Origin of the sequence: Roseovarius aestuarii (genome assembly GCF_019966515.1) — a bacterium.
Taxonomy (GTDB): Bacteria; Pseudomonadota; Alphaproteobacteria; order Rhodobacterales; family Rhodobacteraceae; genus Roseovarius; species Roseovarius aestuarii.
The window spans coordinates 285,450-342,072 of record NZ_JAIMIB010000001.1 but is presented as its reverse complement, the minus strand read 5'-3'; the positions used below and the strand labels follow the sequence as shown (position 1 = coordinate 342,072).

56 protein-coding genes (2 of these 56 only partly in view) are annotated in these 56,623 nt (G+C 59.0%); 37 read left to right on the top strand and 19 right to left on the bottom strand.

Annotation, left to right across the window (positions count from 1 at the left end; genetic code table 11):
* From rpsM to rplQ, 4 genes are all read left to right on the top strand, one after another.
* On the top strand, positions 1–193 hold the 3' portion of the coding sequence (gene rpsM / locus LC334_RS01645) for a 30S ribosomal protein S13 (protein ID WP_085798478.1). Its footprint begins 176 nt before the window's first position; the window shows 193 of its 369 coding nt (coding positions 177–369); its start codon lies beyond the left edge, outside the window; it ends in the stop codon at positions 191–193.
* 14 nt (positions 194–207) lie between these two features.
* Entirely contained in the window at positions 208–597 is a 390-nt protein-coding gene (rpsK, locus tag LC334_RS01640; protein ID WP_085798477.1) for a 30S ribosomal protein S11, read from the top strand.
* 109 nt (positions 598–706) lie between these two features.
* Positions 707–1,723: a DNA-directed RNA polymerase subunit alpha gene (locus tag LC334_RS01635; RefSeq protein ID WP_085798476.1), complete on the top strand. Its 1,017-nt coding sequence runs from the start codon at positions 707–709 to the stop codon at positions 1,721–1,723.
* A gap of 115 nt (positions 1,724–1,838) precedes the next feature.
* The gene (gene rplQ, locus LC334_RS01630; RefSeq protein ID WP_085798475.1) at positions 1,839–2,258 is read left to right on the top strand and encodes a 50S ribosomal protein L17; all 420 of its coding nucleotides are present in this window, start codon (positions 1,839–1,841) and stop codon (positions 2,256–2,258) included.
* Positions 2,259–2,483: 225 nt separating this feature from the next.
* Here the strand turns inward: rplQ and LC334_RS01625 are convergent, their stop codons facing one another.
* A complete protein-coding gene (locus LC334_RS01625; RefSeq protein ID WP_176237592.1) occupies positions 2,484–3,308 on the bottom strand; it encodes a helix-turn-helix domain-containing protein in 825 nt (274 codons plus the stop codon).
* A 248-nt stretch (positions 3,309–3,556) separates the two neighbouring features.
* Here LC334_RS01625 and LC334_RS01620 point away from each other — a divergent pair, with 248 nt between their 5' ends.
* The 8 genes from LC334_RS01620 to LC334_RS01585 all read left to right on the top strand — a co-directional run bounded on the left by LC334_RS01620 (position 3,557) and on the right by LC334_RS01585 (position 14,252).
* A complete protein-coding gene (locus LC334_RS01620; protein ID WP_085798473.1) occupies positions 3,557–3,760 on the top strand; it encodes a hypothetical protein in 204 nt (67 codons plus the stop codon).
* A gap of 99 nt (positions 3,761–3,859) precedes the next feature.
* Positions 3,860–5,239 carry a trypsin-like peptidase domain-containing protein gene (locus LC334_RS01615; RefSeq protein WP_085798779.1) on the top strand — a complete coding sequence of 460 codons (1,380 nt, stop codon included), beginning with the start codon at positions 3,860–3,862 and terminating at the stop codon, positions 5,237–5,239.
* A gap of 3 nt (positions 5,240–5,242) precedes the next feature.
* Complete coding sequence (locus LC334_RS01610) at positions 5,243–6,550, top strand: replication-associated recombination protein A (RefSeq protein WP_085798472.1); 1,308 nt, start codon at positions 5,243–5,245, stop codon at positions 6,548–6,550.
* A 362-nt stretch (positions 6,551–6,912) separates the two neighbouring features.
* The gene (locus LC334_RS01605) at positions 6,913–8,523 is read left to right on the top strand and encodes an ABC transporter substrate-binding protein (RefSeq protein WP_085798471.1); all 1,611 of its coding nucleotides are present in this window, start codon (positions 6,913–6,915) and stop codon (positions 8,521–8,523) included.
* Between the two features lie 25 nt (positions 8,524–8,548).
* Positions 8,549–10,159, top strand: coding sequence for an ABC transporter substrate-binding protein (locus tag LC334_RS01600; RefSeq protein ID WP_085798470.1), 1,611 nt, complete (start codon positions 8,549–8,551; stop codon positions 10,157–10,159).
* A gap of 203 nt (positions 10,160–10,362) precedes the next feature.
* Positions 10,363–11,319, top strand: coding sequence for an ABC transporter permease (locus LC334_RS01595; protein ID WP_085798469.1), 957 nt, complete (start codon positions 10,363–10,365; stop codon positions 11,317–11,319).
* A gap of 12 nt (positions 11,320–11,331) precedes the next feature.
* Positions 11,332–12,555 (top strand): ABC transporter permease, encoded by a 1,224-nt coding sequence (locus LC334_RS01590; RefSeq protein ID WP_139836260.1) that lies wholly within the window; start codon positions 11,332–11,334, stop codon positions 12,553–12,555.
* Between the two features lie 2 nt (positions 12,556–12,557).
* Positions 12,558–14,252, top strand: a complete 1,695-nt coding sequence (locus tag LC334_RS01585) for an ABC transporter ATP-binding protein (RefSeq protein WP_085798468.1) — start codon at positions 12,558–12,560, stop codon at positions 14,250–14,252.
* An 892-nt stretch (positions 14,253–15,144) separates the two neighbouring features.
* On the opposite strand, the gene carB is transcribed toward LC334_RS01585, so the two are convergent.
* Positions 15,145–18,444, bottom strand: a complete 3,300-nt coding sequence (carB, locus tag LC334_RS01580; protein WP_085798467.1) for a carbamoyl-phosphate synthase large subunit — start codon at positions 18,442–18,444, stop codon at positions 15,145–15,147.
* Between the two features lie 190 nt (positions 18,445–18,634).
* On the opposite strand from carB, the gene LC334_RS01575 reads away from it, so the two are divergent.
* Together LC334_RS01575 and LC334_RS01570 are read left to right on the top strand one after the other, a co-directional pair.
* On the top strand, positions 18,635–19,759 hold the full coding sequence (locus LC334_RS01575; protein ID WP_139836259.1) for an aminodeoxychorismate synthase component I: 1,125 nt from the start codon (positions 18,635–18,637) through the stop codon (positions 19,757–19,759).
* A complete protein-coding gene (locus LC334_RS01570; protein WP_139836258.1) occupies positions 19,714–20,352 on the top strand; it encodes an aminotransferase class IV family protein in 639 nt (212 codons plus the stop codon). Before LC334_RS01575 ends, LC334_RS01570 begins: the two co-directional genes overlap by 46 nt.
* A 156-nt stretch (positions 20,353–20,508) precedes the next feature.
* On the opposite strand, the gene LC334_RS01565 is transcribed toward LC334_RS01570, so the two are convergent.
* Complete coding sequence (locus LC334_RS01565; protein WP_085798777.1) at positions 20,509–21,738, bottom strand: SAM-dependent methyltransferase; 1,230 nt, start codon at positions 21,736–21,738, stop codon at positions 20,509–20,511.
* 248 nt (positions 21,739–21,986) lie between these two features.
* Here LC334_RS01565 and aspS point away from each other — a divergent pair, with 248 nt between their 5' ends.
* Positions 21,987–23,765 (top strand): aspartate--tRNA ligase, encoded by a 1,779-nt coding sequence (aspS, locus tag LC334_RS01560; protein WP_085798465.1) that lies wholly within the window; start codon positions 21,987–21,989, stop codon positions 23,763–23,765.
* 352 nt (positions 23,766–24,117) lie between these two features.
* A complete protein-coding gene (locus tag LC334_RS01555) occupies positions 24,118–24,834 on the top strand; it encodes a GNAT family N-acetyltransferase (protein ID WP_085798464.1) in 717 nt (238 codons plus the stop codon).
* Positions 24,835–24,840: 6 nt separating this feature from the next.
* On the opposite strand, the gene LC334_RS01550 is transcribed toward LC334_RS01555, so the two are convergent.
* Complete coding sequence (locus tag LC334_RS01550) at positions 24,841–25,557, bottom strand: response regulator (protein ID WP_085798463.1); 717 nt, start codon at positions 25,555–25,557, stop codon at positions 24,841–24,843.
* Between the two features lie 150 nt (positions 25,558–25,707).
* On the opposite strand from LC334_RS01550, the gene mce reads away from it, so the two are divergent.
* Both mce and LC334_RS01540 read left to right on the top strand, forming a co-directional pair.
* Positions 25,708–26,112, top strand: a complete 405-nt coding sequence (gene mce, locus LC334_RS01545; RefSeq protein ID WP_085798462.1) for a methylmalonyl-CoA epimerase — start codon at positions 25,708–25,710, stop codon at positions 26,110–26,112.
* Positions 26,112–26,384: a DUF1467 family protein gene (locus LC334_RS01540; protein WP_085798461.1), complete on the top strand. Its 273-nt coding sequence runs from the start codon at positions 26,112–26,114 to the stop codon at positions 26,382–26,384. Before mce ends, LC334_RS01540 begins: the two co-directional genes overlap by 1 nt.
* Before the next feature lie 162 nt (positions 26,385–26,546).
* Here the strand turns inward: LC334_RS01540 and LC334_RS01535 are convergent, their stop codons facing one another.
* A complete protein-coding gene (locus LC334_RS01535; RefSeq protein ID WP_223412841.1) occupies positions 26,547–26,999 on the bottom strand; it encodes a winged helix-turn-helix transcriptional regulator in 453 nt (150 codons plus the stop codon).
* 48 nt (positions 27,000–27,047) lie between these two features.
* Here LC334_RS01535 and gstA point away from each other — a divergent pair, with 48 nt between their 5' ends.
* From gstA to LC334_RS01515, 4 genes are read left to right on the top strand one after another with little or no spacing between them, the layout of a single operon-like run.
* Positions 27,048–27,659, top strand: a complete 612-nt coding sequence (gene gstA / locus LC334_RS01530; RefSeq protein WP_085798460.1) for a glutathione transferase GstA — start codon at positions 27,048–27,050, stop codon at positions 27,657–27,659.
* The gene (locus LC334_RS01525) at positions 27,656–28,036 is read left to right on the top strand and encodes a nuclear transport factor 2 family protein (RefSeq protein ID WP_085798459.1); all 381 of its coding nucleotides are present in this window, start codon (positions 27,656–27,658) and stop codon (positions 28,034–28,036) included. The genes gstA and LC334_RS01525 overlap by 4 nt, the downstream gene beginning before the upstream one ends.
* Before the next feature lie 3 nt (positions 28,037–28,039).
* On the top strand, positions 28,040–28,261 hold the full coding sequence (locus LC334_RS01520) for a tautomerase family protein (protein WP_085798458.1): 222 nt from the start codon (positions 28,040–28,042) through the stop codon (positions 28,259–28,261).
* Positions 28,258–29,232: an NAD(P)H-dependent flavin oxidoreductase gene (locus tag LC334_RS01515; protein WP_085798457.1), complete on the top strand. Its 975-nt coding sequence runs from the start codon at positions 28,258–28,260 to the stop codon at positions 29,230–29,232. Before LC334_RS01520 ends, LC334_RS01515 begins: the two co-directional genes overlap by 4 nt.
* A gap of 315 nt (positions 29,233–29,547) precedes the next feature.
* Here LC334_RS01515 and gcvA read toward each other — a convergent pair whose 3' ends face one another.
* The gene (gcvA, locus tag LC334_RS01510; protein WP_085798456.1) at positions 29,548–30,426 is read right to left on the bottom strand and encodes a transcriptional regulator GcvA; all 879 of its coding nucleotides are present in this window, start codon (positions 30,424–30,426) and stop codon (positions 29,548–29,550) included.
* A 123-nt stretch (positions 30,427–30,549) separates the two neighbouring features.
* On the opposite strand from gcvA, the gene LC334_RS01505 reads away from it, so the two are divergent.
* Entirely contained in the window at positions 30,550–31,257 is a 708-nt protein-coding gene (locus LC334_RS01505) for an SDR family oxidoreductase (protein ID WP_139836257.1), read from the top strand.
* A 492-nt stretch (positions 31,258–31,749) separates the two neighbouring features.
* Here the strand turns inward: LC334_RS01505 and LC334_RS01500 are convergent, their stop codons facing one another.
* From LC334_RS01500 to LC334_RS01485, 4 genes are all read right to left on the bottom strand, one after another.
* Positions 31,750–32,451, bottom strand: coding sequence for an EI24 domain-containing protein (locus LC334_RS01500; protein ID WP_085798454.1), 702 nt, complete (start codon positions 32,449–32,451; stop codon positions 31,750–31,752).
* Positions 32,448–33,026, bottom strand: a complete 579-nt coding sequence (locus LC334_RS01495) for a nitroreductase family protein (protein ID WP_085798453.1) — start codon at positions 33,024–33,026, stop codon at positions 32,448–32,450. Before LC334_RS01495 ends, LC334_RS01500 begins: the two co-directional genes overlap by 4 nt.
* 144 nt (positions 33,027–33,170) lie before the next feature.
* On the bottom strand, positions 33,171–34,646 hold the full coding sequence (locus tag LC334_RS01490; protein WP_085798452.1) for a pyridoxal-phosphate dependent enzyme: 1,476 nt from the start codon (positions 34,644–34,646) through the stop codon (positions 33,171–33,173).
* A gap of 187 nt (positions 34,647–34,833) precedes the next feature.
* Positions 34,834–35,073: a hypothetical protein gene (locus tag LC334_RS01485; RefSeq protein WP_085798451.1), complete on the bottom strand. Its 240-nt coding sequence runs from the start codon at positions 35,071–35,073 to the stop codon at positions 34,834–34,836.
* 120 nt (positions 35,074–35,193) lie between these two features.
* Here LC334_RS01485 and LC334_RS01480 point away from each other — a divergent pair, with 120 nt between their 5' ends.
* The 3 genes from LC334_RS01480 to LC334_RS01470 all read left to right on the top strand — a co-directional run bounded on the left by LC334_RS01480 (position 35,194) and on the right by LC334_RS01470 (position 36,629).
* Positions 35,194–35,904, top strand: a complete 711-nt coding sequence (locus LC334_RS01480) for a M48 family metallopeptidase (RefSeq protein WP_085798450.1) — start codon at positions 35,194–35,196, stop codon at positions 35,902–35,904.
* Positions 35,904–36,260, top strand: coding sequence for a YigZ family protein (locus tag LC334_RS01475; RefSeq protein WP_085798449.1), 357 nt, complete (start codon positions 35,904–35,906; stop codon positions 36,258–36,260). Before LC334_RS01480 ends, LC334_RS01475 begins: the two co-directional genes overlap by 1 nt.
* 102 nt (positions 36,261–36,362) lie before the next feature.
* Complete coding sequence (locus LC334_RS01470; RefSeq protein ID WP_085798448.1) at positions 36,363–36,629, top strand: DUF6455 family protein; 267 nt, start codon at positions 36,363–36,365, stop codon at positions 36,627–36,629.
* Between the two features lie 33 nt (positions 36,630–36,662).
* On the opposite strand, the gene trhA is transcribed toward LC334_RS01470, so the two are convergent.
* Both trhA and rimO read right to left on the bottom strand, forming a co-directional pair.
* Positions 36,663–37,304 (bottom strand): PAQR family membrane homeostasis protein TrhA, encoded by a 642-nt coding sequence (gene trhA, locus LC334_RS01465; protein WP_085798447.1) that lies wholly within the window; start codon positions 37,302–37,304, stop codon positions 36,663–36,665.
* A gap of 234 nt (positions 37,305–37,538) precedes the next feature.
* A complete protein-coding gene (gene rimO, locus LC334_RS01460; protein WP_085798446.1) occupies positions 37,539–38,921 on the bottom strand; it encodes a 30S ribosomal protein S12 methylthiotransferase RimO in 1,383 nt (460 codons plus the stop codon).
* 104 nt (positions 38,922–39,025) lie between these two features.
* On the opposite strand from rimO, the gene LC334_RS01455 reads away from it, so the two are divergent.
* Positions 39,026–40,984 (top strand): AsmA family protein, encoded by a 1,959-nt coding sequence (locus LC334_RS01455; RefSeq protein ID WP_085798445.1) that lies wholly within the window; start codon positions 39,026–39,028, stop codon positions 40,982–40,984.
* Between the two features lie 104 nt (positions 40,985–41,088).
* Entirely contained in the window at positions 41,089–41,865 is a 777-nt protein-coding gene (locus LC334_RS01450; protein WP_085798444.1) for an isocitrate lyase/PEP mutase family protein, read from the top strand.
* Between the two features lie 60 nt (positions 41,866–41,925).
* On the opposite strand, the gene LC334_RS01445 is transcribed toward LC334_RS01450, so the two are convergent.
* Complete coding sequence (locus LC334_RS01445) at positions 41,926–42,495, bottom strand: GcrA family cell cycle regulator (protein WP_085798443.1); 570 nt, start codon at positions 42,493–42,495, stop codon at positions 41,926–41,928.
* 129 nt (positions 42,496–42,624) lie between these two features.
* Between LC334_RS01445 and LC334_RS01440 the strand changes: the two genes are divergently transcribed.
* Complete coding sequence (locus tag LC334_RS01440) at positions 42,625–43,428, top strand: ABC transporter permease (protein ID WP_085798442.1); 804 nt, start codon at positions 42,625–42,627, stop codon at positions 43,426–43,428.
* Here the strand turns inward: LC334_RS01440 and LC334_RS01435 are convergent.
* Together LC334_RS01435 and LC334_RS01430 are read right to left on the bottom strand one after the other, a co-directional pair.
* A complete protein-coding gene (locus tag LC334_RS01435; RefSeq protein ID WP_085798775.1) occupies positions 43,410–44,312 on the bottom strand; it encodes a DMT family transporter in 903 nt (300 codons plus the stop codon). The two genes, LC334_RS01440 and LC334_RS01435, sit on opposite strands and share 19 nt — an antisense overlap.
* A 174-nt stretch (positions 44,313–44,486) precedes the next feature.
* Complete coding sequence (locus tag LC334_RS01430; RefSeq protein ID WP_085798774.1) at positions 44,487–45,242, bottom strand: SDR family oxidoreductase; 756 nt, start codon at positions 45,240–45,242, stop codon at positions 44,487–44,489.
* 473 nt (positions 45,243–45,715) lie between these two features.
* On the opposite strand from LC334_RS01430, the gene LC334_RS01425 reads away from it, so the two are divergent.
* Together LC334_RS01425 and argF are read left to right on the top strand one after the other, a co-directional pair.
* On the top strand, positions 45,716–46,909 hold the full coding sequence (locus LC334_RS01425; protein ID WP_085798441.1) for an aspartate aminotransferase family protein: 1,194 nt from the start codon (positions 45,716–45,718) through the stop codon (positions 46,907–46,909).
* A 96-nt stretch (positions 46,910–47,005) separates the two neighbouring features.
* Positions 47,006–47,932 carry an ornithine carbamoyltransferase gene (gene argF, locus LC334_RS01420; protein WP_085798773.1) on the top strand — a complete coding sequence of 309 codons (927 nt, stop codon included), beginning with the start codon at positions 47,006–47,008 and terminating at the stop codon, positions 47,930–47,932.
* 131 nt (positions 47,933–48,063) lie between these two features.
* Here argF and LC334_RS01415 read toward each other — a convergent pair whose 3' ends face one another.
* On the bottom strand, positions 48,064–48,684 hold the full coding sequence (locus LC334_RS01415; protein ID WP_085798440.1) for a DJ-1/PfpI family protein: 621 nt from the start codon (positions 48,682–48,684) through the stop codon (positions 48,064–48,066).
* Positions 48,685–48,764: 80 nt separating this feature from the next.
* On the opposite strand from LC334_RS01415, the gene LC334_RS01410 reads away from it, so the two are divergent.
* From LC334_RS01410 to rpmB, 3 genes are all read left to right on the top strand, one after another.
* Positions 48,765–49,730, top strand: coding sequence for a GlxA family transcriptional regulator (locus LC334_RS01410; RefSeq protein ID WP_176237591.1), 966 nt, complete (start codon positions 48,765–48,767; stop codon positions 49,728–49,730).
* Between the two features lie 233 nt (positions 49,731–49,963).
* Positions 49,964–51,364, top strand: coding sequence for an NADP-dependent phosphogluconate dehydrogenase (gene gndA, locus LC334_RS01405; protein ID WP_085798438.1), 1,401 nt, complete (start codon positions 49,964–49,966; stop codon positions 51,362–51,364).
* 286 nt (positions 51,365–51,650) lie between these two features.
* Positions 51,651–51,941, top strand: coding sequence for a 50S ribosomal protein L28 (gene rpmB / locus LC334_RS01400; protein WP_085798437.1), 291 nt, complete (start codon positions 51,651–51,653; stop codon positions 51,939–51,941).
* Between the two features lie 64 nt (positions 51,942–52,005).
* Here the strand turns inward: rpmB and LC334_RS01395 are convergent, their stop codons facing one another.
* On the bottom strand, positions 52,006–52,704 hold the full coding sequence (locus LC334_RS01395) for an NAD-dependent deacylase (protein ID WP_085798436.1): 699 nt from the start codon (positions 52,702–52,704) through the stop codon (positions 52,006–52,008).
* A 72-nt stretch (positions 52,705–52,776) separates the two neighbouring features.
* Between LC334_RS01395 and LC334_RS01390 the strand changes: the two genes are divergently transcribed.
* The 3 genes from LC334_RS01390 to hisD all read left to right on the top strand — a co-directional run bounded on the left by LC334_RS01390 (position 52,777) and on the right by hisD (position 55,348).
* Positions 52,777–53,490 (top strand): site-2 protease family protein, encoded by a 714-nt coding sequence (locus tag LC334_RS01390; protein WP_085798435.1) that lies wholly within the window; start codon positions 52,777–52,779, stop codon positions 53,488–53,490.
* Positions 53,490–53,921 carry a low molecular weight protein-tyrosine-phosphatase gene (locus LC334_RS01385; protein WP_085798434.1) on the top strand — a complete coding sequence of 144 codons (432 nt, stop codon included), beginning with the start codon at positions 53,490–53,492 and terminating at the stop codon, positions 53,919–53,921. Before LC334_RS01390 ends, LC334_RS01385 begins: the two co-directional genes overlap by 1 nt.
* A gap of 122 nt (positions 53,922–54,043) precedes the next feature.
* A complete protein-coding gene (gene hisD / locus LC334_RS01380) occupies positions 54,044–55,348 on the top strand; it encodes a histidinol dehydrogenase (protein WP_085798433.1) in 1,305 nt (434 codons plus the stop codon).
* Between the two features lie 20 nt (positions 55,349–55,368).
* Here the strand turns inward: hisD and LC334_RS01375 are convergent, their stop codons facing one another.
* Positions 55,369–55,941 carry a TRAP transporter small permease gene (locus LC334_RS01375; RefSeq protein ID WP_085798432.1) on the bottom strand — a complete coding sequence of 191 codons (573 nt, stop codon included), beginning with the start codon at positions 55,939–55,941 and terminating at the stop codon, positions 55,369–55,371.
* A gap of 64 nt (positions 55,942–56,005) precedes the next feature.
* On the bottom strand, positions 56,006–56,623 hold the 3' end of the coding sequence (locus LC334_RS01370) for a TRAP transporter large permease (RefSeq protein WP_085798431.1). The gene runs 672 nt beyond the window's last position; the window shows 618 of its 1,290 coding nt (coding positions 673–1,290); its start codon lies beyond the right edge, outside the window — the gene reads right to left on this strand; it ends in the stop codon at positions 56,006–56,008.

Here is a 56,623-nt window from a genome sequence, read left to right as displayed (position 1 = left end):
TATTGATGCCAACCTGAACGTTGAAGGCGATCTGCGCCGCGAGACCCAGATGAACATCAAGCGCCTGATGGACCTGGGCTGCTACCGTGGTCTGCGCCACCGTCGCAACCTGCCGGTTCGCGGCCAGCGCACCCATACCAACGCACGCACCCGCAAAGGCCCCGCAAAGGCCATTGCCGGCAAGAAGAAATAAGGGAGGGCTGATCAATGGCACGCGATACCAAACGCACCAAAAAGAAGGTCTCCAAGAACATCGCCACCGGCGTTGCTCACGTGAATTCTTCGTTCAACAACACCAAGATCCTGATCTCGGACGTGCAGGGCAACGCCATTGCATGGTCGTCGGCAGGCACCATGGGCTTCAAAGGGTCGCGTAAATCGACACCTTATGCCGCGCAGATGGCCGCCGAAGATGCGGGCCGCAAGGCGCAGGAACACGGCATGCGCACACTCGAAGTCGAAGTGCAGGGCCCCGGTTCCGGTCGTGAAAGTGCGCTGCGTGCTCTGGCGGCTGTCGGGTTCAACATCACATCGATCCGTGACGTGACACCGATTGCACATAATGGCTGCCGCCCGCCGAAACGTCGCCGGGTCTGAGCTTTTTACAACTTTGGGGCCGCGTGTTTTTCCACGGCCCCATTCTGTCATTTTAACCTCGGGCGTTCCGCCTTTTGGACATGAGGGCTGAACAGGAATGGAGGGACACATGATCCACAAAAATTGGGCCGAGCTGATCAAGCCGACACAGCTGGAAGTGAAGCCGGGCAATGACCCGATCCGCCAGGCAACCGTCGTGGCCGAACCGCTGGAGCGCGGTTTTGGCCTGACGATGGGCAACGCGTTGCGCCGCGTTCTTCTGTCGTCGCTGCAGGGCGCGGCGATCACCAGCGTTCAGATCGACAACGTGCTGCATGAATTCTCAAGCGTGGCCGGTGTGCGTGAAGACGTCACCGACATCGTTCTGAACCTCAAAGGCGTCAGCCTGCGCATGGAAGTCGAAGGCCCCAAGCGTCTTTCGGTCACGGCCAAGGGTCCGGGCGTTGTCACCGCCGGTGATATCTCGGACAGTGCGGGTATCGAGGTTCTGAACAAAGATCACGTGATCTGCCACCTCGACGAAGGTGCGGACCTGTTCATGGAACTGACCGTGAACCAGGGCAAAGGCTATGTCGCGGCTGACAAGAACAAGCCCGAGGATGCACCGATTGGTCTGATTCCGGTTGATGCGATCTATTCGCCGATCAAGAAGGTCAGCTACGACGTGCAGCCGACCCGCGAAGGTCAGGTTCTCGACTATGACAAGCTGACCATGAAGGTCGAAACCGATGGTTCGATCACGCCGGACGATGCCGTGGCCTATGCTGCGCGGATCATTCAGGATCAGCTTTCCATCTTCGTGAACTTCGAAGAGCCCGAAAGCGCCAGCCGTCAGGACGAAGACGATGGCCTGGAGTTCAACCCGCTGCTGCTCAAGAAGGTGGACGAGCTGGAACTCAGCGTGCGTTCGGCAAACTGCCTGAAGAACGACAATATCGTCTATATCGGCGACCTGATCCAGAAGACCGAAGCAGAGATGCTGCGTACCCCGAACTTCGGCCGCAAGTCGCTGAACGAGATCAAGGAAGTTCTGAGCGGCATGGCGCTGCACTTGGGCATGGATGTCGAAGACTGGCCGCCGGATAACATCGAAGATCTGGCGAAGAAATTCGAAGACGCGTTCTAAGCGCGTCTTCACTACTGCCCGGAATGCCGGGGAAAATACGGGCAACCCCGCCCCAAGGAGAGCGGCTGACACGCATCAGACCGCCGGACAAAGCAAAACACGAAGGAATGAAATCATGCGTCACGCACGAGGCTACCGCCGCCTGAACCGTACCCACGAGCACCGTAAGGCGCTCTGGGCGAACATGGCCGGGTCGCTCATCGAACATGAGCAAATCAAAACCACGCTGCCCAAGGCGAAAGAACTGCGTCGGATTGTCGAAAAGCTGATCACGCTGGGCAAACGCGGCGATCTGCACGCCCGCCGTCAGGCCGCCAGCCAGCTCAAGCAGGATCAGTATGTCACCAAACTGTTCGACATTCTGGGCCCGCGTTATAAAGAGCGTCAGGGTGGCTATGTCCGCGTCCTGAAGGCCGGTTTCCGCTATGGTGACATGGCCCCGATGGCAATCATCGAGTTTGTTGATCGCGATCTGGACGCCAAAGGCGCCTCCGACAAGGCCCGCGTCGCCGCCGAAGAGGCAGCAGAAGAATAAGAATTACAGGAGCTTATTGCTCTGAACGAAACGCCGCCGGAGGATTTCTGGCGGCGTTTTTTTGTCGTGAGGCTTAGTGTTGGATTAGAGCGTTTAAGACTGTTCGAAATCGTTTTGAGTGCTTTTGACTTTAAGCTGCGGCCTTGAGGCCACGCTGGCGATAAACCGGAAAGGCAGCTTCAGGCCAAAACCGGGCGAAACTCCCCTACCTCGTTCTGAATAGTACTAACCCCCGTAAGCTTCGGCATAACGCCGCCGCAAAAGTGGTGAACGTCGCGCAAAGATCGAGTTTGCGATGGCGTTGCCGGGAAGTTCCCAGATACCGAAGGCTGAATCCATGAAATAGACGCCATGCCGTGTCATCCCAAGGTCACGGCACACCTGAGCGCCTCCGGGTGAGCATGAGATCGTGCCGATGCCGTGCAGGAGAATATCCCGTTCTGCCAATGCTTCGAGAAACCGGACAAAAGATGACAGCAATAGGGATGCCGCAGCCTCGTGTCGTTTAAGGATGATCAATGCCGGGCAGTAGCCGAAATAGGTGCCGGGCAACAGCAATCGGTTCAGACGGTCGACCGTAAGCTCTGATTCAATCAGGTTGCCCTTGCGAAAAGCCTCTTCATGTTCAGGACGCAAAAACAAAAGGCTCCATTTCGCTACGATCTGGTCTTTGTGCAGAACCGCACGCCAATTGTCGGGATAGGTATCGTATATTGGCAGATAGAGGTCCCTGTCGGGTGCAAGTTCATCAGGCAGAAAGTCAAACTCCGATTGGGCCATCGTGATCATGTCATTGATCGCATAGCGCCATGATCCGCCAAAATACCGGTCTACAAGCGTATCATCCAGTAGCTGGTAGGCGCTTTGAGCCTGCCGCTGGTTTCGCGCTTGCCAATCCTCGCGGCAGGCAAGGATATCGTCGCGTGTCCAGCCCAGACGTTCGGCCAGCCGGTGTTCAAGATCCCCGCGGATGAATGAGGCCGAGCGTTCGTATTTGCTGATCGCATCGACGCTGACGCCCAGCGTCTCTGCCAGTGTTTCCTGTGTCATTCGGCCGTGCGCACCGTTGCTGGCGCGCCAGTCACGAAGCTTTCTTGCAAAAAGGGAAGGAGGGTTGGTCATGGGGCCTCGCGCAACGCAGCACTGATATGTGCTGAACATGACCTTTGGGAACCGCTAAGCCAAGCGATTTACGGGTAACTTACGGTTTCTTACGGTCGTGCGGGTCACGTCACTGTAGTGCAAGGGTAGGGGGGCGGCAGGCTGTCTTGTGTAGATCACATGTAAGGAGTTTCTCGATGGCCCGCCGCCCGGAACGTTTGACCGACGCTTTGTATTTTCTCGCACCACAGCTGCTTCTTTTCCTGCCGAGGGACAGACCCGGGAACGGCGATGCGGATAAACGCATCGCCCCCGGTGATCGGCGCCCGACGCCCACCCATCGCCCCGCCGGGTGGTCACATCGGCGACGCTATCTGCGTGGTTCAGACCGCCCGCTGTGAGCGCCATCCGGGATACATGGCAATGTGCGCCGTTCTATTAGGCGCTTGCTTTGACGCCAACCCATGCGCATATCTCCGGAGTATTCCGATGAGGTGTTCATGCTGCGGTTTTTCGCTCTCCTGCTTCTGATCTGGCCTGCTCATATGGGGGCGCAGACGCGCGCGCCGGAAAACCAGCTTGAGATGCAGCTGAGTTTTGCACCGGTCGTGCGCGCGGCCACCCCGGCGGTGGTAAACATCTACGCAAAGCGTGTGGTGAATGTCCGATCCAGCCCGTTCAAGGGCGACCCTTTCTTTGACCGCATGTTCAGGGATTTTGGCGCGCCGCAGCAGCGGGTGGAAAACTCTCTGGGTTCCGGCGTGATCCTGTCGTCGGATGGCATCGTGGTGTCTAATTATCACGTTGTCGGGCAGGCGACGGATATCCGTGTGGTGCTGACCGACCGTCGGGAGTTTTCAGCGCGGTTGTTGCTGGCCGATGAGGAGAGCGATCTGGCGATCCTGCAGGTCGAAGCGGATGAGGCGCTGCCCGCACTGGAACTGCGCGACAGCGATAGTGTCGAGGTTGGCGAACTGGTGCTTGCGATCGGCAACCCGTTTGGTGTGGGTCAGACCGTCAGCAGCGGTATCGTCTCGGGGCTGGCGCGGTCGGGTGTGGCGATGGGAAATGCGCGCGGATATTTCATCCAGACCGATGCGCCGATCAATCCGGGCAATTCGGGTGGCGCGCTGGTCGACATGGCCGGGCGGCTTATCGGGATCAACACCTGGATATTGTCGCGCTCGGGTGGATCGAACGGGATCGGGTTTGCGATCCCAAGTGCGCTGGTAGACGAATTCGTGACCCAGGCGCGTGCCGGAAATGATCGTTTTATCCGGCCCTGGGCGGGTTTGAACGGTCAACCGGTGACGGCGGATATGGCCGAAAGCCTGGGCCTGGATCGCCCCGGCGGCATCGTGATTTCGCAAGTACATCCGCAAAGCCCGTTCCAGGATGTGGGCGTGGAGCCCGGCGACGTGATTGCGATGGTGGACGGTCAGCCGGTCAATACCCCGGCCGAGATGATCTTTCGCATGTCGGTGGCCGGAATGGGTGATCAGGCCAGGGTCAGCGTGTTGCGAAATGGCAAGGCGCGCGATGCGACAGTTTCACTGATGCCAGCACCGGATAAACCTGCGCGAGCTGAGGTAGAGACCGGCAAGCGGTCAGCCATACCCGGCATGCGATTGTCGAATATCAATCCGGCTGTCGTGGCGGAGTTTGGACTGCCGTTGAATGCGGTCGGTGTGCTGGTAGTCGATCCCGGGCGGCTGGGCGCGCGCGCCGGGTTGCGGGCTGGCGATGTCCTGCGCGGGATCAACGACGAACCTGCCAGCGATACGGCGACGGCGACCGCACTGTTGGAGCGAAAGGCCAGATGGTTGTCGCTGGACGTTCAGCGCGGCGCAAAACGCAGCGTTCTGCGATTCAGGCTCTGACCGATGGCGGACCTTTTTGATACCGCGTCCGCAGGGGTGCCGGACAACGCGCCCCGACCGCTGGCCGACCGCCTGAGACCGCGAAAGCTTGCTGATGTCATCGGTCAGGATCAGGTGCTGGGTCCCGAGGCGCCGTTGGGTGTCATGCTTGCCTCTGGATCGCTCACGTCGCTCGTATTCTGGGGTCCGCCGGGGGTTGGCAAAACCACCATCGCGCGGCTTCTGGCGGATGAAACCGATCTGCATTTCGTGCAGATCAGCGCAATCTTCACCGGTGTGCCCGAGCTACGCAAAGTGTTTGAGGCCGCCAAGCATCGGCGGACGAACGGGCAGGGGACGCTGCTTTTCGTCGACGAGATCCATCGCTTCAACAAGGCCCAGCAGGACGGGTTCTTGCCGCATATGGAAGATGGCACCATCCTGTTGGTGGGCGCCACGACCGAGAACCCGAGCTTCGAGCTTAACGCCGCCCTTCTGAGCAGGGCGCAGGTGCTTGTGCTGGAGCGGCTTGGTTTGGCTGATCTTGAGCGGCTCGCGCAGCGCGCCGAGAAAGAGCTGGACCGGGTCTTGCCGCTTGACGGGGCCGCGCGCGAGGCGCTTTTGGAGATGGCGGACGGGGACGGACGCGCGCTGTTGAACCTGATTGAACAGGTCGCCGCCTGGAAGGTTGACAAAAAACTGGACACCGACGCGTTGACAACTCGCCTGATGAAGCGCGCCGCAAAATACGACAAGGGTGGGGACGAACATTACAATCTGATCTCGGCCCTGCATAAGTCGGTGCGCGGGTCTGATCCGGATGCCGCGCTTTACTGGTTTGCCCGGATGCTGACCGGGGGGGAGGACCCGCGGTACCTGGCGCGGCGGATCGCGCGCATGGCGGTCGAGGACATTGGCCTGGCCGATCCGCAGGCGCAGGGCATCTGCGTGCAGGCCTGGGAAACCTATGAACGGCTGGGCAGCCCCGAGGGGGAATTGGCGCTGGCGCAGGCGGTGACATATCTGGCACTGGCGCCCAAATCGAACGCCGGTTACGTCGCCTTCAAGGCGGCGATGAAAGAGGCAAAGCGCACCGGGTCAGAACCGCCACCAAAACATATTCTGAATGCTCCCACCTCGTTGATGAAAGATCAGGGCTATGGTGACGGATATGCCTATGACCACGATGCCGAAGACGGATTTTCTGGCCAGAATTACTTTCCCGATGGCATTAAGCGCCCGGTACTCTACCAACCCGTTGAGCGTGGATTCGAGCGTGAACTGAAGCGAAGGCTGGATTATTTCAGCAAACTTAGAAAGAAGCGAAACTGAGCAACACATCTTCTCGTTAAGCGGGTATTTTTTGACGGCACAAGATTTCACCTGACCGGCAATATTCACCAAAGCCCAAGAAATGTCGTTTTTTGACTATCCGATAAATGATCGAATATCGTCCACACCGAATGTTGATCGACCCCAAACGATTAGAAACATTCTGTAATTATCGTGAATTACCAAAAAAAAACTGAATTATCCGTTTGCGCGCTGGATGCGATTCGAATTTCGTGTTTTGCTGTCCAAACGTCGCAAACAGGCTGCCTACTGACGTTCTGGACGGAGATACTTTTACAGACCGATCAGAACATTGGCGGTTCAATAAGACGCAAAGTCAAAAAAAGCTCAAGGGAGAGACTATGACTAGTACTAAAGATCAGATGATGATCGATCGGTTGGCGAATGCTGCCCGTGAAGGTAAGATTTCGCGCCGTTCTTTTATGAACTACTCGGTGGCGGCGGGCATGACCGCTTCTGCTGCAACGGGTCTTTGGGGGACCGCAGCAAAGGCCGAACCCAAGCGCGGAGGCAAGTTCCGCCTCGCTCAACATGACGGCAACACCAGCGATAGCCATGATCCGGGCACTTACCTGTCCTACTTCACCATTGTCATGGCGCATACGTTCCGTTCGTACCTGACAATGATCAATACAGACCAGAAACTTGGGCCGGATGTGGCTTCGGAATGGTCAGCGACACCAGACGCGACCGAGTGGACATTCGTGCTGAACCCGGCGGCGACATTCCATTCAGGTGCGAAGGTGACCGCAACAGACGTGATCGCGTCGATGAACCATCACCGTGGCGAAGGCAACACCTCGGCAGCCGCAGCACTTCTGGCTAGCGTGGTCGAGATTGTCGATAACGGTGATCATTCGGTTACGTTCAAACTGGATTCGCCCAATGCGGACCTGCCCTGGATCATGCCGGACTATCACCTGCCGATCTGCCCGGCCAATGCCGACGGCTCGCTGAACTGGCAGTCGGGCGATGGCTCCGGACCGTACAGACTTGTCGAATATGAACCCGGTGTCGGTGCGCGTCTCGAGCGGTTTGACGACTGGCATGGCGAAGGTGCGTATTTCGACGAGATCGAGATGCTTGCGATCAACGACCCGAACGCACGTCAAACCTCGCTGGTTACCGGCGATGTTGATTCAGCCAGTCTGCTTGAGAACAAGACGCTGGCGCTGCTGGGCCGCGACCCCAACATCGAAATCGACAACGTGCCGTCGGCATCGGCGATCACCATCCCGATGTTCTGTGACGTCGCACCGTTCGACAACCCGGACGTGCGGATGGCGCTGAAGCTGGCCATCAACCGCGAGGAGCTGGTTGAAAAGGTTCAGTATGGCGCTGCCACCGTTGGCAACGACTTCCACCATTCAGCAGCGATGCCTTATTTCCCGGCGGATATCCCTCAGCGGGAATATGATCCGGATCAGGCCAAGTCGCTGATGAAAAAGGCGGGAATGGAAGGCCATACCTTCAATCTCAGCGCGGCTGAATCGATCACCACCGGTGCGATCGACATGTGCCTGCTTTATGCAGAACAGGCCAAGGCGGCGGGTATCAACATCAACGTCGTACGTGAGCCGAATGATGGATACTGGTCGGATGTCTGGCTGACGAAGCCCTGGTGCCTGGTCAGCTGGGGTGCGCGCCCGACGCCGGATGTCATGTATACTCTGGCGTATAAGCATGATGCCCCGTGGAATGAAACCCACTGGAAAAACGATCGCTTCAACGAAGTTCTGCTGCAGGCGAAGGCAGAGCTGGATGACGTGAAACGTGCCGAAATGTACCACGAGATGGGTATGATCCTGCGTGATGACGGTGGTGCGGTAATTCCGTACTTCCCGAACTTCGTCTACGGACGTCGCAAAGGTGTCAAACATACCGGTCAGCTGGCAGCCAGCTGGATGATGGATGGTGCGCGGGCCGGGCATCGCTGGTGGTTCGAAGCCTAATACCAAACCAAACAGGGAGAAAACTATGACTAAAGTCCAAGATCAGATGATGATCGACCGACTTGCAGATGCTGCCCGCGAGGGCAGCATTTCGCGCAGGTCCTTCATGAATTATTCGGTGGCCGCGGGTATGACCGCGTCTGCCGCAACGGGACTATGGGGTACTTCGGCCAAGGCCGAACCCAAGCGCGGCGGCAAATACCGTATGGCGCAGCATGATGGTAACACCTCGGACCAGCATGATCCCGGGCAATATCAATCTAACTTTGAAATTTCACTGGCTCATACGTTCCGGGCCTATCTGACCATGATCAACGCAGACGGCACACTTGGGCCGGATGTGGCTTCGGAATGGTCGGCCACACCGGATGCGCAGGAATGGACATTCAAACTGAACCCGAACGCCACGTTCCACAGTGGTAAGAAGGTTACCGCCACGGATGTCATTGCCTCGATGAACCATCATCGCGGTGATGGCTCGACATCGGCAGCCAAGGCGCTTCTGGCGTCGGTCGAAGATCTTGTCGACAATGGCGATGGGTCGGTCACATTCAAGCTTTCTGCACCAAACGCAGACCTGCCTTGGATCATGCCGGACTATCACCTGACAATCTTGCCCGCCAACGAAGACGGCACGGCAAATTGGCAGTCTGCTGACGGCTGCGGTCCGTACAAAATCGTCAACCTTGAGTTCGGTGTCGGAGGGACTTTCGTTCGCCACGACGACTGGCACGGCGAGGGCGCCTATTTCGATGAGCTCGAATTCCTTGTCATCAACGATCCGAACGCGCGTCAGACCGCGCTGGTGACCGGTGACGTTGATGCCTGCAGCCTTCTGGAAAACAAGACACTGGGCCTCTTGGGGCGCAGCCCGGATGTGGAGATCGATAACGTATCGTCCGCGCAATGTATCACGATGCCAATGCATACGGATGTCGCGCCGTTCGATAACAACGATGTGCGGCTTGCGCTGAAATACGCGATCAATCGCGAGGAGCTGGTCGAAAAGATCACGTTCGGCGCGGCGACGATCGGTAATGATTTCCATCATTCGCCGGCGATGCCGTATTTCCCGTCGAAAATCCCGCAGCGTGAATACGATCCGGATAAAGCCAAGCATCACCTGAAACAAGCGGGGCTGGACAGCCTGGATGTCAGCTTCTCGACAGCTGAATCGATCACAACCGGTGCCGTCGACGCGGCCATCCTTTATGCTGAGCACGCCAAACCCGCGGGTATCAACATTACGGTCGTTCGCGAACCGAACGATGGGTACTGGTCGGATGTATGGCTGGTCAAACCCTGGTGCATGGTCACCTGGGGTGCGCGCCCGACGCCTGACGTGATGTACACGCTGGCCTATAAGGACGATGCCGCCTGGAACGAGTCGCACTGGCAGCATCCGCGCTTCAACGAGGTTCTGTTGCAGGCCAAGGCCGAACTGGACGACGCGAAACGTGCAGAGATGTATCACGAAATGGGTATGATCTCGCGCGATGAAGGCGGCACGGTCATTCCGTACTTCCCGAATTTCGTCTACGGGCGCCGCAAGAACGTCAAGCATATCGGGCAACTTTCACCGGCATGGCAGATGGACGGATACCGTCACGCGAGCCGCTGGTGGTTCGACGGCTGAACCCAATAACGACGAACCCGGCGCCCTTTGCGCCGGGTTTTTGCTTTTCGAAGGCTCAAAAAAGTGTAGGGTTTTCAAACCAACAGCCTTGACCCAACCGATCCACAAGAAATCGCGAAGCGCTCAAGGCCAAAAAAATTAAGTACCGAAAACCTGCTCAGGGCTTTGTATGCAGGGTTTTGGAACCAACACAGGAGGGATAGATGGGAGACATTCTTGGGCTCGTTGGAAAGCGGCTCGGTCTCGGATTGGTGATTCTACTTGTAATCTCAATCATAATTTTCTTCATGGTCGAACTTTTGCCGGGCGATATCGCCCAGGCGGTTCTGGGCCAGGGAGCGACCGAGGACAACCTTGCTGCTTTGCGCAAGGAAATGGGGTTGGATAAGCCCGCGATCGTCAGATATCTCGGATGGCTTTCGGGCGCCGTGACTTTCGACTTTGGTGCGTCCGTCGTTACCAAAGAGCCGGTGATCTCACTGATCGGCGAGCGTTTCATGAACACATTGTTCCTGGCTGCTTATGCCGCCGTGATCGCGGTTCCGGTCGCGATCGTTCTGGGCGTTCTGGTTGCGCTGCTGCGCAACTCGATCTTCGACCGGGTGGCAAACGTAGCGACGCTTACGTCAATCTCATCGCCCGAGTTTTTCCTGGGGTATATCCTGATCCTCTATTTCGCGGTCAAATGGGGCATGTTCCCGGCGATCTCCAGCCTGAGTGACGGGATGAGTTTCGGTGAATTGCTGAACCGGACCTTCCTGCCTGCCCTAACGCTGGTGCTGGTGGTTGTTGCTCACATGATGCGGATGACACGCGCGGCGATCATCAACCTTCTTGCCAGCCCCTATATCGAGATGGCGAGGCTTAAAGGCACACCGCCCTGGAAAGTGATCGTCAGACACGCGCTGCCCAATGCCTGGGCGCCGATCATCAACGTTGTGGCGCTTAACCTGGCCTACCTGATTACCGGCGTCGTGCTGGTTGAGGTGGTTTTTGTCTATCCCGGCATCGGCCAGGCGCTGGTGGATGCGGTGTCCAAACGCGACTTCCCGGTCGTGCAGGCCTGCTGTCTGATCTTCGCCGCGACCTTCATCCTGCTCAATCTGGCAGCTGATGTTGGCGCAATCCTGACCAACCCGCGTCTGCGGCATCCGAAATAAGGGGGTAGAGAGATGAGTGTATTCGTAATCGGCTACTACACCCTGTTGCTCGCAGTCTCCTGCCTGGCAGCATATTTCAACAAACGGCAGGTGTTCATCCTGGCCTTCTCGCTGACGCTGGTGTCGTTCATCCTTGGGATTGTCGGAGGCCCCGGCGCGCTTAAGGCGGTTGCCGTCTGTGCGGCGCTTCTGGGCCTGACGGCGATGGTGTCTTACGCCTTCCGGGAGTTTCTGATCCAGCTGGCGGAAAGCAACGTGGGAAGTTCATTCGCGAACAATCCGCCATTGAAGTACCTGTGCCTTCTTGTGCCCGCAGTGTGGTGCCTACTGGCATGGATAATCGGCTTGCCTCTGGGTGAGATCGCCTTCGCGCTTGTCATCATCGTGGTTCTGCTGATTGCGATGACCACGGAAACCGCAAAGGAACTTCGAACCGCGCCGTTGACGGCGGCCTTCGGGATGTTCGTGATCTTCACCTACGCGATTGCCGGCATCTTTGCGCCCTATATTGCACCTCATGGAGAGGCCGCGGTGATTTCGTCCGCCTTTGCCCCGCCGGATGAATCCATGCTGCTGGGCGCAGACCAGTTGGGCCGGGATATGTTCAGCCGCCTCGTCTATGGCGCGCGGAACTCGGTCGGTCTGGCGATTACTGCGACGACAGCTGCGTTCTTCCTGGGCGCTGGTGCAGGGTTGCTCGCGGCCACCAAAGGCGGCTGGTTCGATCAGTTCCTGGGCCGGGTCGCTGATGTGATCATGTCGATCCCGTCACTGATCTTTGCCCTGCTGATGCTGTCGATCTTTGGTCCCAGCACACCGGTGATCATCTGCGCTGTCGCCATCATCTACGCGCCGCGCGTCTTCCGCCTGACACGGGCGGTGGCGGGCAACGTCGTGGTGATGGATTATATCGAGGCCGCAAAACTGCGTGGTGAGGGGACAGGCTATCTGATCAGGCGCGAAATCCTGCCCAACTCGACGGCACCCCTGATCGCTGAGTTTGGCCTGGAATTCTGCTTCGTGTTCCTGCTGGTCGCGGGCTTGTCGTTCCTTGGCCTGGGTATCCAGCCTCCGACGGCGGACTGGGGATCAATGGTGCGTGAGAACGCCACGCTGATCTCGTTCGGTGACATCACCCCGCTGATCCCGGCGGCGGCCATCGCGCTGCTGACGGTTGCGGTTAACTTCGTGGTTGACTGGATGCTGTTCCGGTCCTCCGGTCTGAAGGAGCAATAATCATGCCGAAGAAAAAAGAAGTCCTTCTGAAAATCAGGGACCTGAAGATTCAGGGCTATTCTGATGAAACCTGGGTCGACATCATCAAGGGTGTCGACCTGACCCTCCACCGCGGCGAGGTGATGGGTCTGATCGGGGAATCCGGCGCTGGCAAATCCACCATCGGTGCCGCGGCAATGGGGTACGCCCGGGACGGCACGCGGATCGTCGAGGGGTCGCATATCGAGTTCGATGGCATGGAACTGACCACCGCCACCGAATCCGAGAAACGCGCGCTGCGCGGTTCGCGGATCGCCTACGTGGCGCAATCAGCGGCGGCGTCCTTCAATCCGGCGCATAAGATCATTGACCAGCATACCGAGGCGCCACTGCACTATCGCATCCAAAAGCGCATGGAGGCGCAGGAAGATGCGATGGACCTCTATGACCGGCTGCGTCTGCCGAACCCGCAGGAGATCGGGTTTCGCTATCCGCACCAGGTTTCGGGCGGTCAGCTGCAGCGGGCGATGACGGCGATGGCGATGTCCTGTCGGCCCGACCTGATCATCTTTGACGAGCCAACAACGGCGCTTGACGTGACGACTCAGATCGAAGTTCTTGCGGCCATTCGCGATATCGTCGAACAGTTCAACACCGCGGCGCTTTACATTACCCACGACCTGGCCGTGGTGGCGCAGATGGCGGACACGATCAAGGTGCTGCTCAAGGGTAACGAGGTTGAAGAGGCCTCGACCGAGGAGATGCTGAAAAACCCGAAAGAGGATTACACCAAATCCCTCTGGGCGGTGCGCAGCTTTGAAAGCCCGCAACGGCATCGGCCCAAGGACACTGTGCCGCTGATCTCGGTGAAGAATGTCGATGCGGCCTATACCGGTGGCCCCAAGATCCTGGATGATGTCTCGTTTGATATCTACGAAGGGATGACTGTGGCCGTGGTGGGCGAATCCGGTTCGGGTAAATCCACGACCGCGCGGGTGATCACCGGGCTTCTGCCGCCTTCGAAAGGTGAGGTTCTGTTCAAAGGCGAACCGTTCCCGCATGACTATCGCAACCGCACACGCGATCAGTTGCGGCAATGCCAGATGATTTATCAGATGGCTGATACGGCGCTTAATCCCAAGGTGAAGATTTCCGAGATTATCGGGCGTCCGGCACAATTCTATTCCGGCCTTACCGGTGCGGATCTGAAGAACCGTGTGGATGAGCTTCTTGATCTGATCGAACTTGATCCGGCGCAATTCTATAATCGCTATCCGCCGGAACTGTCAGGTGGTCAGAAACAGCGGATCGGTATTGCCCGGGCACTGGCGGCTGAGCCTACCTTCATCGTCTGTGACGAGGTCACCTCGGCGCTCGACCAGCTCGTGGCCGAGGGCATTCTGCGACTTCTCGACCGGCTCCAGAACGAGCTGAACCTGGCCTATATGTTCATCACCCATGACCTTGCGACGGTGCGTTCTATCGCGGATGAAGTCATCGTGATGCAGCAGGGTAAAGTGGTTGAGCAGGGGCCCAAGGACGACATGTTCACGCCGCCGCACCATCCCTATACCGATCTGTTGCTTAGCTCGGTGCCCGAGATGGACCCGAACTGGCTGACCACGCTTCTCGAAGAGCGCGGTATCGACAATCTGGGGGATGCCGCAGCAGCCCAGATTGATCCCAATGATCCAAAGATCCAGAGGGCGAAAAGCTAAAGATCTGACTTTTGATCGAAGAGAACGGCGGGTGGATAAATCCACCCGCCGTTTTGTCTCTCATGGTCTGTCGCATTCAACCGGCTGGATGAAGCCCATTCGGCACGGCGTGACCCTAGATAATCGCCATCGCCGAGAAGATCATCGTACCGACGATCAAGGCATAGACAATCACAACAGCCTGCCAACTGGCGCTGTGCATACGCAGTTCTTGAAGAAGTTCGTCACGGTTCATGGTGGGGTCTCCGTCGACTCGGAAGGGAACGCCGATTGTCGTTCCGGTGGGAACTTGGAACACCGAGTGGACCATGAGCCCGTCGGCGCCTACGAATTTACATAACTGGATTGCGTTGCCTGATCCTGAGATCAGACGATTGCCATAGCCGACAGTACCATCGTGCCGATGATCATGCCGTAGACAATAAGTACTGCCGGGAAGGTGGCACTATGCATACGCAATTCACGGTTCAGTTCATCACGGGTCATATTTGCCTCCTTTAGCTGACGTTGCGATTACAAGCAGGGCTTCACCTGCTTAGCCCCCACATAAACACAAAATCTCATGACGCAATCAAAAAATTAATAAAAATCTATGCACTCATTGCAACCCAGATCATCCAAATGAGCATAGCATCAGAATTTACTGATAAGTATATGAAGTAAAATGAAAAAACCTATAAGGCGCGCGTGTGTCACATGTGTGGTTTTCTTGTGTCGGGGCCACAACTCGCCGATTTGGGGCCTTTCCGAGCATCTCACATCCCTGATTCTCTGTGAATAGAGGTCAAATCGGCTGGCCGATCGACATCAGATTCAAGGCGCCATGCGGCCATGCTGGCTACCTCATGGATGCGCATTCCCGATTGGTATGTGACATGTCCCGCTCGAAGGGTCAGGCGGCGGACCCTTGTAGCGGCATCACCTTGATCTCACCTTCCTGTCGGGCCTTCATCGCCTGGGCGGCGGCGTGGGCAGCGGCAGCGGTGGTGTAATAGGGGATCTTGTCATAAAGCGCGACCGAGCGGATGGAGCGGCTGTCCTCGACTGCCTGAGCGCCCTCGGTCGTGTTCATCACCAACGAAATCTGCCCGTCTTTCAGCATGTCGACAATGTCGGGGCGGCCTTCATAGACTTTGTTGACCACCACGCAGGCAATGTCATGCCCTTCCAGAAACGACGCGGTGCCGCGGGTGGCGATAATCTCGAAGCCCAGATCGACCAGCATCTGCGCGGTCTCGACCAGTTGCGGTGTCTTGTCGTCATTCTTGATCGAGAAGAACACTTTGCCGCCCTCAGGCAGTTGCGTGCCCGCGCCCATCTGCGCCTTGAGGAAAGCGCGGGGGAAACTGGCGTCCCAGCCCATGACCTCTCCGGTGGAGCGCATTTCAGGGCCGAGGATGGTATCGACACCGGGGAAGCGGGCGAAGGGCATGACCGCCTCCTTGACCGAGAACCACGGCATGTTGGGGTCGGCCAGTGTCATCTGGTCGGCCATCGGCAGGGTGCCGGGTTTGGTATCCGCCGGGTAGGGGCCGCGGAATTTGAAATTGCTGAGTTTCTCACCGGCCATCAGCCGTGCGGCAATCGAGGCGATTGCTGAGTCCGTCGCCTTGGCGACGAAGGGCACGGTACGCGAGGCACGCGGGTTCACTTCGATCAGGTAAATGTCATCGCCCTTGACGGCAAACTGCACATTCATCAGGCCGACGACGTTGAGCGCGCGGGCCAGCGCTTCGGTTTGGCGATTGATTTCGGCTATGACCTCTTTCGACAGCGAATAGGGCGGGATCGAACAGGCGCTGTCACCGGAATGTACGCCGGCCTCCTCGATATGCTGCATGATGCCGGTTACATGTACGCTTTCCCCGTCGCAAAGCGCGTCGACATCGCATTCGATTGCGCCCGAGAGGTAGCCATCGAGCAGGACCGGGCTATCGCCCGAGACCACCACCGCCTCGGCGATATAGCGTTCAAGCTGGGCCATATCGCGGACGATTTCCATCGCCCGACCACCCAGCACGTAAGAGGGGCGGATGACGAGCGGAAAACCGATTTTCTCGGCGATCGCGAGGGCCTGTGCGTCGGTGCTGGCGATGCCGTTATTGGGCTGTTTCAGCTCCAACTGGTTCACCAGCGCCTGGAAACGTTCGCGGTCTTCGGCAAGGTCGATGGCGTCTGGCGAGGTGCCGAGGATCGGGATGCCTTCGCTTTCCAGCGCGTTGGCGAGTTTCAGCGGCGTCTGGCCGCCGAATTGCACGATCACGCCGTGGAGCGTGCCGTTTTCCTGTTCGACCCGCAGGATTTCCATCACATGTTCAAAGGTCAGCGGTTCGAAATACAGCCGGTCCGAGGTGTCATAATCGGTGCTTACCGTTTCCGGGTTGCAGTTGATCATGATCGTCTCGTAGCCCGCCTTGGTCAGGGCATAGCAGGCATGACAGCAGCAATAATCGAACTCGATCCCCTGACCGATCCGGTTCGGGCCACCGCCCAGGATGACAACTTTCTTGCGGTCAGATGGCCGGGCCTCGCATTCCACCTCGCCCATCATCGGGGCCTCGTAGGTCGAGTACATATAAGGCGTCTGCGCCTCGAATTCGGCGGCGCAGGTATCGATGCGTTTGAACACGGCAGTGACACCCTGTGCGTGGCGGGCGCGGCGTATGTCGGCCTCGGTGAAGCCGGTCAGTTTCGCCAGCCGGGCATCGGTGAAGCCCAGCATCTTGAGCGCGCGCAGCCCGGCCTCATCCGTTGGCAACCCGTTGGCGCGCACATCCTCTTCGGCCGTGACGATCTCGCGGATGCGGGCCAGAAACCACGGATCAAAGGCCGTGGCTGCCTGTATCTCATCATCGCTGAGCCCGTGACGCATGGCCTGGGCGATCACCCGGATGCGGTCAGGCGTCTGCTGGCTGAGCGCCTTGAGCACGGCGGCCTTGTCGGGCGCGCCGTCGATGGTGATCTCGTCAAAGCCGGTAAGGCCGGTTTCCATGCTGGCCAGCGCCTTTTGCAGGCTTTCGTGGATAGTGCGGCCAATCGCCATCGCCTCGCCCACGGACTTCATTGCGGTGGTGAGGTAAGGTTTGCTGCCGGGGAATTTCTCAAACGCGAAGCGCGGAATCTTGGTGACGACATAGTCGATGGTCGGCTCAAACGACGCGGGCGTGACCTTGGTGATGTCATTGTCGAGTTCATCCAGCGTATAGCCCACGGCCAGCTTGGCAGCGATCTTGGCGATGGGAAAACCCGTGGCCTTGGAGGCGAGCGCCGACGATCGGCTGACCCGCGGGTTCATCTCGATCACCACCATGCGGCCATCTTCGGGATTGATCGCCCATTGCACGTTCGAGCCGCCGGTCTCAACCCCGATTTCGCGCAAAACGGCGATCGAGCCGTTGCGCATGATCTGGTATTCCTTGTCGGTCAACGTCAGGGCGGGGGCCACGGTGATGCTGTCGCCCGTATGCACGCCCATCGGGTCGACGTTTTCGATGGCACAGACGATAATCGCGTTGTCGGCCTTGTCGCGGACCACCTCCATCTCAAATTCTTTCCAGCCCAGCAGGCTCTCGTCGATCAGGATCTGGTTGACCGGAGAAGCATCGAGGCCGGATTTACAGAAATGCTCGTAATCGTCGCGGTTATAGGCGACGCCGCCGCCGGTGCCGCCAAGGGTAAATGCGGGGCGGATGATCGCGGGCAGGCCGACATAATCAATCGCCGCCATACACTCTTCTATCGTGTTGGCGATGGTGGCCTTGGGGTTTTCGATGCCGAGACGATCCATCGCCTCGCGGAAGAGCTTGCGGTCTTCGGCCATCTCGATGGCCTCGCGATTGGCGCCAATCAGTTCGACGCCAAATTTGTCCAGCACGCCCAGATCGGCCACGGCGAGTGCGGTGTTCAGCCCGGTCTGGCCGCCCATGGTGGGTAGAAGCGCGTCGGGCCGTTCCTTTTCGATGATCTTGGCGACGACTTCCGGCGTGATTGGTTCGATATAAGTAGCGTCGGCCAGTTCCGGATCGGTCATGATCGTGGCCGGGTTCGAGTTGACCAGAATGACGCGGTACCCTTCTTCGCGTAGCGCCTTGCAGGCTTGGGCACCGGAATAATCGAACTCGCATGCCTGCCCGATCACAATCGGCCCCGCCCCGATGATCATGATGGACGAGATATCAGTTCTTTTTGGCATGGTGATCCCCAGGGCGGCTAAATGGGCGTACGCCAAGGCCCGCGCACGCAAATTGTTGGGGGTTATAGCCATGATCGGGCGTAGCGCAAGGGGGATCGCAAACACAGGCAAAAAGGACGCTTTTTAGGGTGTCATTCGCGGCTTGGGTCGGTAGATACGGAGGCCAGACCAGCGGCAAAGGACGCCAAGCGTGCAGATTCGTTTCGATCACGGCCCCGACGGCACCGCGTGCAGCTTTGCACGGGCGCAGCGTCTGATCGTGGCCGAAACACCTGCGGATGTGCCCGCTGCGCTGGAAGCGTTGGATGCGGCTCGGGCGGACGGGTTGTGGGTGGCGGGGTACGCCACCTATGAGCTGGGTTATGTACTGGAGCCGAAACTGGCTCCGCTGCTGCCCGACGGCAGGCGGTTGCCGCTCATCCAACTCGGCGTCTATGACTGGCCCTCGATCGCCGACGCACTGCGGCCCGGCGCAGCGGAATTGAGCGGGTTTACCCCCGGCTGGGACGCGGCGCGCTATGCAAGCGGTTTTCGATGCGTGCATGACTATATCTGCGCCGGTGACATCTATCAGGCCAATCTGACATTCCCGATTGCCTTGCAGGCGCAGGGTGGAGCTCAGGCGCTTTATCATGCGCTTGATCGGGTTCAGCCGGTGCGTTTTGGCGCGATGATCGAGCAGGAGGGGTTGCCGACGATCCTGTCCCGTTCGCCCGAGCTTTTTTTCCGCACCGATACGCGCGGCTGGATCGAGACCCGGCCGATGAAAGGCACCATGCCGCGCAGCGATGACGCGGCCGAGGATGCGCGGCATCGGTTCTTTCTGCAAACAGATGAAAAGAACCGCGCCGAGAACCTGATGATCGTGGATCTCTTGCGCAACGATCTGTCACGGATCAGCGAGCCGGGCAGCGTCGAGGTGCCCGAGCTGTTTTCCATCGAAAGCTATGAGACCGTGCATCAGATGACCTCGCTCGTCACAGGGCAGATGGTGGATGGCACCGGGCTGGGCGATATATTCCGCGCTCTTTTCCCCTGCGGATCGATCACCGGGGCGCCCAAGGTCCGGGCGATGGAAATTCTGCGCGAGTTGGAGCCGGTTGCACGCGATATCTATTGCGGGTCCATCGGCTGGGCCGCGCCGGATGGCCGGTCGGAATTCAATGTGGCGATCCGTACGCTGATGGTCGAGGAGGGGCAGGCCACGCTCAATGTCGGAGGGGGGCTGGTTTATGACAGCACCGCTGAAGCTGAATATGAGGAAGCGCTGTGGAAAGCCCGCTTTGCCCGCCGACTGACGCCGGATTTCGCCTGATCGAAACCTTCCGCTGGGAGCCGGGCAGGGGCATTCTGCGCCACGAGCGGCATCTGGCACGTCTTATGCGCAGTGCGGCGCTTTTGGGGATCACACCACGGGGCGTCGAGGATGTGCTGGAGGCTCTGTCGGGCGATCACTCGCTACGTGTCCGTTTGACCATTGATCGGGATGGGTGCGCCGAGGTGACGTGCTTGCCGTTTCAGCCCTTGCCCGAGGGGGCCGTCTGGCGGGTCTCGATTGCAGATCAGCGGCTTGTGTCGAATGATCCGTGGCTGCGGTTGAAAACCACCGAGCGGCAGATATATGACGCCGCCCGCGCTGCCCTTCCCGAAGGGGTCGATGAAGCACTCTTTCTCAATGAGCGCGATGAGTTATGTGAAGGGACGATCACCAACCTTTTTGTCGGGGTGCGAGACAGACTTCTAACGCCATCAATAAATTGCGGCTTGCTGCCTGGTGTTTTGCGCGAGGAGCTTTTGGCAGACAGCGATGCGGCTGAATCGGTTTTGACAATCGACGCATTGCAAGAGGCTAGCGAAATCTATGTCGGCAATTCATTGCGAGGGCTGATCCCGGCGCAGCTGATCTGATTTGGATAAATTCAGTTGGCCAGGACAGCCCGAAGCTGCCTTTCAACCATTCAGCGCCAAGCCGCGTATCGCCAGCCTGCGGCCTTGACGCTGCGCGGGGGCACGACCGGAATGCAGCAAAAAAGCCAATAGGCGTTCGAACGCGTGTCAGGATACCTATTCCGCCGCGTGGCGCAGATTGTCATCACGGCTGTAAAGATAGTCGCGCGTCAAGGGCACTGCCTCTTGCTGCCGTGCCAGTTGCATCTGGAACACTACCTGCCGGTTCAGAAGGAAGGTCAACTCGCTTGCGATCAGATAATAGCGCCACATTCGGCAAAACCGGTCGTCGTATAGCGCGCGGGCTTTTTCGATATTTTCCATGAACCGGTCATGCCAATGGCGCAGTGTCAGCGCATAATGCAGACGCCAAACTTCGATATCGGTTTCGATCAGCCCCTGATTTTCCACGGCCTTCATCATCTCGGACAAGGACGGGCAATAACCGCCGGGGAAGATGTATTTGGTGATCCACGGGCTGGTGGCCCCGGGCGGTCGCGCGCGGCCTATTGTGTGAATGAGCGCGACACCGTCCTCGGTCAAGCGATCCCGCACATTGGCGAAATACTCGTTGTAATGCGGCACACCGACATGTTCGAACATGCCGACCGAGACGATGCGATCGAACTCTCCGGTGACCTTGCGATAATCGAGCAGCTCGAACCGGCAGCGATCTGCAAGACCGGCCTCGGCGGCGCGGGCGGTGGCCATCGCGTGTTGTTCGCGCGAAAGGGTCACGCCCAGGACGTCGGCGCCGTAATCCCGGGCCAGGGTCAGGCCCATGCCGCCCCAGCCGCAGCCGATATCAAGCACCCGCATGCCCGGCTTGATCAGCAGTTTCGTGGCAATATGGTGCTTTTTCGCGTCCTGCGCGGCCTCCAGCGTCATGTTCGGATCGCGGAAGTAGGCACAGGAATACTGCCGGTCGCGATCAAGGAAAAGATCGTACAGCGCGCCCGAAAGATCATAATGATGCGCCACATTGGCCCGGGCCCGTGACACGGGATTAAATTGCTGCAGATAGCGCAGCAGGTGACGGCCAAAGTCCAGCGGCTGGCGGAACCACGGCTGACCGTGGGCCGCAATATTGCTGATCGATAGCTCAAGGAATCCATAAAGGTCATCCCCCTCGATCGTCAGGCGGCCGTCCATGTAAGCTTCGCCCACCGCCATATCAGGGGAATAGATAATTTTGCGCGGCAGCGTGTCATCATGCAACGTGATCGCCGCGTGATAGCTGTCTGACCCATCGCCATAGCGTCGTGTGATCCCGTCAGGATAGGTAACCTCAAGCACCCCCTGCCGCATCATGTGTTTAAGCAGCCGGTCGAGTAATGTGATCCACATGCTCACCCCCAGTTTTTTGCGCCCTCCCGTGGCGCACCCATTTGGTGAAGTGAAATCCGCCTGGCAGCGGTTTTTACGGTATTTTTGCCCGACAGCAGATATTTTTGCGCAAAAAAACATGCCTGTAAATGATTTAGGTTAAATGCGCGGGCTGTCGCCCACCTCCGCCCCTTGACTTTGGCCCATAGGCAAGGTGTATCGGCGCGAACCAATGCCAGAGGCCCCGCGCGGGGCCAGATGAGGACGTTATGCATACGTATCGCAGCCATTCCTGCGCCGAACTGAACAAATCCAACGTCGGCGACACCGTGCGCCTTTCTGGCTGGGTGCATCGCATCCGTGACCACGGCGGGGTGCTGTTTGTCGATCTGCGCGATCATTACGGGATCACACAGGTTTTGTGTGATGGCGATAGCGCGGCCTTTGCCGAGCTTGAAGGTGTCCGCTCGGAATGGTGCATCCGGATCGATGGCGAGGTGAAGGCGCGCGACGAAAGCCTGATCAACCCGAAACTGCCCACCGGTGAGATCGAGGTCTATATTCGCGAGATGGAAGTGCTGGGCAGCGCCGGGGAACTGCCGCTGATCGTCTTTGGCGATCAGGAATACCCCGAAGAAACCCGTCTGCGCTATCGCTATCTCGACCTGCGCCGCGAGGCGATGCAGGAGAACATGAAATTGCGCTCTGATGTGGTGGCCTCGATCCGTCGCCGGATGTGGGATACCGGTTTCCGCGAATACCAGACACCAATCATCACCGCGTCCAGCCCCGAAGGCGCCCGCGACTTTCTGGTGCCAAGCCGCCTGCATCCGGGCAAGTTCTATGCGCTGCCGCAGGCGCCGCAGCTGTTCAAGCAATTGATCATGGTGTCGGGATTTGACAAGTATTTCCAGGTTGCGCCGTGTTTCCGAGACGAAGATCCGCGTGCTGACCGGTCACCTACGGATTTCTACCAATTGGATATGGAAATGAGCTTTGTCGAGCAGCAGGATGTGTTCGACACGATCCAGCCGGTCATCGCGGGCATTTTCGAGGAGTTCGGCGGTGGTCGCAAAGTCGACGCTGAGTGGCCGCAGATTTCCTATCGGGATTCCGCTATGTGGTATGGCACCGACAAGCCAGACCTGCGCAACCCGATCAAAATGCAGGATGTCAGCGAGCATTTTCGCGGCTCGGGCTTTGCCATTTTCGCCAAGCTTCTGGAGCAGGACGGCACCCAGATCCGCGCCATTCCCGCCCCCACTGGCGGTAGCCGCAAATTCTGTGACCGGATGAACGCCTTTGCCCAGAAAGAGGGCCTGCCGGGCATGGGCTATATCTTCTGGCGCGATCAGGGCGAGGGCATGGAGGCCGCCGGGCCGCTGGCTAAGAATATCGGGCCGGAGCGGACCGAGGCCATTCGTCAGCAGCTGGGTCTGGACGTGGGCGATGCGGCCTTCTTCCTCGGCGGCAAACCGGCGGCGTTCGAAAGCGTTGCGGGCAAGGCGCGCAGTGTGATTGGCGAGGAACTGAACCTGACCGACAAAGAACGGTTCGCCTTTGCCTGGATTGTCGATTTCCCGATGTACGAGGCCGACGAGGAAACCGGCAAGGTCGATTTCAGCCATAACCCGTTTTCGATGCCACAAGGCGGGCTTGAGGCGCTGAACGGCGATCCTCTGAATGTACTGGGCTACCAGTATGATCTTGCCTGCAATGGCTATGAACTGGTGTCGGGCGCGATCCGGAACCACAAGCTGGATATCATGATCAAGGCGTTCGAACTGGCCGGATACGGCGCGGACGAGGTGCATAAGCGTTTCGGCGGTCTGGTTAACGCGTTTCAATATGGCGCCCCGCCCCACGGCGGATGCGCGGCGGGGATCGACCGGATCGTGATGCTTCTGGCGGATGAGGCTAATATCCGCGAGGTCATCATGTTCCCGATGAACCAGCGCGCCGAAGACCTGATGATGAACGCGCCCTCGGACCCGACCAGCGACCAGCTGATGGAACTGGGTCTGCGGGTGATCCCGCGCGAAGACTAACAAAGGCCGGTCAATTACAAATTGAGATCAACACTTCAGGCGGAGTGATTGGCCTTGCGTGACCGTTCGATTTTATGGCCAGCGCGGAATCATGGCCGCAGGCCGCCGCGCGGCGGCGATTTGGTGAAGTCTGTGCATAACATTGAAGTTTTTTGGGTTTGGCTGCGATAAAGTGCAGGTTACATATGTTGGATCGCCTCCGCGCGCGCCGTCGATGCGCGGCTTTGTTTAATATCTGCTCAGGGCCAAGACTAACGATCGCGTTTCCGCGAAATTTGGCAAGGGGTGAAAACAATTTACCGAGTGGTTAGCATCAGTCTATCGTCCAGACAGCAGCAATGCAGGAGGTAGCATGACATCCAAACCCAGACCCGTCGGACCGGTCGTTGAAAACTGGCGTGTGCCCCCGCTCCCGTCGGGAGAGGTCTTGGAGGGAGGCTATGCCCGGTTGGAGTTGTTGTCAGCCGATGTTCATGCGGCGTTGCTTTATAAGGCGTTCGAGGGGCACGACTGGGTCTGGGATTACATGCCTGCCGGGCCGTTTGCCTCAGCAGCCGAGTTCCATCGCTGGATGCAGGAGGCGACGGGCAAGGACGATATTGTCTTCTATGCGATCTATGACAAGGAATGCGAGGCGTTTGGTGGATTTGCGTCCTATTTGCGGATCAAACCGGTCTCGGGTTCCATAGAGGTTGGCTATATCGCGATGGCGCCGTGCCTACAGCGTACCCGCGCTGCGACCGAGGCGATGTACCTGATGATGCAATGGGCGTTTGAGGCGGGCTACCGGCGCTATGAATGGAAATGTGATGCCCTGAACCAACCATCACGGCGGGCGGCACAACGATTGGGGCTTAGTTATGAGGGAGTTTTCCGGCAGGCGACCATCGTGAAAGCACGCAATCGCGATACCGCATGGCTTGCGGCGGTTGACAGCGAATGGCCTGCTCTTCGGAAGGCGTTTCAGCAGTGGCTCTCACCGGAGAATTTCGATGAGGCGGGCGATCAACAAGCACGCCTGAGTGATCTGACCAGCCCGATACGACAGGCGAGCGATCCGTCGCTGTAGCGGTATTCAGATAGCGATGCGCTGGTTCAGACGTTCCTGCACCAACCCGGCGAGGCGGGCGAATTTCGCAGGCAGGGCCGTCTTGTCGGCAAGGCTGTCTGCCAACTCGGTTGCGGCCTCTTCCAGCGGGTGATCATCGGCGCTCCGGGCGACGCCGCCCAGGAATTGTAACACATAATCCAGCACCGGCCCTTCCTGATGGTCATCCAGCAGGTTGGCAACGTGGCTCATGTCATCGCGATAGGCCACCGGGTCGGGATTGATTACATCGTCGCTCAGCACACGTGGGCCAGAGGGGCGCCTGTCAGCCGGCAGCTTGTCCAGAATGGCCTGTTGAAACGCGCCAACACTGCTGAGCGGTTTCGCCAGAAAACCGTCGGCGCCAGCGGCCAGTGCAGCCCCTTCCAGATTGTCATCGCCGCTGGTGGCCATAATCACGCCAACCCTTGGGGTGGCATTGTTCAGATCCTCAATCAGATCGGTGCCCGAGCCATCCGGCAGGCCAAGATCGACAATGGCAATCGACGGGCGGTAGACCCGCAGGTGACGCCGTGCCGAACGCAGGCAATCCGCCCGCCTGATCCGCGCCCCGCTGCGCAGACACATCAATCGCAGCGCTTCGCAGGTAAACCGGCTGTCTTCGACCACCAGTACGGTCATGCCCAAAAGGGGGCGATTGCTGGTTGGCATCCGCATCGGCGGCAGATCGCTTAGATCATCCATCTTTCTGCTCCTTAAGCTGCAACGACCCGAACACAATTACGCCCACTTGACTAACGGTTGGTTAATCGCGGGGTTGCGTCCCTCTGTCGCTTGTCAGCGCGCGCCACTGCCCCCATAACAACGCCAAACTGCTTGCAGAAGGATTTGACCATGATCGGACGCCTCAATCACGTCGCCATCGCCGTTCCGGACCTTGATGCCGCAGCGGCCCAGTATCGCAATGCCCTGGGCGCCAATGTCGGCGCACCGCAGGATGAACCGGATCACGGCGTCACAGTGGTGTTCATCGAACTGCCCAATACCAAGGTCGAACTGCTGTATCCCCTTGGAGATAACAGCCCGATCAACGGCTTCTTGGAAAAGAACCCGGCGGGCGGCATCCATCATGTCTGCTATGAGGTCGAGGATATCATCGCGGCGCGCGATCATCTGCAGGCGACCGGTGCACGGGTTCTGGGCAATGGAGAGCCCAAGATCGGTGCCCACGGCAAGCCGGTCCTCTTCCTGCACCCCAAGGATTTCAACGGCTGCCTGGTCGAGCTGGAGCAGGTCTGATGGGCGTCGCCTCGGGGATCGTCCTCTATCTGGTGTTCTGGTTCATGACCTTCCTGGTCGCACTGCCCATTCGTATCCAGACACAAGGAGAGGCGGGCGACGTGGTCCCCGGCACCCACGATGGATCGCCACAGCAACATCACCTGAAGAAAAAGGCGGTGATTACCACCATCGTCGCGGCCGTGCTCTGGGCGATTGCAGCCTATATCATCATCACCGGCAAAATTACCGTGCGCGATATAGACATGTTCAACCGCATGGGCCAGCCGTAGGCACATTAATAGAGTATTGATCCGGATCGATTGATGACTGAACCGACAAATCTGTCATTCGTTTCATAGGATCAACGTCCGATTCCGGTTTCGCCCGCGAGGGTGACTTGAAAGATATATTCGTCTGATTTCCATTCACTTAGCTGGCAATCTGAAGACCTTCTAAGCCGATACGCTGGGACGTCCGGTAGTCAATCTTCTGGACTTGAGACGATGACCTACCTGAACGATTGCGTCGAGAGCAGGCAGCAATTCTGCTCCAAGAGGGGTAAGCTCGTATTCTGTCGATGGTGGAGAGGTTCGTCGCACATGGCGCAAAAGAACACCTTTGTCTTCCAACTCACTCAAGCGCGTAGATAGAACTTTTGCCGAAATCGGCGGAATGTCCGCACGCAACTCGCTGAAGCGGCGCGGCCCCGCCCGCAAACACCAGATTACGTTGGGCGCCCAAGCACCGGAAATCACCGCCATGCATTCAGTCAGCATGCAAGGTTCCGGTGGCTTTTCGCCTCTATTTTTTCGCATTTTCAAAGACATATTAAGTAACCAAGTTTCTCCAAAGTAACTCTTTTCTATAGGTAACTTTTGGTAATCTAGTTGTAAAGAGAAATTCATGCTGTCATCTCGGGGTCACCTTCAAAACGAAATGGGAATGACCACGAGATGAAACTTTTCTACAAAGCCGGGGCCTGTTCGCTTGCCAGCCACATCGCCCTTCGGGAAATCGGAACGGCGTTCGAGATCGAAGCCGTGGATACCGCGACCCAGCGTACGGAAAGCGGCGCCGACTACACGCTGATCAATCGCAAGGGTTATGTGCCCACCCTGCAGCTCGACGACGGAGAGTTGTTGACCGAGGGGCCGGCGATCCTTCAACATCTTGCCGACAGCAATCCCGATGCAAATCTCGCTCCGGCGGTGGGTACCCGGCAGCGCGCCCGCATGCTGGAACAGCTCACGTTTGTGTCTTCCGAGCTGCACAAGGCCTTTGGCGCCTTGTTCCGTGACGGGGCGAGCGAAGAACAAAAGGCGCTGGCGCGTGAGGCTGTCGGGAAAAAGTTCGAGCACCTGGAAGAGCTTTTGTCGGACGACCGGGACACGTTGGTGCCCGGGCAGTTCACCATTGCCGATGCCTATCTTTTTGTGGTGGCGAACTGGGCGAATTTCACAGGTATCGATCTGAAGAGTTGGCCGGGCCTGAACGCGTTTGTCGCCCGCATCGCCGCAAGACCCGCGGTGCAGCGCGCGCTGCATGCAGAAGGATTGTTGCAATGACGCCCGACAACGTTGCCGAGGTATCGCGGCTCATGCAGGCATATTTTGACGGACTCTATCACGCCGATAGCACACGGCTGCGCGACGTGTTTCACCCAAGGCTTTCCTATATCGGCGCCACGGATGGGGACGAGATGTATCTCGATCTGGACACTTACATGTCCCGTATCGATCAGCGTGAACCGCCGGCAAAACATGCCGAGCCCCGCCATGACGCCATTCTGGAGATAGCCTTTGCCAGCACGCGCCTTGCCCGCGTGACGGCCCGCATGACGATGATGGGCCGTGACTACATCGATTGCCTGACCCTTGTTCGACACGGCCCTGCATGGCGGATCGTAGCAAAGGTTTTTGCCTACGCGCCGCAGGAGGGTTGAGAAATGCCATATGTGAATATCAAAATCACGCGCGAGGGCGGCCCGGATGGCCGCGGGCCCGGCCCCGAGGACAAAACCCGGCTGATTGCGGGGGTCACGGATCTTTTGCAACGGGTTCTGGGCAAGGATCCTTCAACCACATTTGTGATTATCGAAGAAGTCGCTCTGGAAGACTGGGGTATCGGCGGATTACCGGTGCCGGAATACCGAAAAGCACGATCGTGAAGACACGTCTGACCGACCGCCTGGGGGTCGCCCATCCGATCATCCAGGCACCGATGGCTTTCGCCGCTGGTGGAAAACTGGCGGCGGCGGCCTCGCGCAGCGGCGCCCTGGGCATGATCGGAGGCGGATATGGCGATCCGGACTGGATTGACCGGCAATTTGCGATTGCCGGTGATGCAATGGTCGGATGCGGCTTTATTACATGGGCGCTGTCCGAGCGCCCATGGCTGTTGCCGAAAGCGCTGGAGTATGGGGCACAGGCGATTTTCCTGTCTTTCGGTGATCCGGCGCCATTTGCCAAAACGGTTTCACAAGCTGGCGTGCCGCTCATCTGTCAAATCCAGACGTTGGAAGATGCCCGCCATGCGATGGACATTGGTGCGGATGTCATTGTGGCGCAGGGTACCGAGGCCGGTGGCCACGGTGAGAGCCGGGGAACAATGGCGCTGGTACCTGAAGTTGCGGACGAGATTTCAAGGCGAAATCTGGCGGTGGCGCTGGCTGCTGCGGGCGGCATTTCTGACGGGCGCGGTCTTGCCGCTGCGTTGGCGCTTGGCGCTGACGGCGTCGTCGTCGGCACACGTTACCTGGTCTCCAACGAGGCGCTGGTGCACCCTCGCGTGTTGAAGGCGGCACTTCGGACATCAGGCGATGAAACCATTCGTACCCGGGTGCTTGATGTCATTCGCGGGTATAACTGGCCTGAACGGTATACCGCCCGGGTGCTGCGCAATGCTTTCATCGGAAACTGGCATGGTGCCGAAAACGCTCTGATTGACGATCTTGAGGCACAGCAAAGGTTCTGGTTCGACGCGCAGAGCGGTGGTGACCCGTCGATAGCCGCGGCGTTTTTGGGCGAAGGTATCGGGTTGATCGGGAATACGCTTGGGGCGGAAGACATCGCGCGAACCCTAATGCAACAAGCGCATGCAAGCAGGCGGTCTTGGTCGGCCGACCCTAACTCTTCTTAGCTGACGGGCGGCCAGCTCGCACATTTGTTTACCGCACGGCATCGGCAAGGTGCTTCGAAGCTGGCTACAGGTGCGCTACAACATCGGCGCATAGGTCAGTTAAACCGTCGCCGCACGCCAGCCCAGAGCCATTCTAAACCACAGGTTCGGATTGCTGCGGCGTGGGCCGCCAACGCCGCCGTTCGTGTATTGTGCGACATCTCTTGATTTACGCGCGATCATGCAGCGGGTGAAGCGGGCGTTCGCACCGTCAACTCGACCGGCTAGTTTAGAATTTCCGCTGATGCAACGCGTTGATCTCTGTGAATGTGGTCCTCAAGGCTGTGATTGCTTGGCAAACCAATCATTCACAATCGCGACAATGCTTGGGTTCCTCGGGTTTCGAGGGGCCACAACATGATACCCTTCCTCTGTCGTCGTGGAAAATGAAAAGGGTTGGCACAGACGATTTGCTTGAAGGTCTCCTTGCACGAATTCCTGATTGGCAAGTGTTACACCCTGGCCCGCAATTGCTGCATCAATGGCCATCGACGTTTGGCTGAACGCCATAGTTTTCAAATCTGAGACCGCTAATTCCCCCAGAGCTGCCTCAAGGAACAGGGGCCATTGGCCGTGGGTATCTTCAAGCAGAACATGGGTGAGCAGGTCTTCAGGTGATTGGATCGGGTTGGAGCCATCGGCAATATCCGGGTGGCAAACAGCAATCAACTCGTCAGCGAAAAGCAACTCTGACACAAGACCGGGGCCAAAAGGCGGCTTGCCCTGCCGAATAGCAATATCAACGCCATCCGTCTGAAAGTTCGCAAGGGCATTGGAAGCGTCCAACCGAACCCGAATATCAGGATGGTCCTGGGCAAATAGGCCCAGCTTTGGCACTAGCCATCTTGTGGCGAAACTCGGTGTAGAACTGATCGTTACGACCGTATCCTTTGGCGACAAGTTCCCTGTGGCCTCTGCGATCATATCAAATGCGCGGCGGATTGGCGGCAGATACCTTCGGCCTTCATCGGTTAAAGAAAGGCCCCTCGCGTGCCTCTCGAACAATTTGATTTTTAACAACTCTTCCAGCCCACGCACCTGCTGCGCGACCGCACCCTGCGTGACGCCAAGCTCTTGGGCTGCGAGCCTGAAGTTTAGATGGCGCCCCGAAGCTTCAAAAGCCTTCAAAGAATTCAAGGGCGGCATTTTGCGCATTATGAGTTTCACAAAGATGATAGAATTTCTACAGGGTTAAAACAGAATTACTGATTAGTCAAACGCCCAAGGCAACGCCATGTTGGGGCCAAGCTGAAACCAAGAATGTCACGGAGGCAAAAAATGGCTGACAAGAAAGTAGCAATCATCATGGGTGGTGGTAGCGGCATGGGTGCTGACAGCGCTCGCCGCCTGGCGGCCGACGGCTTCAACGTTGCCATTCTGTCTTCGTCCGGCAAGGGCGAGGCGTTGGCCCAGGAACTGGGTGGCGTCGGAATGACGGGCACCAACAAATCCAGCGAAGACATGCAGGCGCTGGTCGATGCAGTCATTAAAAAGTGGGGGCGCGTGGATGTTCTTGTCAACTCTGCCGGTCATGGCCCGCGTGCGCCTGTTCTCGAAATTTCAGACGAGGATTGGCACGAGGGTATGGAAGTCTATTTCCTGAACACTGTGCGTGCCACGCGGATTGTCGCGCCGATAATGATTGAACAAAAATCCGGCACAATCATCAACATCTCAACTTTCGCGGCATTCGAACCTGACCCGGTCTTCCCGACCTCGGGGGTGATGCGTGCCGGGCTGGCCGCCTATTCCAAGCTGTTCGCGGATAAATACGCTGCCGACAACGTGCGCATGAACAACGTACTGCCCGGGTTCATCGACAGCCTGCCTGAAAACGCAGATTTCATGGCCAAGATCCCAATGGGCCGCTACGGCAGCTCTTATGGCGAAATCGCAGCTACCGTGGCGTTCCTCGCTTCCGATGGGGGCGCCTATATCACCGGCCAGAATATCCGCGTCGATGGTGGCATCACTCGCTCGGTCTGACCTGACTCCTAGCTGCGAAAGACCAATCGTGAAACTAACTTCGGAGACTCGCCCTAGAGGGTGAATTCTCCGGTGTTTTCAGCAACCTCGAAACACGATGCCTATGATGTGTTATCGTCGGCGGGGCCGCCACGGGGGTCCGTACTGCGTGGCTCCTGGCGTCGAACTCAGGTTTCAATGGCAAGCTTCTGGTAGTTGAACCCGATCCGACTTTTCCCAAGGCGAAAACCGGGGCGTCGAACAACTGTCTGCGCCAGTAGCTTGTCAACCACATCAACGTTAGGATCGATCAACAAGATATTGATTTTGTATATAATTAGTAGCGGATATGTGGGAAAAATTCGATTGATCCCCGGATCAGTCAATAGCGCGCTCGGCTCTATGGGCTGGGCGGCTGCCTATCTGTGATCTCCTGGAACATACAATTGAACACTTGCGAACAGCGGCCGGCACATACGGGGCTTAAAGTGACCATGTGGCGTGGTCGACAGGTTAGTGCCTCTGGGGCCGTGCTTCGATCGCGTGGTAGATATGGGTGAAGGTCGCAGCGCCCAGAATGGGAATGATCAGGTTCACCAATGGCAGCGATAGCGGCATCGCCATCAGCGTTCCGGCAAACCAGATCGTGCCCCGGTTCTGCTTGCGCAGTGCCGTGGCTTTCTCCCGCCCCAGACGGCGCATCGCGGCCAGTTGAAAATATTCCATCCCCAGCAGATAGCCATTGAGCGCCCAGAAGATGAAAATCGCTGCGGGTGGGAAAAGTGCGTAGACAACAATCGCCAGAACATTCGCCCCGATCAGGATGCCGAGGAAGTTCAGCGTATCGCGAACGGCGTCCCAGAGCGGGGTTTTCGTGGCGGCGGGCAGGGCAGGGTAGTGCTTGTCTTCAACCGCGCGTGCCACCTCATCCAGAAACATCGAGGTGATGGCCGACGCCACCGGCACCATCAGAAAGGCCGAGAGGATGATCATCAGGAAAAAGCTGCCCCAGCCCAAAAGATCATCGATCCAGGTGACCTCGCCAATCAGCCAGAATTCGACGCTGTCGCCGGCCGCCCATTGCAAAAGGCCCAGAAAACCCGCGTAGACGGCAACCAGAAGCGCCAGCGTCAAACCTATGCCCAGCAACAGCACCTTCCGGAAGCGTGGATCGCCGGTCTGGGCCAGTGCCTTGAAAAACGACGTAAAAATCATTCTGAAACCCAGCTGATGATCTTGGCAGGGTCCGGGCGCGGGCGCTCGGGCGGCACGTTGGTTTCCGTGCCGATATGGATAAATCCCGCGATACGTTCATGCGGTTCAAGTGCCAGCGCCTTGGTCGCAAAATCGCGATCGTGACTGGCCCATCCGCTCAACCAGTTGGCCCCCCAGCCCGAGGCCAGGGCCGCGTTCAGGAGCGCTAGACAAACCGCACCTGCGGAATAGGTCTGCTCGATAGTGGGGATCTTGGGAGACGCTTTCTGAACCTCGATTACCGCCACCGCCAGATCGCCCTTGGCAAACTGGTCCCGCGCTTTGGCGATTTCTTCGGCTGAGCGGCCCAGCCGGTCGCCGGTTTCCGGTACCAGCGCCGCCAGACGCTGCAATGCCGTGCGTTCCAGCACAATCAGCCGCCAGGGTTCCAGCTTGCCATGATCGGGGCTGCGCAAGGCGGCCTCAAGCATCGGCATCAGCGCCTCGCGCGTCGGCACCGGCCCGGTCAGGGTCTTGGCGGGCCGCGAGCGGCGGGTCAGCAGGAACGCCAGCGCGGCGGGATTCGGATCAGGCATGGGCGTCCTCAGGGTCTTTTCAGGTCGCGCTACATGTCGGGGGTTCAGTCGCTCAGGTCAAGGGGGCAGGGCATGATCCGGCACCCCCGTGTCGTGCGGCGAAGTTAAGGATCATCATCACCGGCTATCCGGTCGGCCGGCGGATCAGGCCGCCGCGTTGAAACGTTCGATCATGCCGTCCCATATCGGTACCAGATCAAGCAGCCCGTCCCAGAACGACTGATCCCGGCGGCGGTCGAAATCTTCCAGGCTGGTGCCTTGCTGTTCAACCCAGGTGTAATAGCCAAGGTTGTAGACACGTTCGCGCCCGAAACGATCAAGCTCCTGCAGGTGATCAATGGTGGCACCCAGAATGCTCTGCCCAAAGGCTTCGGCGGCCTGCACCTCGTCAAACCCCTGACTGTAATACTTGCTTTCGGCAATCGACATTTCGGTGTGGTACATGTCGGCGCCATCGGTTGCGACGGTCATCACCACGTCGTTTTCGCCCAGATCCATGTATTTGGCATATTTGATCGCGCCCAGGATATTGGCAATGGAAGACAGGCCCAGATCGCCAAGCGCTGCAATTTCTTCCTGCGCCAGCCCCCGGTATTGCGACAGGTATTTACGCCCCGCACCCGTATTGAAAACCAGATTGAGCCGGTCGCAGGCATTGTCCGACACCCCGATCACCACATCCGACCCCATCACGTTATGGATCAGTGGCACATGTTTGTCGCCGATGCCCTGAATATTGTGCTCGCCATAGCCGTTATAGAGCAATGTCGGACATTCCAGCGCTTCGATCACGCCGGTCTGCGTGCCTAGGGCCTGTTTCAGATGATCCCCCGCCGCCAGCGTCCCGGCAGAGCCGGTCGCGGCGACGAAGGCACGGGCGGTCAGGGCGCCGTCCGCATTCAGGTGATCAAAGATGCGCTGCAGGGCCGGGCCGGTCACCGCGCGATGAATGACGTAATTGCCGTATTCGCCGAACTGGTTGAGGATCAGGTTCTCGGGATCTTTCGCCAGTTCGTGGCAGGCATCGTATATTTCCTTGACGTTACTTTCGGTGCCCGGGGTGCGGTAGATGTCATTGGGATCGGCCAGCCAACGGTTGAGCCAGTCAAAACGTTCGCGACTCATCCCTTCCGGCAGCACGGCAACCGAGCGGCAGCCCAGCAGGGTCGCGATCGCAACCCCACCACGGCAGTAATTGCCGGTCGACGGCCAGACAGCACGGTGCCGAGTCGCATCGAAGGCCCCCGACATCAGACGCGGGATCAGGCAGCCATAGGCGGCCAGAACCTTGTGCGTGTTGATCATCGGGAAGCGGTTGCCCAAGGCGACAACCACTTTCGCCCGAATGCCGGTCAACGTCTCTGGCAGAACCAGATGGTTTGGCACCGGCACCGTGCTGCGCCGATCAGCCCCGTTATGCCAATGCACGCGGAGGAGGTTTCGCGCATCGGCAGAATCAGGGTCGGCGTCGGAAATTTCAGCCAGATCTGTGGCCAGTTTGGCAGGCGGGTCGGCAAGATCGGAAATGCGCGGCAGAACCAGCCCTTTGCTGTGCAGCCGTTCCACGTTCCGGTGATAGGCGTCCTGATCGACAATCTCTGTTTCCAGCCCTGCAACCATCTTGATGCCTCTCGTTTTCCTGCCGTTGTGACAAGATTACGATATGCCTGATTGGTGATGATATTCCGCAAATAGGGTGTATATGGTTACGAAATTAATCGGATTTCCCTCATAATCTGGTGTCTACCAATACAAGCCCCGCATTCAGAATCGGAGGGACGATCGGGCATTACGAGCGAGAGCGGCCTCAGCTTTTTGCCTGAACCAGCGAATACACCCCTTCGGGCAGGTTCAGCGCCGCGCCCAGATCGCGGAGCTGCGCCATCGACAATGTGATCTTGCTGGTGCTGTCATTGCGGGGATCATATTGCTCGACGGTCACGCATTCCTCGAACGCGTTGACAATCACATCTTCCTGCAACGGTGCCTCGCCGTCATCGACCAGCGTCACCACAGTGGCATCGAATTCGTGCTCGATTGAAAACATGTCTCTTCCTTTTCTGGCAGGCAGGTCTTTGCAGGCGGGTGCATGACCCGCGCGATCGGGCTGGTATAGGGGACAATCCCTGCTACATATATAGGCATCAGTTAGTAGTGAGGAACAGATATGCGTTGGATTGCCCTGGCTTGCATTTTTGCCCTGACCGGTTGCGTGGCGACCACGCAGGCGCCGTCGCCCAGCAAACCTGCCCCGACCAGAACCGCAGCGAAAAAGCAGACGGTGCCGACTACGGCCCAGATGCAATCCTTCTCTCGTGTGGTTCGTACGATGGAGCCAGTGGCCGAACGCGAGTGCCGCCGCCGCGCGAAGGGGCTGAATTGCGATTTCAAGATCGTCGTCGATGACCGACCCGGCCAGCCTGCCAATGCCTTCCAGACGCTGGACCGTTCGGGTCGCCCGATTCTGGCCTTCAATCTTGCGTTCATCGCCCAAGCGCGCAACCGGCACGAATTGGCCTTTGTCATGGGACATGAAAGCGCGCACCATATTTCAGGCCATATTGCCCGTCAGCGCCAAAACGCCACCGCCGGTGCGATTCTGCTGGGGGGTATTGCCGCGATCACCGGCGCCGGATCCGGTACAATCAGCAGTGCACAGGATATCGGGGCCGCCGTTGGCGCACGCACCTATTCCAAGGATTTCGAACTTGAGGCCGACGCCCTGGGCACCATCATCACCAAACGCGCGGGCTATAACCCTGTGAAGGGCGCGCAGTTCTTCACCCAAATCCCTGATCCGGGCGATCGTTTCCTGGGCACCCACCCGCCCAACGCCAAGCGGATGGAGACGGTAATCCGGGTGAATAACAGCCTCTGATGAGGCAACTTACCGGTGTGATCAGTGATCGCGGGTCTAAATATGCCGTCTCAGGCGGACCCGCAGACAGCCGCGAGGCGGTCGCGGCCTTTTTGAAGGTGCTGAAAAAAGACAAGAAATTCGCCAAGGCGACCCATAACAGCTGGGCGGTGCTGCTTGCGGACGGTACGCCGCTCAAAGGGGATGACGGGGAATCCGGTGCCGGCATGGTGATCTTGCGCATGCTGGAGCGTGAAGGCCTTGCGGATCATGTCATCGTCGTGACCCGGTGGTATGGCGGCAAGCACCTTGGGGGCGACAGGTTTCGCCATGTGCAGGATTGTGTGCACGCCTACCTTGCGGACCTGCCCGGCTGAAAAACCGCCTTGATTCAGGTCAAAGACCCCCGGCGCCAATTCACTATCCTTGCTGGTCGAGAGTCCGTTATCCGGGCCGCGCTGACAGGGAGACACTACGCTATGACACGACAGACGATGTTTCGACGCCATGCCGATCTGGTTGACCGGATGGCCACTGCTCTAGGTCTTGATCTGGAAGAGGCCGTGATGGCGGGCCAAATAGGGATGGATACCATTGGCGATGCTGTCCTTGCCTGCACGGGGTGTACTCATCCCGATGGCTGTAACCGTTGGCTTGAAATGCAAACCGGCAAGGCCGACGCCACCCCCACTATCTGCCGCAACAGCGCTCTTTTTGAACGTTTGAAGGCAGGTAAATCTGTCTGAAATGCCGGCCTGTTACACGGGGCCGTTGTTGGATCAGCCCGCAACGGCCAGCGCAGTAGAGACGGCGAAGAACAGGCAGCCTGAAGCGATTAGGACAAAGCCGTGCCAGATCGCATTGGCATAGCGCAGACCCTCCCAGCTATAGAATACGACCCCGGCGGTATAAAGCAGCCCACCCGCAGCGACGAGGGCCAGGGTGTAGACAGGTAAAACGGTCACCAGCGGCACGAACAGCGCCACGCCGATCCAGCCAAGGGCCACGTACGGGAGCCAGCCGGTTGTCATCTTGCCGCGTTCCGCCATCAGTTTTGATCCCGCGCCCCATAATGCCAGCGCCCAGACGAATGCCAGGACGACATATCCAAAGGTTGTGTTCAGAACCACGCTCAACGGAGTGAAGGTGCCCGCGATCTTGAAATAGATCGCCGCATGGTCAATCCGGCGCAAAATCGGTCGCGCAGGTGTGTAGGCGGCGATGTGATAGGTGGCTGAGGCGGTCAGCATTGTCACCAGCGCCATCGCATAGATACAGGCGGCCACATAACTCGGCCCCGCCAGGTTTTCAGACATGTTACTGAAGATCAGGCTGACCCCGAAAAGCGCCGCGCCAACACCCAACACATGGATTGCCACATCGGCAATACGTTCGGCCCGGGTATACACTGGATACGACATAACTGGTCACAACTCCTGTTAACATAATACTGCATGATCGTGAACTGAGCCTAACCAAAAGGTGTCAATTCTTTGTTTCCGTTGCGGCAACTTGGGGGCAGGCGTTGGAAAAAAGGCATATTTTGTGTGTTCGAGGCGCAGAGCCGCGAATTGGACCATATCCGGTTAACCGACCGTACGCTGCAAAACAGGGTGAGTCGTTTGCCGGAAGACCACCCGATCTGGGCCGGAAAATTAACCTTTCGCAGCCCTCGGAACGCCCCACAGGTCGTATTCCCCGGCCTCGTCAACCTCGACCGTGACGATATCACCGACCGATAGCTCGTCCGTGCCCTCGTCGATGAAAAGGTTGCCGTCGATCTCTGGCGCGTCGGCTTGGGTGCGGCAGGTGGCGATGCCGTCCTCGTCAGTGTCGTCGATGATCACTTCCTGTACAGATCCGACTTTCGCTGCCAGCTTTTCCGCAGAAATAGCCTGGGCTTTTGCCATGAACCGATCCCAGCGGTCCTGTTTTACCTCTTCGGGGACATGATCGGGCAAGGCATTCGAGCGCGCACCGTCGACATTTTCGTATTTGAAGCAGCCGACGCGGTCTAGCCGCGCCTCATCCATCCAGTCCAGCAGGGTCTGGAATTCCGCCTCGGTTTCGCCGGGATAGCCAACGATGAAGGTGCTGCGCAGGGTGATCTCGGGGCAGATGTCACGCCAAGCGGCGATTTCATCCAGCGTTTTCGCCGCCGCCGCAGGCCGCGCCATGCGGCGCAGGGTATCAGGATGCGCGTGCTGGAACGGGATATCCAGATAGGGCAGCACCAACCCGTCGGCCATCAGCGGGATAAGCTGGCGCACATGTGGGTACGGGTAGACATAGTGCAACCGCACCCAGGCCCCTAGGCTGCCCAGATCACGCGCCAGATCGGTGATATGGGCGCGGTGTCCGCGATCCTCAGCGTGTTTGATATCAACGCCATACGCCGAGGTGTCCTGCGAGATCACCAGCAATTCGCGAACGCCGTTCTCGACCAGTTTTTCGGCTTCACGCAGCACCGCATGAGCCGGACGGCTGGCCAGGCGACCGCGCATATCGGGGATAATGCAGAACTTGCACTTATGGTTGCAACCTTCTGAAATCTTTAAGTAACTATAATGTCTCGGGGTCAACTTGACGCCAGAGCCAGGCAGTAGATCAACAAACGGATCGGGGCTGGGCGGAACGGCCTCATGCACCGCATCCAGCACCTGCTCGTATTGATGCGGACCAGTCACCGCCAGCACACGGGGGTGCACGCCGGTGATATACTCGGGCTCGGCCCCCAGACAGCCGGTCACGATCACACGGCCATTTTCATTCAGCGCCTCGCCAATCGCCTCAAGGCTTTCTGCCTTGGCACTGTCCAGAAACCCGCAGGTATTCACGATCACCGCATCGGCGCCGTCATAGGCGGGTGAAATCCCGTAGCCCTCGGCGCGCAGCCGGGTCAGGATACGCTCGCTGTCGACCAGCGCCTTGGGACAGCCAAGAGAGACCATGCCAATGGTCGGCTGGCCTTTGCGGGGCGTCTCGGCCACGCGGGCACGCGCCAGATCAGGGCGCAGATCAGGAGGGTTGGTGCTCATTTCCCGCCTATACAATGCTCAATTCGCGGCGGGAAGGGGAAAGCGGTTGTTGGCAGATGGGCACCGCCCTACATTTCACTTAATCAAGGGCAAGGGAGCGTGTCATGAAATGGATCATCCGCCTGTTGGGGCTTCTGCTGGTGATGGTGGTGATAGTCCTCGGGGCGCTCTTCTTCCTTCCAGGTGACCGGATTGCAAAGATCGCGGCTGATCAGGTCAGCACAATGACCGGCCGTCAGGTCGAAATGTCCGGTAAGACCAGGCTAAGTTTTTATCCCGTGCTGGGGATCAGCACCGGCAGGGTTACCGTTGCCAATGCGGGCTGGTCCGACGCCGGGCCGATGTTAAGCGCCGACAGTTTCAAGATCGGCGTCGAACCCTCGGCGCTTTGGGGCGGCGACATCCGCATCACCGGGCTCGAGGCGGTGAATCCGACGATCCTGCTGGAACGTGGCGCTGACGGGCGCGTCAACTGGGAGCTGGGGGTTGAAGGTGTTGCCGCGTCGGGGCAGACGGCCCCGGCCGATCCTGCCGATCCCGTCACACCTGCCGAACCGGCCCGATCCCGGGCACTGGCGCTGACGCTGGATCAGGCGCTGATCACCGGGGCGACCCTGCACTATATCGATCACGGCACCGGCCAGCAGACCACGCTGGCCAATTCCGATCTGGATCTGCGCTGGCCCGCCTATCAGGGCGAAGCGACGTTCGACGCGGTGCTGCGCCCCGCTGGAAAAGAGGTCAAGATCAACGGCAGGCTGGGCACTGTCGCCAAGTTTATCGAAGGCGGCATTTCCGAGATGAAGGCGACGCTGACTGCGCCGGGTGGCAGCCTGAGCTTCGATGGTCGGGGCGCCTCGCTGCCGCAGCTCGCCGGGGCATTCAGCGCCGATCTGAAGGACACGGCGAAATTCCTGTCCTCGGTCGGGATCAGTGGCGTGGATATTCCCAAAGGTTTGGGTCGAAAGCTGACGGCCCGGGGCGACGTGACCATAACCGAGGATATGCAGATTACGCTGCGCGACGGTGTTCTGGACCTGGATCAAAACAAGCTGAACATCGGCGCGGATTTAGATCTGGCAGGTGAGCGCCCGCGTATCAACGCGCAGCTGCGCGCCGGGGCGCTTGATTTTTCGGCTCTCGCAAGCGGTAACAGCACGGCGGGTGGCGGGGATGGCGGCGGCTCGGGCGGTGGTACTAAATCCACGGGCACTGCCGTGCAATCGGGCTGGTCCAAGGATCGCATAGATGTCAGCGCGCTTGGACTTCTCGATGGTGAAGTTGCGCTGGTGGCCGACAGGCTTGATTTCGGCACCTTCAACTTTGGCAAGACCCGTATCCTGACAAGCATTGACCGGTCGCGTGCCGTGTTCGGCCTGCGCGAACTCAACGGCTATGGCGGGCTGGTGACCGGCGAGTTTGTGGCCAATAACCGCAACGGCCTCTCGGTCGCGGGCGATATGGTCGCCAAGGACATCGACATGAAGGCACTGTTGACCGATGCAGCCGGGATTACCCGATTCAGCTCGAAAGGCACTGCAAAGCTGAAATTCCTCGGCACCGGTCAATCGGTGGATGCCATCATGAAAAGCCTGGATGGCAGCGCTTCGGTCAGGACCGGGAACGGCCATATCAGCGGCTTTGATCTGGACAAGTTGATGCGGTCGGGCAATGGCACCGGTGGCACCACGGTTTTTGACAGTCTAAAGGCCAGTTTTGCCATCGCCGATGGTCAGATGCACAACAACGATCTGAAGATGAAAATGCCGCTGGCGCAGGCGACCGGCCAGGGCCGTATCGGTCTTGGAACGCAGGATCTGGATTACACCTTCACGCCCGAGTTGCTGGCCGGCGACAACACCCGCGGGTTGGCGATCCCCGTGCGTATTCACGGCCCCTGGGCCAACCCGCGCTTTACACCCGATGTCGAGAAAGCGCTTGATCTGAACCTGAAGAAGGAAAAGAGGAAGCTTCGGAAAAAGGCCAAGAAAGAGGCTAAAAAACTGCTGCAGAAAGAGCTGGAAGACGGGGCCGCGAAAGAGCTGTTCAAACTCTTCGAGTGATCTTTGGAAGTGCGCCGTTTTCACGTTGGCTTGAGGCATGATGTTCGTCCTTTATCCGGCGTTGAACAGTGCCTTAATGCGACTGACCAGATAAGGATGTGCCCATGAATACAAAAGATAAAACCAAGGCCTTTGCCGCGCTGCATGTCAAATCAGACCCGGTTGTTCTCTATAACATCTGGGATCCGGGCAGCGCCCGGGCGGTGGCCAATGCCGGGGCAAAAGCCATTGCAACCGGCAGTGCTCCGGTGGCGATGGCGCACGGGTTCACGGATGGTCAGAAAATTCCGCGTGCGATGATGCTCGATAACCTGCGCCGGATCGTCGAGGCGGTCGATCTGCCGGTCACCTCGGATATCGAGGGCGGTTACGGGGTGGAACCTGCCGACGTGGCTGAAACCGCAGCGGAAACCATTCGCGCGGGTGCCGTGGGGTTCAATTTTGAGGATCAGATCGTGGGCGGCGAGGGGCTTTATGATATTGTCACCCAATCCGCGCGCATCGCCGCCGCCCGCGAGGCCGTAGATGCGCTCGCCCCGGATGTGTTCATCAACGCCCGCACCGATATTTTCCTCAAGGCCAAGCCGGATACCCATACCGATGCCATGCTGGACGAGGCGCTGACCCGCGCCGAGGCCTATGCTGCCGCCGGGGCCAGTGGTTTTTTCGCGCCTGGCCTGGCGGATGAAACCCTGATCGGACGTCTTTGTGCCGGCTGCGCGTTGCCGGTGAACATCATCGCGCTGCCCCATGTGCCCGGGCCCGCCCGGCTGGCTGAACTGGGCGCCGCACGCATCAGCTATGGCCCGGTGCCCTACAAGCAAATGGTAAGCTGGCTGGAAGGTCAGGCGCGCGCCGCGATAGGATATCGCGACGCGTGAAATGACATGCATTGTATGAAAGACCGCGCGGTCCTAGCGCACCCGCAGCCCGTTTCCCGTTCAGCGGCGCCGGTCGCGGCGTGAGCTCATCGGCTGGAACGCGACGCCCACATGTGCCTCGCAATAGGGCTTGCCTGATTGGACCGGCAGGCCGCAGAACCAGAAATCCGGGGTCGCCGGGTCACCGACGGGCCATTTGCAGGTCCGTTCGGTCAGCTCCATCAGGTTCAGTTTCTTGGCCTTCTTTTCGATCTCGTTGACCTTGGCCAGGGCGGCCGGGTCAATCTCGTTGGTCGAGGGCTGCGGCGGCAGCGGTTGTCCGGCCGGGATAATCGGTTTGATCCGGCTGGCGGGGATCGGCGGTGGCGCCGCGGATTCGGTCTTGGGTTGTGGCTTGGCTGCCTTTGGTGCGGGCTTAGGCTTGGCCGGTTTGGCGGTGGTTTTTGACTTGGTGTCGGATTTATCGGCGCTGCCACCCGACCCATTTCGGTTTGACAGGCCAAGGCGGTGCACCTTGCCGATCACCGCGTTGCGGGTGACCCCACCCAGCTCCTTGGCAATCTGGCTGGCCGACTGACCTTCGCCCCACATTTTTTTCAGCAGTTCTACGCGCTCATCGCTCCAGGACATGCCCCGTTCCTTATCTCAAAAGGCGGCCCCGACTTGCGTGCCGCCCTGTAAAAATCCATCAGCGCCCTATTCTAGTCAGTCACGGCTGAGTTACAAGGCATCGAATCAGGTTTCAGGCGGGCATATCGAATGGCAGACGGTTTTGAAATGGGCACACGTCGCTTCGGGCGGGTGAATTGGCTGGGCCTGGCGACGCTGGCCAGCCGCGAAGTACAGCGCTTCATGGCGGTCTGGACCCAGACGCTGCTCGCACCGCTGGTCACGGCGGGGCTTTTTCTGATGATTTTCACCATCGCCATCGGGCCGCGTCGTGGCGATGTGATGGGAGTCGATTTCATGACTTTCCTGGCGCCGGGCATCCTGATGATGACGGTCATTCAGAATGCCTTTGCCAACACCTCGTCATCCATCGTGATCGCCAAGGTGCAGGGCAATATCGTTGATACGCTGATGCCACCGCTCAGCCCGGCCGAGATGGTGCTGGGCTATCTGGCAGGCGGCATCGGGCGTGGGTTGATGGTGGCGGTCGCGATTTCGCTGGGACTTTGGGTGTTTCTCGGGATTGGCGTGCAACACCCGGTCTGGGCGCTGGCTTATGTGGTGCTGGGTTCGGCCCTTCTGGGCGCATTGGGCATGGTCGCGGGTATTTTCGCCAACAAGTTCGACCAGATGGCGGCGATTACCAATTTCATCGTCACGCCGCTGGCCTTCCTGTCGGGGACATTTTACTCGGTCGAGGCGCTGCCGCCCGTGCTGCGCCAGATCACCCATTTCAATCCGATCTTCTATCTGATCGACGGCATGCGCTATGGCGTGATCGGTGTATCAGACAGCGCCCCGGCACTGGGTCTTGTTGTGGTGGTGGGCGCGACACTGGCGATATCGCTGATCGCCTGGATGATGTTTGCGCGGGGCTATCGGCTCAAGGCCTGAGGTTTGCGTTTCAGGTTGGCTTCTCGCCAGGCCAGAAGCGCTGCGCCGCCCAGGATGATCGTCGCGCCCAGCGTCGAGATCGTGTCGGGCCAGACCCCGAACACCGCCCAGTCATAAAGCGCGGCAAAGACCAGTGCGGCGTAGAAAAAAGGCGCCACGAAGCTTGCATCTGCCCGCGCAATCGCGTTGACGAAACAGGCCTGCGCCCCCGCCATCAACACGCCGATCGCTGCCAGCGCGGCCCATTGCGCTGGGGTCGGCCAGATCCAGACAAAATACGCGGCGGCGCTGGCGATGCACAGCCCGATGGCGTTGTTGATCAGCAGGATCTGCACCGGTGCTTCGCGGTTTGAGAGCCTTTTGGTCAGGATCATCTCTGTTCCCAACAGCAGCGCCGATCCCAGGGCCAGAGATGCTCCGAACTCCAGCACGCCATCGCCGGGACGGGTCAGGATCGCGGCCCCCAGCAGTGCGATGATCGCCGCCGACCAGCGCACGGGGCCGACTTTTTCGCCCAGCAAAGGGATCGCCAGCACCATCGCGAAGACCGGGTTCAGAAAACTGATCGCCGTGGCATCCGACAGCGGGATGAAAGCTGCGGCGGCAAACATTAGCGTGACACCGCCCCAGCCCAGTGCCGAGCGTCCCAGATGCAACGGCAGATGCACGCGGGTGAATGTGGGCCGGGTGATCAGTACGAACGTATCAATGGTCATGAGCGCGAACAGAAATCGCCCGAAACTGATCTGCAGCGCCGGCATCTCGGGGCCCAACACGCCGGTACCCAAGGCCTTGGCCAAGAGTGTGGTACCGGCGGCAAAGGCGGCTGCGAGCAGGGTGAGCAGCGCGGCCAGAGTCGGGTTTTGGTCGCGTGGTGTAAACATGGCGATAGCCATGACGGCAGAGGTCGAGCGCTGCAAGTTCAATCTGAGTAAGACGCGTATTCGGCAGCACAATTTCACGGCAACCCGGGGCCCGCCTGATCATTCGCACAAGTTTGAATGCAACAGACGGGGGACGGGGTTGTCATTGGTTGCATAGCGACCAATGGCAGATATTCAAAGCAACCGTGTCGCCATACCTCCGTCAACCGCCATTGCAGAACCCGTTACGAAGCTTGCCCGGTCAGAAAGTAAAAACAGGGCTGATTGGGCAATTTCCCTAGGTTGAGCCATTCGTTTCAGGGGATGCAAACTGGCGATAAAATCGTGCGCTTCCGGATCGTCGCCAGCCATGTCCGTTTTGGTGCCGCCCGGCAAAATCGTGTTGATGCGGATACCCTGCGCCGCATGATCGGATGCCAAAGACTGTACGAACCCAATCAACCCTGCTTTGGATGCGGCGTAAGCTCCCATACCGGGTAGGCCGCCGTTGCTGAAACCGACAAACGTTCCTGTAAACACCATTGACCCACCGCCGCGTTTCTCCAGCGCGGGAAGCTGGGCCTTGGCGGCGAAGAATGCGCTGGTAAGGTTTGTTGCAAGGACAGACTGCCAGTTGCCTGTTTCCATTTCGGGAATGGGTCCCATATCGCCCATAATGCCCGCATTGTTGAAGGCGCCATCAAGGCCGCCAAATTGCCGTTCCGCCAAGTGAACGAGATCTTGTGCGTAGGCTTCGTCGCTCACATCCCCCGCGAGGCAAACGGCATGTCCATTGCTTTGCATAATTTGCGAGACGAGTGCGTTCAGCTTGGCCTCTCGGCGCGCGCCCAACACAACATTTGCCCCTTCGGACGCAAACAGAAGTGCCGCCGCCTCTCCGATTCCGCTGCTCGCCCCGGTGATGATGATCGTCTTGTCTTTGAGTTCCATAGCCACGCCTTTCAGAAGTTGCATGGCAATTGACTAAGGAATGAGACGGTTTCGAAGCGACCCGTTTCCTGCGATTATGGAGCGTGCCAAATTGAAAGCGCAAGAACCGGGTCGGGTGGTTTTGCCGTCGAAATCTTCCGATCATATACCTTGCAGCATTTATAAAGTCGGGTTCCCAGCAGTTCTTCGCCATACGCGACGCACTCACTCGGTTTACCATTCCCCTATACCGGTAGCGCTCAACACTCATACTCTCGATATTATTTGCTTTCCTAACGTCACATTCCAAGTTAATACGCCGCTATGACCAAACGCAGCACATATGCTCAATCCCGACGCCGACGCATTCGCGCCTGACGTCCCGCACCCCGTTTGATCCCGCGCCCCACCGGCGCATCACCCCCCACAAATCATTGACTTGGCCCCAGCCGTAGGGCAACTCTCTGGGCTTCTCGACCAAAAGGATTTTGACCATGATCCCGTCCGTTCTGCCGACCTATAATCGTGCCGCGCTTACCTTTGTCAAAGGCGAGGGCAGCTGGCTGATCGAGCAAGACGGACGCCGATTTCTCGATCTGGGCGCCGGGATCGCCGTCAATGCCCTGGGCCATGCCCATCCGGCGCTGGTCAAGGCGCTGACCGATCAGGGGCAGGCGCTCTGGCACACGTCGAACCTTTATCACATCCCGCAGCAGCAGGCGCTGGCCGACAAGCTGGTGGATAACAGCTTTGCCGATACCGTGTTCTTTACCAATTCCGGCACCGAGGCCTGCGAGCTGGCGGTCAAGATGACACGCAAGCATTTTCACGATGCCGGTCAGCCCGAGCGGGTTGAGATCCTGACCTTCGAGGGCGCCTTTCACGGGCGCTCCTCGGCGGGCATCGCGGCTGCCGGATCGGAAAAGATGACCAAGGGGTTCGGCCCCACGCTGCCGGGGTTCAAAAGCCTGCCGTGGAATGATCATGACGCCGTCGCCGCCGCCATCACCGACAAGACCGCCGCGATCCTGATCGAGCCGGTGCAGGGCGAAGGCGGCATTCGCCCGCTGCCCGATCAATGTCTCAAGGGTTTGCGCGATCTTTGCGACGAACATGGCCTCCTGCTGATCTTCGACGAGGTGCAATGCGGCATGGGCCGCACCGGGCGGCTTTTCGCCCACGAATGGGCGGGGGTTGATCCCGATATCATGATGGTCGCCAAGGGCATCGGCGGGGGCTTCCCGCTGGGCGCGGTGCTGGCCAATGAACACGCCGCCAGCGGCATGATCGCAGGCACGCATGGCTCGACCTATGGCGGCAACCCGCTGGCCTGCGCCGTGGGCTGCGCGGTTGTTGATATCGTCGCCGACCCGGCGTTTCTAGCCGAGGTCAACCGCAAGGCGGGTCTTTTCCGGCAGAAGCTAGAAGCGCTGATCGCCGACCATCCGGACGTGTTTGAAAGTGTCCGGGGGCAGGGCCTGATGCTAGGGTTGAAATGCAAGGCAGCCAATATGGATGTCGTGAACGCCGCCTATGCCGCGGAACTGATCACGGTGCCCGCCGCTGACAATGTGATCCGGCTGTTGCCGCCGCTCAACATCTCCGAAGAGGAGGTCGTACAGGCGATCACCCGTCTCGATACCGCCGCAAGCGAAATCTCGACTGCCGTCGAAGCGGAAAACGCCTGAGCCGTTCTTCTGGGCTGAAATACTCCGGGGGAGTCGCCTGCGGGTGACGGGGGCAGTGCCCCTAAATTCCCCGACATAATGAAAAGCGACAACGATATGAATCATTTCCTTGATATTCACAAAACCGATCCCGCCGATCTGCGGACCATCATCGATCAGGCGCAGGGTATGAAAACCGCGCGCCTGGGCCGTCCGCGCGGCAGTGCGGACGATGATCAGCCACTCAGCGGACACGTGGTGGCACTGATCTTCGAAAAACCTTCGACCCGCACCCGGGTGAGCTTCGACGTCGGCGTGCGGCAGATGGGTGGCACCACGATGGTGCTTTCAGGCACCGACATGCAACTGGGCCACGGCGAGACCATCGCCGACACCGCGCGGGTGCTCAGCCGTTATGTCGATCTGATCATGATCCGTACTTTCGACGAGACCGTGCTGATGGAAATGGCCGACTATGCCGATGTGCCGGTGATCAACGGGCTGACCGACCGCACCCATCCCTGCCAGATCATGGCTGACGTGATGACTTACGAGGAACATCGCGGTCCGATCAAAGGCAAGAAGGTGGTCTGGTCCGGTGATGGCAACAATGTCTGCGCCTCCTTTCTGCATGCCGCCGGGCAGTTCGGGTTCGACCTGACCTTCACCGGCCCGGCGCAGCTTGACCCCGAGGATGAATTCGTCGGCCTCGCCCGTAAGTCGGGCAGCACAGTGACGATTGAACGCGATCCGTTCAAGGCCTTCGAAGGGGCTGATCTGGTGGTGACCGATACCTGGGTCAGCATGCATGACAGCCAGTCCGCCAAGGAACGCCGCCACAACATGCTGCGCCCCTATCAGGTGAATGACGAGCTGATGGCCCATGCCAAACCCGACGCGCTTTTCATGCACTGCCTGCCTGCGCATCGCGAGGAAGAGGCAACATCCTCGGTCATGGACGGTGCAAATTCGGTGGTTTTTGACGAGGCGGAGAACCGTCTGCACGCGCAAAAATCCATCATACGCTGGTGCCTTGAGGTGTAGTCTTACTCTCTTAGTGCGGTCACATGGCGCGTGGGCGCCTGCTGTTGAACGCCGAGGTTCGGTGAACCGCATCAATGATCTTGTCCGCGACACGCTTCGCGCCTTTGATGTGGTTCACCGCCATTGGGGTTTTAGGCCGGGTGCAGGTTCTCCCACGCTCCGGCGAACGGATCGGTCGCGGCATCCCTGTGCCACGAGTATTCTGCCCACAACGCCGCGTCTTCCGCTGCTTTCTCTCCATGCAGATTGGCGATCAGCCCAAGTGTCATATCCATGCCGGCCGATACGCCTGACGAGGTCAGGATATTGCCGTCCTCGACCCATCTGGCGCCATAATCCCAATTGACTTCAGGTCCCTGACTGGCCACCCATTTAAAGCTCATCTTGTTCGACGTGGCCTTGCGTCCATCAAGGAGACCGGCCTTGGCCAGCAGGGCGCTGCCGGTGCAGACCGACGTGACCCATTGCGCCTGCACCGCCTGCGTTTGCAGCCAGCGCATGACCGCCGGGTTGCCGACTTGCGTCCGTGTCCCTTGCCCGCCCGGCACAAGGATCATGTCATAGGGTCGACCATCGCCAATCGCCTCTTCAGCGATACATGATGGCCCCTGGGCGCTGCGGATTGCACCGCGTTGCTCGGCCACCATCGTGATCTCGAAATGCTCGGGATACGTGGCCAACAGCTCGACGGGGCCAAAGACGTCCAGAACTTCAAAGCCCTGAAAGATGAGAATTCCGACTGAAAGTGTCATTGCGGTTGCTCCGATCTGAAATGTGCCCGACACGAATAACATCTGGAAGTGGTGGCGAGAATGACATAGTATCATCAATTATGGACAAACCTTGCCGCCAGATCGACGTGTTGCTTTATGATGATGTGAACCTGCTTGACGTGGCGGGGCCCGTTCAGGCGTTCAGCGCTGTCAACGATCTACAACCCGGACGCTATGGCTTACGTTACGTATCGCTTGCGGGCAGTGCGGTCAGATCATCCTGCGGGCTTCGGCTGGCGGTTGATGCGCAGTTTACCGATCAGAGCGGACAGGACGTGCTGGTACCCGGCGGTATGGGGGTCGATGAGGTCATGACCGATCGGCGCGCCCTGGACGGGCTGGCGGGCTGGGTCGGAGGCGGCGATGACAGGCGCCTCATATCGGTCTGCTCCGGTGCCCTGATCCTGGCTGCTGCCGGGCTTCTTGACGGGCGCAAGGCGACCACGCACTGGGGGCGCGAGCAGCAAGCCCGCGCGCTCTTTCCGGCGGTGCGATGGGCCACCAATGAGCTCTATCATATCGACGGCCGGATCATGACCTCGGCAGGGGTCACTGCGGGCATTGATCTTGCCCTCGAAATCATCCGCCGGGATTGCGGCGAAGATATCGCGCTGATGGTTGCGCGCGAACTGGTGGTCTATCTCAAGCGCACCGGCGGTCAGAACCAGTTTGCCGACCTGCTCGAGGCGCAGTTTTCCGGCGACCGTGCCCTCAGACAGCTGATCGACGCCTTGCAGGCCGATCCCGGTCATGGCTGGACGCTTGATGACATGGCCGATGCCGCAGGATTGACCGCGCGTACGCTTAGCCGCCGGTTCGCTGCGACGTTCGGGCAATCGCCGGTCAAGTTTCTGGAACGCTATCGGGTGAAACGCGCCAGTGATGTCCTCAGCGGCGGTGCGCCAGCGGGCAGGGCGGTCGAGGTGTCGGGCTTTGGTGACTTCCAGCAGATGCAACGCGCCTTCAAGCGCCAGCTTGGTACGACGATCGGGGGCTACCGGCGAAATTTCTCGGCGAGCGGATAGTCGCAATGGTGTCATGTTTCGTTTTCGAAAACGTAGGCGCGGGAACAACTGCCGACCGGTGCCGGGAGGTTGCCGAGAGACGTACATAACGGGCGTACGTTCTGTACGCCTTGTACGTTTATGCCCGAGTGGCCCGTTCACCGCCATTTCCGGGCAACCAGGTCTGGACGCCCTTGCAAATCCTGCATCAGGGCCTAGCCTGAGAGCGGGCGGAACAGGGTACAGGTTTTTGAATGACAAAGGCGCAGATCGGGGTCTACGGGCTGGGAACAATGGGCAGTGCACTGGCGCTGAACATGGCGGAAAAAGGCTTCGACGTGGCGGTAACCAACCGCGAAACAGACTGGATTTCGTCCTTTGTCGCCGAAGCAGAAGATCTGGCGGAGAAGCTGCATCCTCATGAAAAAATAGAAGAATTCGTGGCTGCGCTGAAAGTTCCACGGATCATTCTGTTCATGATCCCGTCAGGCAAGCCTATGGATATGATGATCGACGCGATCGCGCCTCTGCTCGACCCCGGTGACACCATCATTGATGGCGGCAATGCCGATTTTCATCAGACGCGCCGCCGGTCCGAAGAACTGGCCGCGAAGGATATCCATTTTGTCGGGATGGGCGTATCCGGCGGTGAAAAGGGCGCCCGTCATGGTCCGTCGATGATGGTCGGCGGCAGTGATCACAGCTGGCAGCAGCTCCGCCAGGTGCTTGTTGCCATCGCCGCGAAATTCGATGGTGATCCTTGTGTCGATCATCTGGGGCCGGACGGGGCCGGGCATTTTGTCAAGACCGTGCATAACGGGGTCGAATATGCCGATATGCAGGTGATCGCCGAGATTTACGGGCTGTTGCGCTATGGCGCGGCCCGGGCGCCGGCTGATATTGGCGAAATGTTCGTGCGGTGGGATCAGGGGCGGTTGAAATCCTACCTGGTTGAAATAACGGGGAAAATTTTACAGTTTAGCGATCCGGAAACTAGCCACCCAATGGTCGATGTGATCAAGGATGCCGCCGGGCAAAAGGGCACCGGACGCTGGACCGTGGTCGAGGCGGTCAGGCTGGGCCAGTCTGCCAACATGATCGAAGCGGCGATCGGCGCGCGCAGTTGGTCGTCGGAGAAAGACACCAGAGGCACGGCCCAGAAAATCCTGAGTGGCCGCCGGTCAGAACTGACCCTGGATGAGGCGACGCTAGCCGATGCGTTTCTGGCGGCGCGCATCCTGGGATATGCTCAGGGGTTTCGCCTGTTGGCGGCGGCCTCGGAGGAATATGAGTGGGGCCTCGACTATGCCCGTATCGCCGAAATCTGGCGCGCGGGCTGCATCATCCGCTCGGCGCTGCTGGACGACATATCCGAGGCTTTCCGGGGGGACTTGCCCGCGGGGCAGCTGATCCTGGCGCCGCAATTCGCCAAGCTTTTGTCCGGCTGCATCCCGGCGCTGCGGCAGGTGGTGGCCGCGGCAGCGAGCGGCGGGCATGCGGTACCGGCCATGGCGGCGGCGCTTAGCTGGTATGATACGATGCGGCAGGGCTATGGCACGGCCAACATCATTCAGGCGCAGCGCGACTTCTTTGGCCATCACGGGTTCGAGCGGCTGGGCGAAGAGGGCAAACATCACGGGCCCTGGTGGGAATAGCCGTTATTTTATTGAATGCGCTGGCGCGCACGCCGGATGTCTCGTCAGCGGCCTCCGGCCTTCTCCTCGGGGCGTATGACGCAGACGTGATATGTCGATATTGCGGGCGGGTTTGTGGGATTCTGTTGCAGCAAGTCAGCTACCAATATTCGGGACGAATCCCTTGACGACCCGGGGGATTGGGCCTAAAGACCGCGAACGGAATTCGGGGCGCTGCGCTGTACGCACGCGCCCGTTTGTATTGAAAAGGGCGTGGACGCCCTGAGCTCTGGAAGAGGATGACCCCATGTCGCGCCGCTGCGAACTGACCGGAAAAGGCCCGATGGTTGGCAACAACTCCAGCCACGCTAACAACAAAACCAGGCGCCGGTACCTGCCGAACCTGAACGATGTAACCCTGCAGTCGGAAACGCTGAAGCGTGGCATCAAGATGCGCATCACGGCGGCTGCTCTGCGCAGTGTTGATCATCGTGGTGGTCTGGACGCTTATCTGGCGAAGGCCAAGGATACTGAGCTTTCGGCCAACGCGCTGAAAGTCAAGAAAGAGATCGCCAAGGCGCAGGCCGCCAACGCCTGATCATTTGGTCTTTTTATTCAGACAGCCCCGTCCGTTGAGGCGGGACTGTTGTCGTTTTTTAGCTTCACTGGTTCAGCAACTCGTCGACCCAGGGCGGCACCGTTACCCCCGCCGGACCATGACGCAATTCAGCGAAGTCGCGGACATTTGCGGATGCTTCGAGGTTCAGCTCAACCGTGTGGGCCCCGGCGCGCCCGGCATGTTGGGCAAAGGCCGCCGCCGGGTAGACATTGCCCGAGGTGCCGATGGCGGCGAAAATGTCCGCTTCCTCCAGATGGCTCCAGATCGCCTCCATCTGATAGGGAGTTTCCCCAAACCAGACAACATCTGGCCGGGCCGTGGGAGCCGCGCAGGCGGGGCAGGGGTCGTTTGTGTGCATCGCCAGCGGCGCGGGCCAGCGATAGTCGCAGGTTGCGCAGAGAGCACCTGAGAGCGCGCCGTGCATATGGATCACCAGAGCCGATCCGGCGGCCTCATGTAGCGCATCGACATTTTGCGTGATGATCACCACCTCGCCTTTGTGCTCGCGTTCCAGACGTGCCAAGGCGTGATGGGCGGCGTTGGGGCTAACGTCCGCTGCCGCCTGGCGCCGAGCATTATAGAACCAGTGCACCAGATCGGGATCTCGGGCAAAGCCATCGGGTGTCGCCACGTCTTCCACGGCGTGCTGCGCCCAGATGCCGCCCGCGTCGCGAAACGTGCTGAGACCGCTTTCCGCTGAAATACCTGCTCCGGTAAGGATGACTAATTTCGCGCTTGCCATAGTTTTGCTAGATTCGCCCTCTACTCCGGCTGCCTATAATTTGTAGGCAAAGATTAGCCGGGACCCAATCCCATGTTCGGTAACAACATCCTGTTTTTTGAGTTTCGCGGCCCCTTCGGCATTCCGATACAGATCGCTAACTCGATTCTGCTGCTGGTGCTGTTTTACATCTGGATGGCGGGTAGTGATATCCTATGGGCGCTTGGGGTGGTATCTATCCTGCTGGTATCGATCGTGTTGCATGAGCTGGGGCATGGTTGGGCCGCTCAGGTACAGGGCGTGCCGGTTCGGAGGATCGTGATCCACGGTGGCGGCGGATTTTGCGAGCGCAAACGCGCGGCTTCGGCCTATGAGCAGGAATTCATCGTCGCGATGGGACCGATCGTGAACCTTGCGATCTGGGCTGTTGCTTCGCTCTGGGCCGATGTGATGTGGGCCGGTATCTTTGTTGACGCCAACCTTGCGGAAAACCCTCAGGAGCTATTTGCAGGCCCGCGCGCACAGGCGGCAGAGTGGCTCAGTATGATCGCATATATCAATGGGTTTCTGGCACTTTTCAATCTTATCCCCGTACAACCGCTTGATGGCGGCAAGCTGCTGCAACTGATCTTACTGCGATTGGTCTCGGCACGAGCGGCGCTGCGGGTCACCGGGGCCATCGGCCTTGCGCTTTCGGTGATCTGGATTCCCGCGATGCTGCTGATTTACTGGTCCGGTGGTTGGCTGCTGTTTTTCATCCCGTCGATCCCGTATCACTGGGCGCTGATGCAGGGGCGGCTCGCGTGATGCGCGTCCTCTTTGTCTGTCTGGGCAATATTTGCCGGTCACCTGCCGCAGAAGTCGTGTTTCGGACGATGGCGCCTGACGTGATCACTGATAGCGCCGGGACCGCGGGCTGGCACGTGGGCAAGCCGCCCTACGGACCTATGCAAGTGGCGGCGGAAACACGCGGATATGACCTGTCGGATCGGCGCGCAAGGCAATTTCAACGTGATGATTTCAACCGATTTGACCTGATCATTGCAATGGACGACGCCAACCAGCGCGATATTGAGGCGTTGCGTCCCGAAGGGGCTGCCACCCCGGTACGACTCTTCACCGATTATGCTCTTGATTGCGGCATGGATCACGTTCCTGATCCTTACTACACCCGTGACTTTGATGGCACGCTTGATCTGATCGAACGTGCTGCCAGAGGTCTGAAAACGGCGCTGTAGCCGTATCTTTTCGAAAATCCCGAAGCCGCCTTTAAGCGCGAAAAAAAACACCGGCACGTCAGGCGGGAAATTCTTGTCTGGCACAAGGAATACGCGCATCTGAGAGGTGAAGGAGGCCCGTCATGCCGATCAGATTTCTCAAAACCGCCCCAGGCCAACCGCCCCAAACTGCCTCGGACACTGCCGATACCGTGCAGTTGATGCTGGCCCGCCTGCGTGCAGGGGGTGCCCAGGTGGCGCTGGAATATGCTCGTCAGCTTGACAACTGGCAGGGTGAGATATCCGTGAGCCGGGCACAGGTCGACCAGGCGATTGCCCAGGTGCCGCAGGCGCTGAAGGATGATATCCGCTGGGCGCATGACAATATCTCGCGCTTCGCGGCGGCGCAGCGAGCCACGGCGCAGGACATGCAGGTAGAGCTGCGCCCCGGGCTGATTGCCGGGCAACGCCAGATTCCGCTGGGTGCTGCGGGTTGTTATGTGCCGGGCGGGCGTTACACGCATATCGCCTCGGCGCTGATGTCGATCGGCACCGCGCGCGAGGCAGGTGTTGCCGATATTACCGCATGTTCGCCCCCCAACGGAGCCGAGGGCATCCCAGCCGCGATGCTTTACGCGATGGATCTGGCTGGGGCCACGCGCATTCTGACCATTGGCGGCGTACAGGGCGTGGCCGCGATGGCCTTTGGCATGTTTGGCGCGCCCGCGGCGGATATCTTGGTCGGACCAGGCAATGCCTATGTGGCAGAAGCCAAGCGGCAATTATTCGGCCCTATCGGCATCGACATGTTCGCGGGCCCGACCGACAGCCTGGTGCTGGCCGATCATACGGCGGATGCGGAAACCGTTGCGATCGACCTTGTGGGGCAGGCGGAACATGGTGCGAATTCACCGGTCTGGCTGGCCACCACTCACAAACCTCTGGCCGATCAGGTGTTGGCGCGTATCCCGTCGATGATTGCCGATCTGCCCGAGCCGAACCGAAGCGCCGCCACGACCGCGTGGGCCGATCTGGGCGAGGTCGTGCTGTGTGACACACCTGAGGAGATGGCGCAGTTCTCGGATGAAAAAGCGCCCGAACATCTGCATGTGCAGGCGGCAGATCTGCCCTGGTGGCGCGATCGGCTGAGTGCATATGGCTCGCTCTTTCTGGGGGAGGAAACCACTGTGGCCTTCGGCGACAAGGCCGCAGGGCCGAACCATGTGTTGCCCACCTCAGGTGCCGCGCGTTATACCGGTGGGCTAAGCGTGCACAAGTTCCTGAAAACCGTGACATGGCAACAGGTTGACGAGCGTAGTTTACCTGATCTGGCCCGCGTGACCGCCAGCCTCAGCCGTGCCGAACGCATGGAAGGCCACGCGCGGTCGGCGGATATCCGGCTGGAACGCTTTGCCACCCCACCAAAACGGGCTGCAAACGGGGTGTAAGCCCACGTTGATGGTAATTCTCAGTCAGTCTGGGGACGCACGTCGGTCTCATTAGCCAAATCATATGTGCCTGCCTTCAATCGCGCGCTGTCTTCGATAATCGAGGCCAGCGCGGCAACGCTGACCAGGAAACCCGAGATCGGGACAATGGCGATGGCATATTTCTTTGGCATGTAGTTCGGCTTGAAGACGAAACCGCCATCCTCCCAGGCAAAATACCACATTTCCCAGTATTTGCCGCCCATCGTGTCAACGGCCTCCAACCCGTAGATGATCATGATCAGGCCCAGCCCGAAGATCACCAAAGACCAGAATTGCTGAACCGCGAAGGCGGCTTTGAGCGGTAACCACGTGTAGACCAGATCAAGCGCAATGTGGTCCCGGTCGCGCACGGTAAGGGCCAGCGCCAGGAACACCAGCCAGATATTGCTAAGCACGGTCAGAAGGTCGCCCCAGACGGGTGGGTTTTCGAAGACATACCGCATCACCACCGAATAGACCGTGAAGGCCACCATCATCAGCAGCAGGACCGCGCAAAATGCGGTGAGGGTCTTTTTCACAAGGCTGTCGATAAGTTTGATCGCAGCTAGCATTGGCATGGCCTCCGGATACGGAATTTAGCACTGGGAAGGGCGGCGTATAAAATTCGGGTGCGCATCAGTTTGAAAATCCGAATGCGCGCGGTAGGTACATGGTGAAATCCGGCACCACGATCAGCACAAAGAGCAACACGAAAAGCGCCCCGAGATAGGGAAGCATCGCCACTGCCACCTTTTCCAGCCGGACCTCGGCGATGGCGCCGGCGGTGAAGAACGCCACGCCTACCGGCGGCGTCACCGATCCGATCAGGAAGCCCACCACTACGACAAGCGCCGCCTGCACATCCGGATAGCCCGCCTTGACCATGACATCGACCAGCACCGGCCCCACCACGATGATGTTGGCGGCTGAATCCATCACCATGCCCAGCAGGCAGATGAACAGCACCAGCACCAGCGCGAAAAGCAACGGGTTGTAAGTATAGCTCAGTAGCCACTGCTCAAGCTGATTGATTGCGCCCAGCGAGGTCAGGAGCCAGCTGAACGGCCCAGAAGCTGCAATGATAATGAATACCATCGCCGAATTGCGGAAGGCGCGCACGAAGGCGCCCTTGCAATTGCTCCAGGTGATGGTGCGGTAGATGAAAAGCCCCACGAAAAGCGCGATGGTGGCGGTCAGCGCCCCGGCCTCGACCACGCCCGCAATGCCGAAAACGACAGATCCGACCAGCACGAT

Bases quoted from the DNA above. Each gene is read 5' to 3' on its own strand.
- rpsK (WP_085798477.1), top strand. From the start codon at position 208: ATGGCACGCGATACCAAACGCACCAAAAAGAAGGTCTCCAAGAACATC.
- LC334_RS01635 (WP_085798476.1), top strand. From the start codon at position 707: ATGATCCACAAAAATTGGGCCGAGCTGATCAAGCCGACACAGCTGGAA.
- rplQ (WP_085798475.1), top strand. From the start codon at position 1,839: ATGCGTCACGCACGAGGCTACCGCCGCCTGAACCGTACCCACGAGCAC.
- LC334_RS01625 (WP_176237592.1), bottom strand. From the start codon at position 3,308: ATGACACAGGAAACACTGGCAGAGACGCTGGGCGTCAGCGTCGATGCG.
- LC334_RS01620 (WP_085798473.1), top strand. From the start codon at position 3,557: ATGGCCCGCCGCCCGGAACGTTTGACCGACGCTTTGTATTTTCTCGCA.
- LC334_RS01615 (WP_085798779.1), top strand. From the start codon at position 3,860: ATGCTGCGGTTTTTCGCTCTCCTGCTTCTGATCTGGCCTGCTCATATG.
- LC334_RS01610 (WP_085798472.1), top strand. From the start codon at position 5,243: ATGGCGGACCTTTTTGATACCGCGTCCGCAGGGGTGCCGGACAACGCG.
- LC334_RS01605 (WP_085798471.1), top strand. From the start codon at position 6,913: ATGACTAGTACTAAAGATCAGATGATGATCGATCGGTTGGCGAATGCT.
- LC334_RS01600 (WP_085798470.1), top strand. From the start codon at position 8,549: ATGACTAAAGTCCAAGATCAGATGATGATCGACCGACTTGCAGATGCT.
- LC334_RS01595 (WP_085798469.1), top strand. From the start codon at position 10,363: ATGGGAGACATTCTTGGGCTCGTTGGAAAGCGGCTCGGTCTCGGATTG.
- LC334_RS01590 (WP_139836260.1), top strand. From the start codon at position 11,332: ATGAGTGTATTCGTAATCGGCTACTACACCCTGTTGCTCGCAGTCTCC.
- LC334_RS01585 (WP_085798468.1), top strand. From the start codon at position 12,558: ATGCCGAAGAAAAAAGAAGTCCTTCTGAAAATCAGGGACCTGAAGATT.
- carB (WP_085798467.1), bottom strand. From the start codon at position 18,444: ATGCCAAAAAGAACTGATATCTCGTCCATCATGATCATCGGGGCGGGG.
- LC334_RS01565 (WP_085798777.1), bottom strand. From the start codon at position 21,738: ATGTGGATCACATTACTCGACCGGCTGCTTAAACACATGATGCGGCAG.
- aspS (WP_085798465.1), top strand. From the start codon at position 21,987: ATGCATACGTATCGCAGCCATTCCTGCGCCGAACTGAACAAATCCAAC.
- LC334_RS01555 (WP_085798464.1), top strand. From the start codon at position 24,118: ATGACATCCAAACCCAGACCCGTCGGACCGGTCGTTGAAAACTGGCGT.
- LC334_RS01550 (WP_085798463.1), bottom strand. From the start codon at position 25,557: ATGGATGATCTAAGCGATCTGCCGCCGATGCGGATGCCAACCAGCAAT.
- mce (WP_085798462.1), top strand. From the start codon at position 25,708: ATGATCGGACGCCTCAATCACGTCGCCATCGCCGTTCCGGACCTTGAT.
- LC334_RS01540 (WP_085798461.1), top strand. From the start codon at position 26,112: ATGGGCGTCGCCTCGGGGATCGTCCTCTATCTGGTGTTCTGGTTCATG.
- LC334_RS01535 (WP_223412841.1), bottom strand. From the start codon at position 26,999: ATGAATTTCTCTTTACAACTAGATTACCAAAAGTTACCTATAGAAAAG.
- gstA (WP_085798460.1), top strand. From the start codon at position 27,048: ATGAAACTTTTCTACAAAGCCGGGGCCTGTTCGCTTGCCAGCCACATC.
- LC334_RS01525 (WP_085798459.1), top strand. From the start codon at position 27,656: ATGACGCCCGACAACGTTGCCGAGGTATCGCGGCTCATGCAGGCATAT.
- LC334_RS01520 (WP_085798458.1), top strand. From the start codon at position 28,040: ATGCCATATGTGAATATCAAAATCACGCGCGAGGGCGGCCCGGATGGC.
- gcvA (WP_085798456.1), bottom strand. From the start codon at position 30,426: ATGCGCAAAATGCCGCCCTTGAATTCTTTGAAGGCTTTTGAAGCTTCG.
- LC334_RS01505 (WP_139836257.1), top strand. From the start codon at position 30,550: ATGGCTGACAAGAAAGTAGCAATCATCATGGGTGGTGGTAGCGGCATG.
- LC334_RS01500 (WP_085798454.1), bottom strand. From the start codon at position 32,451: ATGATTTTTACGTCGTTTTTCAAGGCACTGGCCCAGACCGGCGATCCA.
- LC334_RS01495 (WP_085798453.1), bottom strand. From the start codon at position 33,026: ATGCCTGATCCGAATCCCGCCGCGCTGGCGTTCCTGCTGACCCGCCGC.
- LC334_RS01490 (WP_085798452.1), bottom strand. From the start codon at position 34,646: ATGGTTGCAGGGCTGGAAACAGAGATTGTCGATCAGGACGCCTATCAC.
- LC334_RS01485 (WP_085798451.1), bottom strand. From the start codon at position 35,073: ATGTTTTCAATCGAGCACGAATTCGATGCCACTGTGGTGACGCTGGTC.
- LC334_RS01480 (WP_085798450.1), top strand. From the start codon at position 35,194: ATGCGTTGGATTGCCCTGGCTTGCATTTTTGCCCTGACCGGTTGCGTG.
- LC334_RS01475 (WP_085798449.1), top strand. From the start codon at position 35,904: ATGAGGCAACTTACCGGTGTGATCAGTGATCGCGGGTCTAAATATGCC.
- LC334_RS01470 (WP_085798448.1), top strand. From the start codon at position 36,363: ATGACACGACAGACGATGTTTCGACGCCATGCCGATCTGGTTGACCGG.
- trhA (WP_085798447.1), bottom strand. From the start codon at position 37,304: ATGTCGTATCCAGTGTATACCCGGGCCGAACGTATTGCCGATGTGGCA.
- rimO (WP_085798446.1), bottom strand. From the start codon at position 38,921: ATGAGCACCAACCCTCCTGATCTGCGCCCTGATCTGGCGCGTGCCCGC.
- LC334_RS01455 (WP_085798445.1), top strand. From the start codon at position 39,026: ATGAAATGGATCATCCGCCTGTTGGGGCTTCTGCTGGTGATGGTGGTG.
- LC334_RS01450 (WP_085798444.1), top strand. From the start codon at position 41,089: ATGAATACAAAAGATAAAACCAAGGCCTTTGCCGCGCTGCATGTCAAA.
- LC334_RS01445 (WP_085798443.1), bottom strand. From the start codon at position 42,495: ATGTCCTGGAGCGATGAGCGCGTAGAACTGCTGAAAAAAATGTGGGGC.
- LC334_RS01440 (WP_085798442.1), top strand. From the start codon at position 42,625: ATGGCAGACGGTTTTGAAATGGGCACACGTCGCTTCGGGCGGGTGAAT.
- LC334_RS01435 (WP_085798775.1), bottom strand. From the start codon at position 44,312: ATGTTTACACCACGCGACCAAAACCCGACTCTGGCCGCGCTGCTCACC.
- LC334_RS01430 (WP_085798774.1), bottom strand. From the start codon at position 45,242: ATGGAACTCAAAGACAAGACGATCATCATCACCGGGGCGAGCAGCGGA.
- LC334_RS01425 (WP_085798441.1), top strand. From the start codon at position 45,716: ATGATCCCGTCCGTTCTGCCGACCTATAATCGTGCCGCGCTTACCTTT.
- argF (WP_085798773.1), top strand. From the start codon at position 47,006: ATGAATCATTTCCTTGATATTCACAAAACCGATCCCGCCGATCTGCGG.
- LC334_RS01415 (WP_085798440.1), bottom strand. From the start codon at position 48,684: ATGACACTTTCAGTCGGAATTCTCATCTTTCAGGGCTTTGAAGTTCTG.
- LC334_RS01410 (WP_176237591.1), top strand. From the start codon at position 48,765: ATGGACAAACCTTGCCGCCAGATCGACGTGTTGCTTTATGATGATGTG.
- gndA (WP_085798438.1), top strand. From the start codon at position 49,964: ATGACAAAGGCGCAGATCGGGGTCTACGGGCTGGGAACAATGGGCAGT.
- rpmB (WP_085798437.1), top strand. From the start codon at position 51,651: ATGTCGCGCCGCTGCGAACTGACCGGAAAAGGCCCGATGGTTGGCAAC.
- LC334_RS01395 (WP_085798436.1), bottom strand. From the start codon at position 52,704: ATGGCAAGCGCGAAATTAGTCATCCTTACCGGAGCAGGTATTTCAGCG.
- LC334_RS01390 (WP_085798435.1), top strand. From the start codon at position 52,777: ATGTTCGGTAACAACATCCTGTTTTTTGAGTTTCGCGGCCCCTTCGGC.
- LC334_RS01385 (WP_085798434.1), top strand. From the start codon at position 53,490: ATGCGCGTCCTCTTTGTCTGTCTGGGCAATATTTGCCGGTCACCTGCC.
- hisD (WP_085798433.1), top strand. From the start codon at position 54,044: ATGCCGATCAGATTTCTCAAAACCGCCCCAGGCCAACCGCCCCAAACT.
- LC334_RS01375 (WP_085798432.1), bottom strand. From the start codon at position 55,941: ATGCTAGCTGCGATCAAACTTATCGACAGCCTTGTGAAAAAGACCCTC.